The following is a 55,848-nucleotide window of genomic DNA, read 5'->3' on the forward strand; positions in this document are numbered from 1 at the left end:
AGCTCACGGCCGACGGCAAAGCCTCAAAACTCGCCATCACAGCCATCATGCGAAAGCTCATCATCCTCGCAAACGCACTACTCAGGGACAATCGGACCTGGACACCATCTCTCCCTTGACCAACACGGATACTCCAGAGCGGCAGAGCGGGGAGTTCCGAAAGCCCGGTTTTGCGCCGGATGCTCTAAGCGAATGTTAATCACCCTGGCCCAGCATGCCGGCAAAGACTGTGTCGACCGGCACGGAGCGCTCGACTGGCAAGCGACCTGTCCCTGACCACCAAGGAGCCGCGCAAAACGTGGAGCGCCGCCGCTCGCCTGTTTGCCTGGTTCTCTTCGCCGATGAAATTGGAACCGGAAGCTGTCCGCGCCCGGCTTCTCGACACCACCTTCGACCGCAAATTCGCAGTCCTGTTCGGCACCATCAGCGTTCTGTTGGTTGCGGTCAGCGCCGCTCTTGCCACCGGGGATTGGTGGCCCTACGCCTGGATTGCCGCCGACCTGATGCTTTTCACCGTCCGCGTTCTGCTGATGCAGGAATGCGAGCAGGCCCGCAGGCGCGGCTCGAAAGGGCCGCTGGCGGGCCTGATGGCAGCCAGCGGCGTCTGGTCGGTTGTTTTCGGCCTCGGCTGCTATGGCTGTGTTGCCAGCGGGAATATGGCGCTTTCCGTACTTGCCGCCTTGAATGTCGCAGGCGTCGTCGGCGTAGTGTCGTCACGCAATGCGGCGACCCCGCGCTTCGCCATATTCGTCATGTTGGTCGTAAGTCTGCCTTACGTGGTCGGTGCATTGTTTTCTGCGGCGCCCGGAATGCCGATCGTCGGAATTCAAACGCCGTTCTATGTGGCCGGCGTCATCATCGTGCTGCTTCAGAACCACGCAATCAATGCCCGCATGATCCGCGCCGAACTGGACAATCGCGACCTGGCCATCAAGGACGCGCTGACCGGCCTGCCAAACCGCATCTTCCTGCAGGAGAAATTGCGCGACATGTGCCGCGACCTTGCGGCGCCGGCCGCCAATGGCGGCAAGCCGTTTGCAGTGCTCAGCATGGATCTCGACGGTTTCAAACAGGTCAACGACCGTTTTGGCCACGCCGTCGGCGACGTGCTGCTGCGCAAGGTGGCCGAACGATTGAAGCGCGGCTTCCGTCCGGGGGACGTGGTCTTCCGCATTGGCGGCGATGAATTTGTCATCCTTTTGCCCGCAACCTCGGAGATCGAGGCCACCCACCTGGCAAAACGGGCCATCGAAAAGGTCTCGGTGCCTTTCGACCTCGGGGTCGGTTCCGCCATCCATGTCGGCTTGAGCGTCGGCAGCGCCTTCGCACCCGCCGACGGCGGCGATCCGGAAATCCTGCTCACCTGTTCCGACCATGCGCTCTACGAGGCCAAGCGCACCGGCAAGGGCCGTTACTGGGCGCCTGTGCGGGCTATGATCTGACGGTCGCGACAACGGCTTCCGGCGTCTGGCAGGGCGATCCGCGCCTCTTCTGCTCGGCCGCGCGCACCAGTGCAGTGACATGCTTCAGCAACGGCGCCGGCGTGCCGGCCTTTTCGGCCAAACGCAGGACCGCGCCTTGCAGTTCGCCGATCCCCGTCGGCCGGCGGCGCTGAAGGTCATCCCACATCGACGAACGCGCGGCAGGGTCGATGGCAAGCATCCGCCGCGCCAAGAACTTGAACAGCCAGTCGGGCAGGCGAAGCACTTTCGGCAGCAGCGCGGGACGCAGGCCGGCGATGCGAGCGGGTTCGATGCCCGTCGCCATCATTGCCGCCAATGCTTCGTCGATCTGGCCGGCCAGGATCAGCCGCCAGCGGCGATCGGCAAGCTCTGCCGCCAGCGGCAGGCCGGAAAGCGCCACCAGCGCGTTGTTGAGGTTGAGCAGCAGCTTGCCCCATAGCACCGCTTCGATGTCACCATGCGTGGCGACGGCAAAGCCCTCAACGTCAAGCAGTTCGTCAAGGCCTGTCGGACCCTGTTCGATCATCACCTTGCCGCCGCTGGCGCGGTGCAGACGAAGCGGCAATTCGCCCTCCGCCGATTGGACCACGTTGAACGGCACCATGCCCGCGAGCACCCGCCGGGCGGCGAGATGGGCTCGCAACTTATCGGCATTGTCGACGCCGTTCTGCAGACTGAGTACCACCGCATCCGGTCGGGCATGGGCCGCAATAAGCCCGGCCATGTCCTGCGTCGCGCCGCTCTTGACCGTTGCCAGGATGACATCGGCACCGGGGAATGCCGCGGCCGGATCGGCGGTGACCGACAATGCCTCCGGCTTGACGGATCGGTCGCGGCCATCACGGTCGGTGATGCGCAATCCACCTTTTTGCAGCGCCTTCTCGATGCGAGGCCGCGCCAGCAGAACCACCTTTCGCCCGGCAAGTATCAGGCAGCCGCCGGCGTAGCACCCGATACTGCCGGCACCGGCGATTACGATCGTCCTGCCATGCGTGATCATGCGATGGCCCTGTCCTGGTTGAGAGGCCTTGCCGCAACTTATACGGCATGAAAACCATAATGTCGGCGGCATGGCTGGCCCTTATGTCTGGCCGTGACAGGCCTTGCGCTTTCGACTATCGCTTTTGCCCATGACGCTGCCTACCGATCCGACCAGAAATCTGGCTGCTCTCATCCGCTGCGCTTCCGTGACGCCCGCCGAAGGCGGTGCGCTGAGCGCGCTGGAAGAAATGTTGAAGCCGCTCGGCTTTGCCGTCGAGCGCCCGGTGTTTTCCGAAACCGGCACACCTGACATAGAGAACCTTTACGCGCGGCGTTCCGGCAACGGCCCGCATCTGATGTTTGCCGGCCATACCGATGTGGTGCCGGTGGGCGATGGAACAGCCTGGACGCACCCACCCTTTGGCGCCGAGATCGCCAATGGCGAGATGTTCGGCCGCGGCGCCGTCGACATGAAGGGCGGCATTGCTTGTTTCGTCGCGGCGGTAGCGCGACATATCGCGCAGAAGGGCGGCCCGAAGGGGTCGGTCTCGCTGCTGATAACCGGCGACGAGGAAGGGCCGGCGATCAACGGCACGACGAAACTGCTCGAATGGGCGGCTGCCAAGGGTGAGAAATGGCATGCTGCGATCGTCGGCGAGCCGACCAATCCCGACGCGCTCGGCGATATGATCAAGATCGGCCGGCGCGGCTCGCTCTCCGGCACGGTCGTCGTCAACGGCCGCCAGGGCCACGCCGCCTATCCGCAGCTAGCCGACAACCCGGTGCGCGGCCTGGTGACGCTGGTCGACGCCTTGCTTCACCCCGTCTTCGACAACGGAACAAGGGATTTCCAGCCGACCAATCTTGAGGTCACCTCCATCGACGTTGGCAACCCTGCCACCAACGTCATCCCGGCGAAGGCGGCGGCTACCTTCAATATTCGCTTCAACGACACATGGACCGCCGAGACGATCCAGGCCGAGATCCACAACCGCCTCGACCGGGCGGCGAAACGCAAGAAATACCGCGCCGGCAAGAAGACGCCGGTCGACTACGAGATCGTCTGGCGCGACGGACCGAGCCACGTTTTCCTGACACGCGACGACAGGTTGATCGAGACGCTTGGCGGCTCGATCAAGGCGGTGACCGGCAGGAAGCCGGCGCTCTCCACCTCCGGCGGCACCTCCGATGCCCGCTTCATCAAGGATTATTGTCCGGTGGTCGAATTCGGACTGGTCGGCAAGACCATGCACATGGTCGACGAACGCGTGGCGATTGCCGACCTCGAGACGCTGACGCAGATTTATCTGCGCTTCGTTGAAGACTGGTTTGCGCAGGACATATCCTAGTGATGCTTTCAGCGGATGAAACCTACGCTTCGCTTGCCGGTGCCTGGCGGCTGATGCTCGGCAAGGCCGACGGATTTCGCCTGCTCGACCTTTCGGCGGACGGTTTCTGGAACTCCTTTTTTGCCATCGTCGTCGCGGCGCCGGCACTGATCGTCGGCTGGGTCGGTATTGCCAACGAAATCGGCGATCCCAACGCATTCGTCGGCCGTTTCAGCATGTTGATCCGCCTGGCAACCGTCGATATCGGCGCCTGGGTGCTGCCGCTCATAGGCCTCGCCCTGGTGGCGCCGCGGGTCGGCGTCGGCGGCCGATTCGTCCATTATGTCGTGGCCAGCAACTGGGCCTCGGCGATCATCGCCTGGATGATGCTGCCATCGGCGTTGATCCGGCTATTCCTGACGTCGGCCAACGAAGTCTCCGGATTGGTGTCGCTGCTGTTGTTCGCGCTGTCGATGGTCTTGACCTGGCGGATGACTAACGTTGCGATCGGCAGGGGTGCGGCCGCCGGCAGCGCCGTTTTTGCCGGCATGTTCGTGGCGTCGCTGATCGTCCTTTTCGGCCTGCAGGCGCTGCTCGGGATCAGCGTTCCGGATCAGCCAGGCGTCGGATAATCGACGCCGACGAGAAACAGCCCGTCGGGCGGCGCGACCTGACCGCAGGCCGCACGATCGCGCGCCTCAAGCGCCGCCTTGAGGTCGGCAACAGTCCAGCCGCTTTCGCCGACGCGCTTGAGCGAACCGACCATCGAGCGCACCTGGTTGTGCAGGAATGACCGCGCCGAAGCGCGGACCTCAATGAAATCGCCCGCCCGGCTGACATCCAGCCGGTCGAGCGTGCGGACCGGGCTGGTGGCTTGGCACTGGGTCGAGCGGAAGGTGGTGAAATCATGCCGGCCAAGCAGCACCTTTGCCGCTTCGTGCATGGCACCGGCATCGAGCTGCTTCGGTACCCACCAAATCTTGCCCTTGTCGAGCGCCGCCGGCGCGCGGCGATTGACGATGCGGTAGAGGTAATGGCGGCTGATCGCCGAGAAACGCGCATCGAAGCCATCCGGCACGACGGCGGCCTTCAGGATGGCGATGCGCACCTTGGCCGCTTGTAGATGCGCGTTGACTGCGTCGCGCACCTTGTCGCCGGGCCATGCCTTGATCAGATCGACATGCGCCACCTGAGCGGTCGCATGGACGCCAGCATCGGTGCGGCCGGCGGCGCGCAGCGAAACCTGCTCACCACAGAATTTCTCGATCGCCTGCTCGATCGCCTGCTGCACCGATGGCTGGTTGGCCTGGCGCTGCCAGCCGGCGAAGAGACTGCCGTCATATTCGATGTCGAGGCGAAAACGCGGCATTCCCGGATCGAGGCGAAATCAGGCGGCGAGGGCTGAGCCGAAGGCCGAGGCGTAGACCAGCCTGCCGGTCTCCGGCGCCTCGCCCCAGGCAAGCGCCTGCAGGGCTTCGCTTTGGTAGTCGCTGTCGAATTTTGCTGCACGGGCGCGGCTGTAGCCGAAACGGCCATAGTAAGCCGGATCGCCGAGCACCACGGCGAGCGTCTCGCCAGCAGCCTTCAGGCGGATATGCGCCTCGCGGACCAGCGCACCTCCGATGCCGGTGCCGTGGAACGACGGCTCGACCGCCAAAGGAGCCAAAGCCACCGCCGGGAAGCTCTTGCCGCCATTCTGCACGAAAAGCCGTGAAAACAGGATATGGCCGACCACTTGCCCGTCTTCGTCCGCCACCAGTTCGACGACGGCATCACCGCCGGTGACCAGCGCGTCGACCAGTCCGGCCTCCGTCTGCTGGCCGAATGCGTGTTCTTCGACAAGGCGGATCGCCTCGCGGTCCCGCGGCGTCGCCGCGCGTATGGACATCATGCTCATGACAATTTCATTCCTTTTTCGAGCTTGGCCCCGCGCAGAAACTCCTGCGCGGCAATGGGCCTTCCGCCCGCACGTTGAACTTCGACCAGCCTGATCGCGCCTGACCCGCAGGCGACCGTCAGTCGGTCATCGAGAATTCCTCCCGGTTCGCCGGCGCCTTGCGAGAGCGTCGAGCGAAGCAGTTTCAGCCGTTCCACGCGGCCGATTTCGGCCTCGCACCATGCACCGGGAAAGGGCGACAGGCCGCGAATCTGGTTGTGCAGGTCGCCGGCAGGTCGCAGCCAGTCTATGCGAGTCTCCGATTTATCGATTTTCTTGGCGTAGGTCACCCCCACCTCCGCCTGTGTGGTAAATGTCAGCGTATTCCGCTCCAGCCGTTCGAGCGCTTGCACGATCAGCGCAGCACCGAGGACCATCAGCCGGTCGTGCAGATCGCCGGCCGTCATGTCGGGTCCAATGGGACATTTTTCAACCATTGCCACCGGCCCGGTGTCGAGGCCTTCCTCCATCCGCATCACCATCATGCCCGTTTCGGTATCGCCGGCCATGATGGCGCGCTGGATAGGGGCAGCGCCGCGCCAGCGCGGCAGCAGCGATGCGTGGCCGTTGAGGCAACCGAGCCGCGGCGCCTCGAGAATGGGTTTGGGCAGAAGCAGCCCGTAGGCGACCACCACGGCGACGTCGGCACGTAACGCGCGGAACGCCTCCTGCTCCGCCTCGCTCTTCAGCGACACCGGCGTCCGCACCTCGACGCCCAACCGATCCGCCTCGCGCTGCACCGGCGACGGCGTCAGTTCGAGCCCGCGCCGGCCGCCGGCGCGCGGCGGCTGCGTGTAAACGGCTGCCAACTCGTGCCCGGCCCCGGCAATCGCCCGCAGCGTCGGCACGGAGAATTCGGGCGTACCCATGAAGATGACACGCAGGGGCATTCGTCGACGCCTATCCCACCATCTTGCCCGGCGCCTTGTCCCTGGCGAGCTTCTTGAATTTCTTGACCACCATGTCGCGCTTCAGCTTGGAGATGTAATCGATGAACAGCACGCCGTTGAGGTGGTCGATTTCATGCTGCAGGCAGGTCGCCATCAGCCCCTCGGCCTCGATCTCCTGCAGTTTGCCGTCGCGATCGAGATATTTCACCCGCACCGCGGCGGGGCGCTCGACTTCGGCATAGTAATCGGGGATCGACAGACAGCCTTCCTCATAGACCGAACGCTGGTCGGAGCTTTCAAGGATTTCGGGATTGATGAAGACGTGCGGCGCCGGCGTCTCGTCCTCCTTGGCGAGGTCGATCACCAGCATGCGCAAGGGTTCGCCGACCTGGATCGCTGCGAGGCCGATGCCGGGCGCGTCATACATGGTGTCCAGCATGTCGCCGGCCAGTTTGCGCAAATCGCCATCGACACGCTCGACCGGTTTTGAAACCTGGCGCAGGACGGGATCGGGGAGGATGACAAGCGGCTTGATCGACATGGCGTCTCACCTAAGACCTCGCAGGAAAAGCGTCAACCGGGGCGCCTTCGCGTCGTTCACGTTTTGATCTGTGCCGGCAGACCGAATCATCTATGCTGTCGACATGAACGATCTGGCCACCATCCTGTCCGAACCTGTCGCCCGCCTCGGCGCCACCACGATCACGCTCGGCCAACTCCTGGGTTTCGGCGCAATGCTGTTCCTCGGCCTGTTCGTGGCGCTCGTCGTTGCGCTCTGGCGATCGGCCAAGGCGCGTGCAGTGGCGGCCGCCGAAGCCGCCGACCACGCCCGCGACGCCGAGGTGCGGATGGCTGGTATCTTGGCAAGCCAGGCGGAAATGCAGGGCCGCATGGGCGCCATCGCCGAAGTGTTCGGGGCGCGCCAGGCCGAACTGACACAGTCGATCGGCCAGCGTCTCGATGCCATGACAGGCCGCCTGGGCCAGACCATGACCGAGCAGACGAGATCGACGCATGAGAGCCTCGCCAAGCTGCAGGAACGGCTGGCGGTCATCGATATCGCGCAAGGCAACATCCAGTCGCTGGCCGGCCAGGTCGTGCAATTGCAGGCGATCCTTTCCAACAAGCAGACGCGCGGCGCCTTCGGCCAGTCGCGTATGGAAGCCATCGTCGCCGACGGATTGCCGCACGGCGCCTATGAATTCCAGGCGACCTTGTCGAATGGCAGCCGGCCCGACTGCCTGGTGAAGATGCCGAACGGCGCACCGTCGCTTGCCGTCGATGCAAAGTTTCCGCTCGAGGCCTGGAATGCCATCCGGGCCGCCGAAGGCGCCGAACTGCAGAAGTCCGCCGCACAGGCTTTCCGCCGCGACATCGAGGTGCATGTCCGCGATATTTCCGAAAAATACCTGATCCAGGGCGAGACGCAGGACACCGCCTTCATGTTCGTGCCTTCGGAATCGGTATTCGCCGAAATCCACGAGAATTTCGAGGCCGTTGTCCAGAAGGCGCATCGCTCGCGGATCGTCATCGTCTCGCCATCGCTTTTGATGTTGTCGATCCAGGTCATCCAGGCAATCCTCAAGGATGCCCGCATGCGCGAGCAGGCACACCTGATCCAGGGCGAGGTTATCCGGCTGATGGAAGATGTTTCCCGGCTCGACGAGCGGGTGCGCAAATTGCAGACGCATTTCGGTCAATCGGCCAAGGATATCGACGACATCCTTGTCTCGACATCGAAGGTGACCAGGCGCGGACAAAAGATCGAGGCGCTGGAGTTTGGCGTGCAGCCGGCGGAGGACACCGCTGGTTCGAATGGCAGCGGAGCAAAAGCGGAAAGCAGCCCGCGCGTCGCCGATTCGAAAACCGGGCAGTTGAGGCTAAGGGTCGTCGAAGGCGACGATTGAGAGCTGCGCCGGAACCGGAGGCTTCGCCCCGGTCTGGCGCTACTGCTCCTCGATGATGGTTGTGCCTTCGAATTCCGGCAGCCAATGCAGCGCCGAGCGGTGCCAGATCTGCTTTCTCGGCACCAGTTGCTCGCGCTGCCGTGCCGTGCCGACCCTGATACCGTAAACCTTCGGTCCCTCGCCCGCCGACGTGGCGTAGAGATGCGAGCCGCACTCACCGCAAAATGCCTGGGCACGCTTGGCGCCGCTCGAACCGGTCTTAATGTAGATCTTCGGCGTGCCCTTGGTGATCCTGTAATTGTCCTCGGACGCCGGCACGGTGACGCGAAAGGCCGTTCCGGTTAGCTTCTGACAATCGATGCAGTGACAAATGGTGGTCTTTTCCGGATCGACTTCGGCCTCGTAAGTGATAGCGCCGCAATGACACGCGCCGTCGATTTTCATCTTCGTTCCTCCTGGAGCTTTTGCCCGCAATCATAACCGGGACTGCCCGATGGCGCAGCCATTTTCCTCAGGCCGGTTCCCCTCCGGACGCCGCCAAGGCCTTGCTCCGGCGTTCCCAGGTACCGGTGGTCTGAGGCTTGACGAACAGCCGCGTCACCTCCGGCATCTCCGCTTTCAGCCGCGTCTCGAGGCGTTCGACGCAGGTCTCTATCTCGGGCGCCGACAAGTGGTCCTCGAACTCGATGCTCAGAGCGGCGACGATCTCCTGCGGACCCATATGCAGCGTCAGCGCGCCATTCGCCCGCTGCACCGCCGGGTCCTGCTGGACGATGTCCAATACTTTCATTTGCACCTCGGGCGAAGCCGGCTCGCCGAGCAGCAGGCTTTTGCTTTCGCGCGCCAGGAAGATCGCGGTCCCGCCCAGGATCAGCGCGATGCCAATCGACGCGGCGCCGTCGAGCTTCGGCATGTCCAGCAGTTCCGCCGCCGATATCCCGGCGAAGGCGACAACGAGGCCGAGAAGTGCCGCGCTGTCCTCGAAGAGTACGGTGTAGACACTCGGATCCTTGCTGAGCTGCACCGCCTCAAGCCAGCCGTGGCTGCCTTTTTGGTGGCGGAATTCCTTCAGCGCCACCAGCCAAGAGGTGCCTTCGAAGAGGAAGGAAAGGCCAAGGACAGCGTAGTTCACCTTGGCGTTGGCGATCGGCTCCGGCGCCATGATGTGCGTCACGCCTTCGTAGAACGATATGCCGGCGCCCAGTGCAAAGACGAGGAGCGCAACGATGAAGCTCCAGAAGTACAGCTCGCGGCCATGGCCGAGCGGATGCGTGCGGTCGGCCGGCCGGGCGGCACGGTGCATGCCGTAAAGCAGCAGGCTGCCATTGCCGGTATCGACGAGCGAGTGGACGCCTTCCGAGAGCATTGCCGAGCTGCCCGTGAACAAGGCAGCGGCAAATTTGGTCAGTGCGATCGCAAGATTTCCGGCGAGCGCCGCATAGATCACTTTTTTCGACCCGCCATGCGCCGCCATGGTGTGCTGCCTTGGTTGATGCACCGAGATTGGCGGAGCGCCCGCCCACGCTCCACGCTCTCACAACGCCCGAAGTGCCCAGTTGTTCACAAGGTCAGTTGTTCAAAAGGGCGGCGCGGGGCTATTCGACGACCTCGTCCGTCCAGACCTTGAAGCCAGCCAGCGCGCCCGGCCCAAAAATGTGGGTCAGCGGCACATCGGCGGCATCGCGTCCGGAGGCAATCAGGATGCGGCCGATGCGCGGCGCGTTGTTGCGCGGGTCGAACGCGTGCCAGCGGCCGCCGAGATAGACCTCCATCCAAGCGGCGAAATCCATGTCCGACCACGGCTTTGGCAGGCCGATATCACTGATATAGCCGGTGCAGTAGCGGGTTGGAATGTTCAGGGCGCGGCAGAAGGCAACAGCGAGGTGAGCAAAGTCGCGGCATACACCACTCTGCTCGCGATAGGCCTCGGCGGCGGTGCGCGTCGGCCGTGCATTGAAATAGTTGAAGACGATGTGGTTATGGACGAAGTCGCAGACCGCCTGGACGCGCGGAATGCCGAGCGGGGTGCTGCCGAACAGCCGCCACGCTTCGTTCGACAGCACGTCGCTCTCGCAATAACGGCTGGGCAGCAGGAACAGCAGCGTCTCCGACGGCAGATCGCGCACCTCGTGCTGCCACGCCGTCAGCTCGCGCGTCTCGAAGGAGCCGGGGTCGCGGATCACCGCGTCCGTGCCGAACGCAAAGCGCCCGGCCGGCGCAACGAAACGGCTGCACCAATTGCCGAAACTGTCGCGGTAGCTTTCGATCGGCACCGGCGGGTTCGACGTCAGGAAGTCCGGCCGCTCAAGATCGGATGCGCGCGAATAATGGACGTTTAGCATCGCGATCAGCGGTGTTTCCTGCGGGAAGTCGAAGCTCATCTGGCAACCGATGTGGATCCGCATTGTCGTCCTGACCGGCCTGCCCGATCATCAGCCGGCGAAACGCAAGGGCTGATGCTGCAGTGCGAAGAAGACCATGGCACGGACCGCTGCGGTTTACGAGGGAATTAGAAACCGGTTGACAGCCATCGGCCAGGGCGGCTGCACGGCAGCGGCCTCTTGCAGTCGAGCGTTTTCTCTTGTTTCACTTCGCCAGACATCAACTGGAGGAACGAATCATGGCTAAGGGTGCGATGAAGGCAGGCAAGGAAGCCCGCAAGCCGAAGAAGGACGCGAAGAAACCCGCTCCGGCGCCGGCCCTGAAGGCACCGCCGGTGAAGGCGATGAAGCTGAAGGACAAGTAGGGCCGCAGCTACCGTTTCGGCTTATTTCGACCGGCCGCAAACGCGGCCGGTATGATTGTTCATTAAGCTCACGCGCATCCTCTATGGATGCGGCGAAGGCAATTTTTGCGCTTTTCAAGAAATCGGCCGGATGCCATCGAAACGGAGCGTTCCGATGTCGTGGATTTTCCTGTTGTTCGCCGGACTGTTCGAGATCGGCTGGGCGATCGGCCTTAAATACACCGACGGATTCTCGAAGCCGCTGCCGACCGTCCTGACGGTAGCCTCGATGATCGTCAGCCTGACCTTGCTCGGCCTGGCGCTGAAGGCGTTGGCGGTCGGCACCGCTTACGCGGTGTGGACCGGCATCGGCACCGTCGGCACGGCGCTGTTGGGGATATGGCTGCTCGGCGAGCCAGCGACGGCGATCAGGCTGGCCTGCATCGCGCTTATCGTCTGCGGCATCATGGGACTGAAGCTCGCGGCTTAGCTGATTCCGACAGACGAACGCATTCGGGGCCGCTGCAAGGCGGCGCCAATTCTCGAATTCGGCTGATCGGCGCCGGAAGCTGCTATCGCGCGGAGAAGCCGGGTGGCGTCCTGCCGGTGCGCTGTTTGCGCGCGGCATAGCGTGCGTCACGCTTGGCCTTGCGTTCGGCCTCGTCGGCAAGAAAACGGGCGATGCGCTCGTTCTCTTCAGCTTCCCGGATCTTCGCTTCGGCCTGTGCGGCTTCTTCCGCGGCAATGCGTGCCGCTTCGGCAGCTGCCTCGCGCTCGGCCTTTTCGGCCGCTTCGCGCACCAGCTTTTCCTGCTTCAGCCTGGCCTTTTCGGCCTCGCGTATCGCGCGGGCCTCGAGGATCGCCTTGCGCTCGGCCTGTCGTGCCAGCACCGCTGGATCATCTGCCGCCGGCTTTGCCTTGAAGCGTTCCAGAAGCGCCTTCTTTGCCTCGTTTGCGGCATTGCGCCGCTCGAAAACGTCTTTTTCCCTATAGATAGCCAAGTCCACTTCCCTGAAGTCAATTTGCGAGGCTTACATACGCGCGAAAACCGAGAGTTCAAGCGCCAAAACGGTATGCCAGCCATGAAATTCTGATCTGTTGCAGCCGGGAGACGCCATTTCGATTGAATTCGGCTGAAAGGCACCCGCACTGTTCACCATCCAGGCATCTGGCGGGGCGGCGGACTGATCGCTACGTGTAGCGCCAAGACAAAACGCTGAGATGACACACTATGGAACTCGGTCTCTACACCTTCGCCGACGTCAGCCCGGAACCAGGTCCCGGTGCAATCGGTGCGCATGAGCGGTTGCGCAACCTGATCGAGGAGATCGAGCTCGCCGACCAGGTCGGGCTGGACGTCTTTGGTCTCGGCGAGCACCACCGTCCCGACTATGCTGCCTCGGCTCCGGTGGTGGCGCTAGCGGCGGCGGCCGAACGCACCAAGCGCATAAGGCTGACCAGCGCTGTCACCGTGCTGTCCTCCGACGATCCGGTGCGCGTCTTCCAGCAGTTTGCCACCCTCGATCTTCTGTCCGGCGGCCGTGCCGAGATCATGGCCGGGCGCGGCTCGTTCATCGAGTCCTTTCCGCTGTTCGGCTACAATCTCGAAGATTATGACGAGCTCTTCGCCGAGAAGCTCGACCTGCTGCTCGCCATCCGCGATCATGTCAAGGTGACCTGGTCGGGCAGTCTGCGCGCGCCGATCCACAACCGCGGCGTCTATCCGCGGCCCTTGCAGGACAAATTGCCGATCTGGATCGCCGTCGGTGGAACACCGCAATCCGTCGCCCGCGCGGGTGTGCTCGGGTTGCCGCTGGCACTGGCGATCATCGGTGGCGAGCCGGCGCGGTTCGCACCGCTGTTCGACATCTACAGGGATGCAGCCAGGCGCGCCGGCAACGATCCGGCAAGCCTTGCCACCAGTCTCAACGTGCACGGCTTCATTGCCGACACCACGGACCAGGCAGCCGACGATTTTTACGGGCCGCAGGCCGAGGTGATGAACCGCATCGGCCGCGAGCGCGGCTGGGGGCCGACATCGCGGGCGCATTTCAACCAATCGCGCGGCGCAAACGGCGCGCTGTTCGTCGGCAATCCAGAACAGGTGGCCGAGAGGATCATTGCCCAGCACAGGATATTCGGCAACGACCGCTTCCTGCTGCAAATGGCGATCGGCACCATGCCGCACGCCAAGGTGATGAAGGCCATCGAACTCTACGGCACCAAAGTGGCGCCGATCGTGCGCCGGGAAACTGCGAAGGCCGTTCCCGCCGTGGCGGCGCCGGTCGCCTGATTCCCAGTCACCTGATTCATTGGCAAGGCCGCGAGGCGGCCTTGCCGGTGACGCCAGCTAACGGAACCTTGAAGCGACAGAGGCGTTTTCGCCAACGGTCTGCACCAATCGCGGTGTGCCGCCGAGGGTCAGAATGAAAGCCGAACCCGACGCTTCGGGCGCAAGCGCTGCCGAAAGCCCGGATCCGCGCATCGAGGTGCGGGCGGATGCGCATCTGATGCGTTCGCTGCTCGTCGGCATCTTCATTCTCATGGCGATCTACGCGCTTTACTTCGCCCGCGCCTTCTTCATGCCGGTCATTCTGGCTTTCCTGCTGGCGCTGACGCTGACGCCGATCGTTCGCTTCCTGCGCAAGCATGGCATGCCCGATGTCATTTCAGCGACACTGTTGGTGCTGCTTTCGTTCTGCCTCGTCGCCGTCGCGGGATATCTGCTCAGCGGCCCGGTCATCGACCTCATCAACAACACCTCGACGATCGGCCAGCAGCTTACCGAACGTCTGGCACAACTGCGCCGTCCGCTCGAACGGATCGTGGAGATTTCGCGCCAGATCGAGGGCCTGACACAGACATCCCAGGAGCCGGGCGTTCAGAGGGTGGCGACGGCGCCATCCGGTATTCTCTCGCAGGCCGCCGGCAATGTGCTGTCGGCCGGCGCCAGCGTTACCATCGTCTTCGTCCTGTCGCTGTTCCTGCTCGCCTCGGGCACGATGTTCTATGAAAAGATCGTCCAGTCCTTCCCCAGTCTCAGCGAAAAGAAGCGGGCGCTGCGCGTCGTCTACGACGTAGAACGTGAAATCTCGCATTATCTGCTTACTGTCACGGTCATCAATACATGTCTCGGCGTGGTCATCGGGCTCGGCCTGTGGGCGCTCGGCGTGCCCAACGCGCAGGTCTGGGGCGCGGCAGCGGCTCTGCTCAATTTCCTGCCCTATATCGGGGCGCTGACCACCATCACGCTGGTTACGATCATCGCGCTGATAAGCTTCGACACGATTTCCTATGCGCTGCTGGCGCCGGCCTTCGTCCTTATGTGCGATGTCGTCGAAGGCCAGTTCGTGACGCCGACGGTGGTCGGCCGCCGTCTCGAAATCAACGCAGTGGCGATCCTCATCGCCATCGCCTTCTGGTCGTGGCTGTGGGGTTTTGTCGGCGCGCTGCTGGCGGTGCCGCTGCTGGTCGTCATCAAGGTGTTCTGCGATCATTTCGACGGTCTCAGCCATGTCGGCAATTTCCTGGCGGCGCAACACACGGCGGCGATCGAGGACGAAGAGATTCCCGAGGTGAAAAAGTAGCGGCTTAAAGGGTCAAAAGCGTCCCCGATGGGGCAGATCACGACCTTGCATCGGTCGCACGTCCGTTGTGCCCTCAGCGCTCCATCAACATTTTGAATTTGCCGCCTCGGCAACGGCTTCCTACATCCCTTCGGCCCACAGGAACCCCGCGCCGATGACCGTTCTTTCCGTTCTCGACCTGTCGCCGATCGTCGAAGGCAGCAACGCTTCGCAGTCACTCGCCAATTCGCTCGATCTCGCCCGTCATGCCGAGCGGCTGGGTTACCGGCGCTATTGGCTGGCAGAGCACCACAATATGCCGGGCATCGCCAGCGCCGCCACCTCGGTGGTCATTGCCCATGTGGCCGGCGGCACCAATACGATACGCGTCGGCGCCGGCGGCATCATGCTGCCCAATCATTCGCCGCTGGTCATCGCCGAGCAGTTCGGTACGCTTAACGCTCTGCATCCTGGCCGCATCGATCTCGGCCTCGGCCGGGCGCCCGGCACCGACATGGCCACGGCACGGGCGCTGCGCCGTAACCTCGACGCTGGCGCCGACAATTTCCCGCAGGACGTCGTCGAGCTGATGGGTTACTTGCAGCCGGCCGAAGACGGCCAACGCATCCGCGCGGTGCCCGGCGAAGGCGAAAAGGTGCCGATCTGGATTCTCGGTTCCAGCCTCTACGGCGCGCAGCTTGCCGCCATGCTCGGCCTGCCCTACGCCTTCGCTTCGCATTTTGCGCCGGCCGAGCTCGACCATGCTCTGGAGATCTACCGCTCGCGTTTCCAGCCTTCGGAGCAGCTCGACAAGCCTTATGTGATGCTCGGCCTCAACGTCTTCGCCGCTCCTTCCGATGCCGAGGCGCGGCTGTTGTTCACCTCGCTGCAGCAGGCCTTCGTCAATCTGCGCACTGGCCGGCCCGGCCGATTGCCGCCGCCGGTCGAAGGATATGAGCGCGACCTCGATCCAATGGCCAAGACCATGCTCGGCCAAGCGCTTTCCTGCGCCGTCGTCGGCTCCCCGGAAACGGTCAGGCAAGGCATCGAGGCGTTTGTGCGCCGCACGGGGGCCGACGAGCTGATGGTCACAGCGCAGATTTTCGACCATGCGGCGCGGGTGCGCTCGTTCGAGATCCTGGCCGACGCTCACAAATCGCTGTCTGAAGCTGCCTGAGAGTTGGTTCGCCACTTGCCACTGTTGCGGGCAAGGCCGGCCTTAGGCAGGGAACATCGCGAACAGGTGTGCGAAGACATAGCGAACATTTCGCGCGTTTTACGCGGAGGTTTTCGATTCGTCATGCTCGTCCGTTAGCGGGAAACGCGGCGTCCACTAAATGACGATCACCTTGGTGCCGATTGTGGCGCGGTCATAGAGATCGATGATGTCCTGGTTCATGAGGCGAATGCAGCCCGCCGACACAGCTTTGCCGATGGACCACCATTCAGGGCTACCGTGCAGGCGATATCCAGTGTCACCTTCCTCGTTAAAGAGATAGAGCGCCCGCGCCCCGAGCGGGTTCATGAGTCCGCCCTCCATATGGGCCGGTATGATGCGGCCTCGCTTCTGCTCGCGCACGATCATCGCAGACGGCGCGCTCCAATCCGGCCATTCGCGCTTCCTCGCAACGTGAGCAGTGCCATGCCACTCGAAGCCCGCCTTGCCGACGCCGATTCCGTAGCGCAGCGCCTGACCGTCTCCCAATACGTAGTAGAGGAACTTCGCTCCTGTATCGACAATGATGGTGCCCGGCGCCTCTTCAGTCGCATAAGGCACTGTCTGCCGATGGAACTTTTGGTCGACCTTGTAGATCGGAACCGGCGGAACGCGGAAACCGGCGTCGGTGAGGCCGCCATAGGCCGAGGGGAAAGTCTTTAATGCGCCGCCGGTGGTGCAGCCGAAGAATGCGACCATCCCAGCAAGTACCAGCCCGATTAGGATCGATTTCACGCGCATGACTCAAGCCGGCGCCCGTGTGGGCGATCAGCCGCATCTCGTCATATTCCTAAACCGACATGCTTCGATTGCCAAGATTTTCCTGACTGTCGGCTGGCTGATTGTTGGCCACTTGGCTCGATCGGCGCCGTGTCTTTCAATTGCTCGGTTTTCGAAAGACGAACGCCCGTAGTGGCTGCGAAGGCCCGGGGTCGGCAGGACAGAGGGAGCGCTGTCCGTCCGGCATTGCAAGGTTTCTGAACAGAGCCCAAGCGCTACGCGCTGACGCTCTGCGCAGTTGCACCTAGCGGACGGCATGAATTGCGGATCATCAAGCGTCCCTTGAGCGTCAGCTTGCGCGGCGGCGCATCCCTGTTTCCGGCGAGCCGGTCGAGCAGCAGATTGGCCGCCTGTTCGCCAATCGCCTGCACCGGCTGTGCGACCGTGGTCAATTGCGGCCGGAACACATCCGACCACGGAAAGTCGTCGAAGCAGGCGACCGAAATATCCTCCGGACATGACAGGCCGATATCGCGAATGGCCTTCATGGTGCCGATCACCATCGGGTTGTTGGCCGAAAAGATGGCGCTCGGCCGGTCGTGCAGCGAAAGCAGCTGCATGGTGGCGTTGTAGCCGTCTACTTCATGGAAGTTGCCGAAGCGGACGAGTTCGGCCTCGGCCGGCAGGCCGGCGGCCTGGAGGGCCTCGCGGTATCCCGCCATGCGGTCATGCATCGGCGAGATATCGAACGAGCCGGAGATGTAGCCGATGCGCCGATGGCCGAGATCGATCAGGTAAGTGATGGCGTCGAACACCGCGCGCTGATTGTCGAGAACGACGGCATCGGTGTCGACACCCTGGCAAACACGGTCGAGCAGCACGACGGGCACATTGGCGTCGTCGACAATCCGTTTGAGGATCGCGCCGTCACCGACACGCGCGACGATCAGTCCGTCGACCATGCGGTCGAGCAGCAGCCTGATCTGGTCGTCCTGCGTGTTCAGGTGCTCGTCGGTGCAGCACAGCATGACGGCGTAGCCGGCCCTGTCGAAAGCCTGCTGGATGACCGAAACCACGTCGGTAAAGAACGGATTGGTGATATGGGGGACGGTAAGACCGATGGTGCGTGTGGTGCCCATCTTCAGGCTGCGGGCAATGGCGTTGCGCTTGTAGCCGATGTCGCGGATCGCCTGTTCGATGCGCTGGCTGAGCTCGGGGCTGACGGTCGCGGTGCCGTTGATCAGCGCCGATACGGTGGCCACGGAAACACGCGCCGCCTCGGCCACATGAAGCATGGTCGGTGCAGTGGATTTGCGCTGCTTTTTTCGTCCTGACGCTGTCATTTTCGAAACGTTTCACCACTCCGCGGCAGCAATACGTACGGAATCTTATGATTTTGCGCAAGAATTGAAATGGAACAATCTTACGCTCCAGATATTGGCTTGACATGATCGAAACGTTTAGATTAGCGTTTGAGGCGTTAGGTGACGACGGAGGGAGGCCGTCCTTGTCATGCAGCACGGCAATTCCATCCCTGCGGAAGGCGCTACGGCGGACGGCTCGGCTATCGTGCTGAGGGCCGAGCACATCTCCAAATCCTTCGGCGGTATCGCGGCACTCGTCGATGTCGGCTTCGAGCTGCGGCGCGGCGAAGTCCATGCGCTGATGGGCGAGAACGGCGCCGGCAAGTCGACGCTGATGAAGATCCTGTCCGGCGTCTACACGGATTATAACGGAACGGTCAGTATCGATGGCCACCCGGTGCGCTTTACCGGCGTCCGCGAGGCCGAGCGCGCCGGCATCGCCATCATCCACCAGGAGCTGAACCTCGTCCCCGAACTCAGCGTCGCCGACAACATTTTTCTCGGCCGCGAGAAGCTGATCGCCGGACTGATCGTCGACCGCAAGACGAGCAGCCGCGCCGCCGGAACGCTCTTGGAAAGGCTCGGCATCGAGCTCGACCCGGATGCACGCGTCGGTGCCTTGCGCGTCGGCGAACAGCAACTGGTCGAGATCGCCAAGGCGCTGTCGATGTCGGCACGCATCCTGATCATGGACGAGCCGACCTCCGCCCTTTCGCCAGCCGAATGCCAGCGGCTGTTCCGCATCATCCGCCAGCTCGCCGACAGCGGCGTGGCGATCGTCTACATTTCGCACCGCATCGACGAGGTCATGCATCTGGCCAGCCGCGTCACCGTGTTTCGCGATGGACGCCACGTCCTGACGCGGGTGATGGACAAGCTCGACGAAGACGCCATAATTTCGGCGATGGTCGGGCGAAACCTGCTTGCTTCCTCCCAGGAGCACCGCATCCCCGGTGGCAACACCGTCCTGTCCGTAAGCGAGCTGTCGCTGTCGAAGCCCAATCGCCATGGTTGGCGCACCGTGCTCGACGGCGTCAGCTTCGATCTTGCCGCAGGAGAAATCCTCGGTATCGGCGGGCTGCTGGGCTCGGGCCGTACCGAAATCCTGGAAACCATCTTCGGGTCCAGCGGCGGACGCGCCGGCGGTGAGATCAGGCTCGATGGCGAGGCAGTAGAAATCCGTTCGCCGCGCGATGCGCGCCGGCTCGGCATCGCTCTGGTCACGGAAGACCGCAAGACGCAAGGCCTGCATCTCGAGGCCTCGATCACCGACAATGTCGCGCTGCCGCTGGTCGGCGCGCTGGCGCGGTTCGGCGTGCGCTCGCTGGCCGGTGAGCAAGGGCTGGCACGGGACGCCGTCAAGGCGCTCGGCATTCGCTGCGAGACCGTCGAGCAGCCGGCCGGCACGCTGTCCGGCGGCAACCAGCAGAAGGTCGTCATCGGCAAATGGCTGGCGACGAGGCCGCGGGTGCTGCTGCTCGACGAGCCGACACGCGGCATCGATGTCGGTGCCAAGCGGGAAATTTACGATCTCATCTTCAAGCTGGCGCGAGACGGGCTGGCGATCGCCGTCATCAGCTCGGAATTGCCGGAGCTGCTGCATCTTTCCGACCGTATCCTGGTCATGGCCGACGGCCGCCAGACGGGAATCCTGTCCCGCGCGCAAGCCAGCGAGGAGGCCATCATGCGGCTTGCGGCGCCGCGACGGACGATGACGAGGCCTGCCGCATGAGCATTTTGCATATCCTGTCCCGGACGAAGCTCTATTGGGGCCTGATCGCCATCTTCCTGATCGGCGTGCTCGGCTCGCCGATCAGCTCCAAGGGCAACAACATCTTCCTGTCCTACGGCAACCTGCTCGATGTGCTGCGCCAGGTGTCGACCACCGGGCTGATTGCCACTGGCATGACTGCGGTGATCATCACCGGCGGTATCGACCTTTCCGTCGGCTCGCTGATGGCTATCTGCACGGTCGTCTGTGCCATGCTGCTGACGGTCCCCGGCGTGACGCCGGCGGTGGTGCTGGGGGTGCCGACAGTTGCCCTGGCAGCCCTTTGCCTCGGCATCCTCGTCACTCGTTTCATCCTGCTGAACATCGAAAAATCCCGCGCCGGCGCGCAGGCCACGCACGACATCAGGTTGGACAGCGTTCGCGGGCTGGTGACACCCGGCATTGTCGGGGTGATCCTGTGCAGTCTGGTGCTGTGGTTCCTGCTGCCGCAGGTGGGCTCAAAATTCGGCGTGCTCGGCGTGCTGCTGGTGGCGCCTTGCGTCGGCCTGCTGTTCGGCGCGCTCAACGGCTTCATCATCGTCGCCGGGCGGCTGCAGCCCTTCATCGTGACGCTGGCGATGATGGTCACTGCGCTCGGCATCGCCCGGCTGACGGCCGGCCAGAACAATGCGGTGCTGCCGGTCTACACCGGCTCGAATGCCACCGCCGATTTCGAAATGCTGCGCTCGCTGGTATTCGGCGTGATCCCGATGCCGGGCCTGTTCTTCCTCGGCGCCATCCTGATCTACGGCGCCGTGCTGCGCTTCACCCCGTTCGGCCGCTATGTCTATGCGATCGGCGGCAATGAGGAGGCGGCGCGGCTGTCGGGCATCGCCGCAGGCCGCGTGAAGATCGCCACCTATGCCGTGTCAGGGCTGCTGGCCGGCATCGCGGCGGTGCTCTATGTCGCGCAGTACCGGCAAGGCAAGCCGGACGCCGGCGCCGGGCTGGAGCTCGACGCGATTGCCGCCGTGGTCATCGGCGGCACCAGCCTGATGGGCGGACGCGGCAGCCTCACCGGGACGTTCTGCGGCGTGCTGATCTTCGGGCTGCTCTCCAACATCCTGCAGCTGCACAACATCAATTCGAATCTTCAGCTGGTGCTGAAGGGGATGATCATCATCGGTACCGTGCTCGTACAGGAGCGCAGTGCCGGTGATCTTCTTTTCTATCTGCGACTGCCCGGTGGGCAAGCGCACAAGGAAACGGCCGCGGCAAAGCGGCCGTCGCAAGAGACCGCGTCTCTGAATATTGGAGGAAACAAGAAATGAAACGACGTGAATTGTTGAAGCTCGCCGGGCTGACAGCGGCACTCCTGACCACGACCGCCATGCTTGCCGGCGGCGCCCATGCGCAGGACAAGAAGTGGAAGATCGGCTTCTCGCAGGTGACGACCATCGAACCCTGGCGCGCCCAGTTCAACAAGGACATCCTGGCCGAAGCGGCCAAGCATCCGGAAGTCGAGCTGATCATCACCGACGGCGAGGACAAGACCGAGAAGCAGGTCGCCGATGTCGAAAACCTTATCCGTCAGGAGGTCGATGCGCTCTTGGTATCACCGAAAGAATCCGCCGGCCTGACCGGTGTCGTGCAGCAGGCGATCGATGCCAAGATCCCAGTCTTCGTGCTCGACCGCAACGTCGAAACCAACGACTACACGCAGTTCGTCGGCGGCGACAACAAGCTGATCGGCCGGGCTGCCGGTGAATATGCCGTCGAGCTGCTTGGCGGCAAGGGCAAGGCCGCCGGCAACGTCGTCGAGATCTGGGGCGGCATGGGCACCCAGCCGGCACACGACCGCCATGACGGTTTCCATGAATTCACCGACAAGGAGCCGGGCATAAAATACCTGCTCGACCAACAGTCGGGCGACTGGAAGCAGGACCAGGCCTACAACATCATGGCGACGGCGCTGCGCAACAACGAGAAGATCGATCTCGTCTACGGCCACAATGATCCGATGGCCTATGGCGCCTATCTTGCCGCCAAGGACGTCGGACGTGAGAAGGACATCAAGTTCATCGGCATCGACGGCCTGCCCAATGAAGGCGTGCAGCTCGTCGCCAATGGCGAGCTGACGGCGACGTTCACTTATGTGACGCCGGGCGCCGAAGGGCTGCGGCAGGCGATCAAGTTCCTGAACGGGGAGAAGGTGGAAAAGACCATCACCCTGCCGACGCAGAAGATCACCAAGGAAAATGCCGCCCAGATCCTGAAGGACAACGGCCTCTGAGACGAGGCTTTCCTGCCGGGCGCTCAGCGCCCGGCAGGAACAACAACCAAATGCCGGCAGGCAGCAGCTCAAGCCAGCTTGGCCAGCAGCTTCATGAAAATGGCCGCTTCCTTGGCGGAAAGCGGCGCCAGCGTTTCCTGCGTAATCTCACGGGCAAGCGGAATCAGCTGCTCGATCGCGTCGCGCCCCTCGGCGGTCAGATTGACCAGCAGGCGCCGTTTGTCGATTTCGTGTTTGCTAAGTTCGACAAAGCCACGCGCTTTCAGCCGGTCGATGACGCCCTTCACGGTCGCCGCATCCATGGCGATCAGGCTGCCAAGCTGGTTCTGCGAGGTCTCGCCGACGTCGCGCAATTTGGCCAAAGCGGCAAATTGCGGCGGCGTCAGATCGGCGATGTGTGCGGCGAAGATCGAGACATGGCGCTGATGCGCCTTGCGCAGGATGAAGCCGACCTGCTCCTGCAAGCGATAGTCGTTTTCGTCAGGCTCCTCGGCCTCGACCAGCTTGAGCAGATTGTCCTCGGCGCTCACCGCAGCCCATCCCATGCCTTAATGTCCTTGGCCGCCAGCCCACCCATGCGGTCGTGCACGCGCGGGCCGCAGGTCATGGCTAGGCAAAACAGGATCTCGTCGGGACGGGGGCCATCGCTGATGCCGATTTCCATGGCATCGAAATGGCTGCGCACATAGGCGGCGTTGATGTGGCCGAGCGGCACATCGAGCCGCGCGCCGAAGCCGCCGACCTTCTTCGCCGAGGGCACGATCGCCTTGGCGTCGCCGAGCCGTTCGCGCATGGCATAGCCGCCCGGCACATGCCACAGCGCGCCATGCTCCAGCTCGCCCGCCATGCCGACGATGGCGCCCTTGCCGTAACCGTCGATCTGTTTGACGTCGCCGCCCAATGCGGCAATAAGCCTGTCGGAGAGCAGCAGCCCGAGCGGCTTCAAATCCTCCATGGCGCTCTGCAGTTCCTCGACGTAACGGCCGGCGAACGGGTTCTTGACCACAGCCATGGCCGCCGCGCGGCGCCGCGGCACCTTCGCCACCGGCCCGCCTTCGTGAAAAATCTCTTCGGTCAGCACGGCGATCTTGCGGATCGGAAACTCAGGCATGAGCAATTTCCCTCTCTAAAACTTTATTGGCGAGCGCCATCGGACCTGCGATGCGCGCCTGACCGCCGAGGAAAAGCGCCGCGGCGGCAATCAGGCCGCGCCGCCGAAACTCCTCGGCAACGGCAAATCCGCCTTCCAGCGCAATAGCGATTTCAGCGGCGGAAAGCAGCCCCACGCCCTGCGTCACCAAACGGTCGCCGAGGTCGCTGTCAGGTGCGAGATCACGCGCCCGTACGCGCCTAACGGCCGGATGACCGGGCAGGTCGACGGCGTTGGCGATCAAGGTCGCGGCGGCATCGGCTTCAGCACCCGTTCGCGCCAGCACCGTGACCGCGTCGGCGATGCCCAGCGAAAAGGAGCGGCCGCGCCAACCGCTTGTCGCGACACCGCGGATCCCGTCTTCGGGGCGGATCGTGAGACGATCTGCCAACCCATGACCTGTCCCGGCAATGGCAAGCGTCATCGACTGCCCGTGGCCGAGATAGATCGCGCTGTCGCCGCCATTGTTGACATAGGCGCGCTCGAGCGGGCGGCCGGCAAGCAGCGCGCCAAGCACTTCGTCGGCTACCGAGCCGGCGACGGCCGCCATCGGTGTGATGAATTGTTTCGCTAGCGGAACGATCGCCGCTTCCATGCGGCGCGCCGTCGGGCCAGCGAAAGCACGTGGCCGCGAGGCGGCCGGGCGCCGCAGTTCGGGCAACTCTTCGACCAGTTCGGGCAGGATTGTCTGGAAGCGCGCCACTGCCTGGCGATATGCGGCGCTGCATTCACTCGCCTCGCCGAATGCCTCGACGATCAGGTCGATCGGCCCATGATTGAGATGAAGCCTCCGGCCGTCCTCGAGCCAATGCGCCTGCGGGCCGTTCATCGCCCGGCCCCGTTTGCGACCGCGCGACGCAACTGCGCCAGCGGCGGCCAGGGATTGTCACGGGGTGCGGCCGTGCCGCGGCGCGGATTGAGATATTCGCCGCCCTTGGCCAGGATATCGTCGACGCTGCGGATTTCGCCTTCGTAGCCGCCAAGCCTGACATAATCGTCGTGGCGCATGGTGAACTCGATCGGCGCCACCAGCGCCGGGGTCGGCACATAGCCGAAGGCGCCTTCCGGCACGCGGGTGACGTCGACCATCAGCGTGATGCCGCCGCCCGGCCAGACATAGACCGGCGCGCCGCCGACCGTCACATAGGTCGTCAAGCCCTGCACCGAGCGGGTCAGATTGACCGGGTTCTCGGTGACGCCGGCGCGCAGCGAGCCGCCGGCGCCGCCGACGAAAAGCACGGTGCAGAGCGCCGGCTCGCAATTGTCCTCGATCAGTTCGACCGACTTCCGCAGCCGCTCCGGGAACGGTTTCTGGACCGGCTTCAGTTCGTCGTCGAGCTCGTAATAGGCGAATTGCTCACCGGTGGTCGAGACCATCAGCAGCGACATGCCGGGGCGCGCACCCTTTTTGGCGTTCCATTCACCAAGGATCGACAGCGGGTCGGAAATGCTGGTGCCGCCCCAGCCGAGGCCGGGCTCCGACACCTTGAAATAACGGCCCGGCGTCGAACGGCGGCCGATGATCTTGATGCCGGTATCCTGCCAGCCAAGCACCTTGCCGGCCTGATGCTCGGAGACGACGCCGGTGATGTGGTCATCGACCACCACCACCTCGTCGACAAGGCCGCGCCATTGGGTCGCGAACATGCCTATAGTAGCCGAACCGCAGCCGACGCGCATCCGCTGCTCGAGCTTGCCGTCGATGACCGGCGGCTTGCCGGCTTCGACGATGACGGTGGCGCCGCCGTCGATGACGAGTTCAACCGGTTTGCGGTTGCACAGGGCGAGCATGGCGTCGCAGGTGGCGCGCCCTTCAGCCTTCGAGCCGCCGGTCAAATGATGTACGCCGCCCAGCGACAGCATCTGCGAGCCGTATTCGCCGGTCGTGACATGGCCGATCGCCTCGCCTTGGGCACGGACCGTCGCCGTTTCGGGGCCGATATGACGGTCGGTGTCGATCTTCACCTTGACGCCGCAATAGGAGAAGATGCCCTCGGTGACGACGGTGACCAGATCGACGCCCTCGACCTCCTGGCTGACGATGAAGGGCGCCGGCTTGTAATCGGGATAGGTGGTGCCGGCGCCGATGGCGGTGACGAAGCGGCGGCCGGTGTTGACCAGTTCGCCGTCCCATGCCTCGCCTTCTTCGGCAAAGGGTACGATTGCGGCGCCGGTCTCGGCCGCGTGGTCGAGGATGGTCAGTGGATCCATCCGCACGATCCTGCCGCCAACATTGCCGTAGCGGTCGCAGGCGCCGGTGCGGCCATCGGCGATGTAGCACATGACCGGACAGGCATCGCAGCGGATCTTCTCGGCCACCAGCTTCTCGCCGGGATCATGCGTCTCGAAGCGTTCGGCAAGCTCGCTCATCGGCGCGCCTCCTTGTCGAGGATGGCGGCGCGGATGCGGGTCGGCGTCGCCGGAATTTTGGTGACCAGCACACCGGTGGCGTGGCGGATGGCGTTGAGGATCGCCGGCGCCGTCGGGATCAGCACATGCTCGCCCAAACCCTTGGCGCCGAAGGGTCCTTCCGGGTCCGGAACTTCTATCAGGATGGTCTCGATCGGTGGCACGTCGCCGATCGTCGGGATCAGATAATCGTGCAGGTTTTCGGTGCGGCCGGGGATGAATTCCTCCATCAGCGCCATGCCGATGCCCTGGGCGATGCCACCCTCGATCTGGCCCTCTGCCAGTAAAGGGTTGATGGCCTTGCCGACATCGTGAGCGGCGGTGATTTTTATAAGCTTCACGGTGCCGAGCCTGAGGTCGACCTCCAGTTCGGCGATCTGGGCGCCATAGCCATAGACGGCATAAGGCTTGCCCTGGCCCTTGGCATCGAGCGGCAGCGTCGGCGGGTCGTAGCTTTCCTCGGCGCGGAAGACAAAGCCTTCGGGGTCTGCCTTCAGCGAGGAAAGATCGACGCGGCGGGTCGCTTCGCCTTCCCTGATGCTCAGACTTGTGCCGTCCAGCGCAATCGCCGCCTTTTCCGAGACATTGGCGAAACGCAAGATCTTCTCGCGCAAGGCGCGGCCGGCCTTTTCGGCGGCCTTGCCGGTGACGAAAGTCTGGCGCGAGGCCGAGGTCTTGCCGGCGTCGGGGGTGATCGCCGTGTCAGCGCCTTTCAGCCGCAGCTTTTCGAGCGGAAGACCCAACGCATCGGCGCAGATCTGCGCGATGACGGTGTTCGAGCCTTGCCCGATATCGACCGCACCCTGATGCAGGACGACTTCGCCCGATGCCGAGATGCCGACCTTGATGCTCGACGGATTAGGCAGCGAGGTGTTGCCGCAGCCGTACCAGCAAGAAGCGATGCCGACGCCGCGTTTTTTGATGCTGCTGCGGGCGTTGAACGCTTCGGCATCGCGAACGGCACGCTGCCAATGTGAACGGAGGGCCTCCAGGCAGTCGGCGATGCCGACGCCCGACTCGAGCCGCTGCCCGGTAACTGTTTCGGACCCGTTCCGAAGGCAGTTCTTCAGGCGAAAGTCGAACCGATCTATGCCGAGCTTGTCGGCCAGCTCGTCATAGAGGGTCTCCTGCATGATCGTCGCCTGCGGCACGCCGAAACCCCGAAAGGCGCCGGCAATCGGGCCGTTGGTGTGGATGGCGCGGCCTTCGGCGCGATAGTTCGGCGTCGCATAAGGGCCGGAGGCGTGCACCGGCACGCGGTTGGCGACCGTCGGCCCCCAGCTGGCATAGGCGCCGGTATTGAAATCGCCGGCGAAGACCATGCCGGTGATGCGGCCGTCGGCATCGGCGCCGATGCTCGCTCTCATCAGAGCCGGATGGCGCTTGGTGGTCGAGATCATCGATTCGGTGCGGCTATAGGCGAGCGCCGCCGGCCGGCCGGTTTTCATGGCGACGAGGCCGATGAGCGGTTGCAGCGAGACGTCGAGCTTGGAGCCGAAGCCGCCGCCGGTGGCGGTCGGCACGATGCGCACCTTTTCCGGGGCAAGGCCGAGCACTTTTGCCGTGTCGTCACGGTCCATATAGGGCGCCTGCGTGCAGGCGACGACGACCAGCGTGTCGCCGTCCATGAAGGCATAGCCGGCTTCCGGTTCGATATAGGCATGCTCGACATAGGAGGTGTCGATGGCGCCGGAAACGACGAAAGCCGCACCGGCAAGCGCGGCTTCGGGGTCGCCACGCTCGACGAAGCCGGAGGTGAGCAGGTTCGAGGGCCGGTTTTCATGGACCAGTGGCGCACCGCCGGCCTGCGCTTCGCCAGTTTCCAGAAAATGCGGCAACTCGGTCCAACTGACAGGAAAATCGGCAAGGTCGAGATCGAGGATAGCCTCGCGTTCGCCGGCGACCAGCGCCACCGCCTCACCGCGAAAGCGCGAAACCCCTTCGGCCAGCGCCGGCTGGTCGGCGAAGGGCGCGATGACGCCGAAACAATTCTTTCCCGGAATGTCGGCGGCGGTGAAGACGCCGGCAATGCCGGAACGGGATTTCACCCAGCTGCCGAGATCGCCAAAAGTGAAAGCGGCATGATAATGCGGCGAGCGGACCACCAGCACCGACAATGCGTCGGCCGGGAATGAATCACCGCCGAATTTTTCGCCGCCAGTGACTTTCGGAAGGCCATCGAGGCGGATCGGGGAGGAGCCGACGGCATGGCCAGAGGATGGCATGCGCTGATCGAGGCCGTCGGCGTGGCGCCAAGCATCCATCACCGCGGCGACGATCTTGCGGTAGCCGGTACAGCGGCAGAGCACGCCGCCCAGCGCATCCTGCGTTTCGGCCTCGCTCGGGCAAGGCGTCCTGTCCAGGAGTGCCGTTGCGGCGACCAGCAGGCCGGGCGTGCAGGCGCCGCATTGCGCTGCGCCATGGCTGAGAAACGAGGCCTGCAGCCCCGACAGCCGGCCATTGGCGAGGCCTTCGACGGTCGTCACCACGGTGCCGGAGGCGGAAGCCGCGGGAATCAGGCAGGCGCAGACCGGCTCGCCGTCGACCAGCACCGTGCAGGCGCCGCAATCGCCGGCATCACAGCCGATCTTGGTGCCGGTCAGCCGCAACTCGTCGCGCAGCACCGCAGACAGCCGCCGCACCGGCGGCACACAAACGCTGACGGCGGCGCCGTTGACTTCGAAGGCTATGTCGGCGCGCTCCATGCCCATCAGGCCGCCGCCCTTTCGTCGGGAACAGCGCCCATCGCACCAAGCACGGCGCGGGCGACGATCTCGCGCGCAGCGTCCAGCCGATATTCGGCGCTGCCGCGCACGTCGCCGATCGGCGACAGCTCGTCCATTGGTGCGGATTGGATCGAAGTGGCCAGCGCTTGGCCGACGGGCCGGCCGCGCAGCGCCGCCTCGACACCCGCCAGGCGCCTGGCGACAACCGAGCAGGAACCGACGGCGACGGCCGCGTTCCTGACCATACCATCTTCGACGGCCAGGCGTGCGGCGGCCATGGCGATGGAGATGACGAGATAACGCCGCGCGCCGAGTTTCACGAAGGCGGAGCTGCCGGCGGTCGCGGGTTTGGGAATGCGGATTGCCGTGACCATTTCGCCGGGCTGCAGTGCGGTGCGACGGTTGCCGAGGATGAATTCTGCAAGGGGCAGATGCCGGGTCGCCACAGCGGAACGCAGTTCGACTTCGGCATCGAGCACCAGCAGCGCCGGCACGCCGTCGGCGGCCGGCGAGGCGTTGCAGAGATTGCCGGCAATTGAGGCAACGTTCTGGATCTGCACCGAGCCGACTTCCCGCGCCGCCTGCTTCAGCGCGTCGAAAGCCGCCGGCAGAGGATGGCGGACGAGATCGGTCCAGGTGGTGCGCGCGCCGACGAGCCAATGGTTTTCGGCTTCGGCAATGCCGCGCAATGCCACCAGGCCATTGATATCGAGGACATTGTCGCGGAAAGGCTTGCTGCCCTGTGCCGGATAGAAGTCGGTGCCGCCGGCGAGGATGCGCCATTGCCCTTCGCCCAGCAAAGCGAGGGCATCGTCGACCGTGGTGGGTTTTGCGTAACGGATCACGCTTTGCCTTCCCAGAATGGGCTTCCCGAGAGGGGATCCTGCCGAAAGATTTTCCCGAGCATTCAAGGCAGGAAATTCATTCGTATGCAAATGATATCAAGCCGGCAGGAATTGTCAAAGCCAGAGTTTGCACGGCTGTTGGCACCGGTGCACCCGGAACGCATTTGTTATGCCATGAGAGGTTGACGCAGCCGGCCATCTGGTCAAGTTTCTGCGTCCGGTCGCGTTTTCATTGGAGCCTAAGCTCAAGACCAAGAAAATAAGGAGGCTCCATGGCCGACGAAGCGCTTGTCGTTATCGACCTGCAGAACGATTTCTGCCCGGGTGGCGCCCTTGAAGTGGCCGGTGGCGACGAAATCGTGCCGTTGGTCAATGACCTAATCCGGCGGACCGAGCACGTCCTGCTGACGCAGGACTGGCACCCTGCCGGCCATTCGAGCTTTGCCTCCAGCCACCCCGGCAAGCACCCGTTCGAAACGATCGACGTGCCTTATGGCCACCAGACGCTGTGGCCGGATCACTGCATCCAGGGCAGCCTGGGATCGGATTTCCATTCGGGCCTCGCCTGGAGCAAGGCCGAGCTGGTGATCCGCAAGGGGTTCCGTCCTGCGATCGACAGCTATTCCGCATTCTTCGAGAACGACCGGACGACGCCGACCGGCCTTGCCGGCTATCTCCGGGATCGGAACATCGAGACGCTGACCCTGGTCGGCCTGGCGACGGATTTCTGCGTCGCCTTTTCGGCGCTCGACGCGGTCAAGCTCGGTTTTGAGACGTCCGTGCGGCTCGACGCCTGCCGCGGCATCGATCTCAACGGCTCCGTGGAGAGGATGCTGGGCCGGATGCGCCATGCCGGCGTGACACTGATTTGAACGTCATCCAGCCGAACCTGACAGACTTTTGAGGGGCTTCATGCGGTTTGCGGCGTTGACGGCAAGTGCTGCACTTATTGCAGCAATCTTTTCTCCGGGAGCGGTTCTCGCGGCCGAAGCGCACGAATTGCCGGGCGCCGCCATGTCGCTTTGGTGGGTGCTGCCGTTTGCCGGGCTATTGCTTTGCATCGCGACCGGCCCGCTGCTGTTCCATCATGCTTGGGAGCACCATTACGGCAAGATCGCTGCCTTCTGGGCAGCGTTGGTGATCGGGCCGCTGGCCATCGCCTTCGGCATCCCGTCCGCCACGCAGGCGGTGCTGCATGCGCTGCTCACCGAATACATGTCGTTCATCATCCTGCTGTTTGCGCTGTTCACCATTTCGGGCGGTATCTTCGTTGCCGGCAACATACACGGCACGCCGCTGGTCAATGCCGGGCTGTTGCTGGGAGGGGCGCTGCTTGCCTCGATCATTGGCACAACCGGCGCCTCGATGATCCTGATCCGGCCGCTCATCCGCGCCAACGACAACCGGCGCTTCAACGCCCATGTCGTCATCTTTTTCATCTTCCTGGTGTCCAACATCGGCGGGTCGCTAACGCCCCTGGGCGATCCGCCGCTGTTCGTCGGCTTTCTGCGCGGCGTCGATTTCTTCTGGACGACAGTTCACCTGCTGCCCGAGACGCTGTTCGTCGCCGGCGTGGTGCTGGCTGTTTTCCTGGCGATCGACATCATCATGCATCGCCGGGAGGAAGGCGCGCCGAAGATCAAGGATCCGACGCCCGACAGCAAGGTGCGCATTCGCGGCCTGGCCAACATCCCGCTGCTGGCCGGCGTAATCGCCGCGATCCTGATTTCCGCTGCCTGGAAGCCGGGAGTGAGTTTCTCTTTTCAGGGCGTCAGCCTCGAGCTGCAGAATCTGGTGCGCGACGCCGCCATCCTGATACTGGCCTTCACCTCGCTTGTCGTCTCGCCGAAGGAGTTTCGCGGCGCAAACGCCTTCAGCTGGGGGCCGATTGCCGAGGTGGCGAAGCTGTTCGCCAGCATCTTCATCTGCATCGTGCCGGTCGTCGCCATATTGCGGGCCGGCCTCGACGGCGCGCTGGCGCCGTTGGTGCTGCTGGTCAGCTCGCCGACCGGCGCGCCGGACAACCTTGCCTATTTCTGGCTGACCGGAGCGCTGTCGTCCTTCCTCGACAATGCGCCGACCTATCTGGTGTTCTTCGAGCTGGCTGGCGGCGATGCGCAGCATCTGATGACCGAGTTCGCCTCGACGCTGGCGGCGATCTCGGCCGGCGCGGTGTTCATGGGCGCCAACACCTATGTCGGCAATGCGCCGAATTTCATGGTCTATGCCATTGCCAGGCATCGCGGCATCAAGATGCCGAGCTTCTTTGGCTATATGGCGTGGTCGGGCGCGGTGCTGATCCCGACATTCCTGCTTGCCGGCTTGCTGTTCTTTGCCTGATCATCCGACGCCGACATAGCGACGGACCGTGGAGGGATCGGAACGCAGTTCCTCGACGCCGACCGTCTCGCGGTCGCGGCCGTTTTCGATGAAACAAACGCGGTCTGCTACCGACAGCACGGCATCGACGCGCTGCTCGACAAGAATTGTCGACACGCCAAGCGCGCGCAGCTTCGACACCGTTTCGCGGATCTTGGCGATCATCGACGGCATCAGCCCTTCGGTCGGCTCGTCGAGCAGGAGCACCTGCGGTTCCAGACACAGGGCGCGGGCCATGGCCAGCATCTGCTGCTCGCCGCCGGACAGCGTGCCGGAACGCTGCCTGAGGCGCTGGCGCAACAGCGGGAAGAGATCGAGCACGTTCTCGCGCGTCGCCTTGCCCTTGTTGCGGGCCATCAGGCCGATCTCGATGTTTTCCGCCACCGTCATCTCGGCGAACAGCCGCCGGCCCTGCGGCACGTAGGCGACGCCGGCCTTGGGCACCTCGTGCGCCGGCAAGCCGCTCAATTCCCGCCCTTCGAGCCGGATCGAGCCTGAGCTTACCGGCACCAGGCCCATGATTGCCTTCAGCGTCGTCGTCTTGCCGGCGCCGTTGCGGCCGAACAGGCAGAGCACTTCGCCCTCGTTCAAGACAAGATCGAGGCCATAGAGCACCTGGACCTCGCCATAGAAGCAGTCGACCCCGGAGATCGTCAGTGCCTTGGACTGGGCCTCAGCCATGGGTCGTCCCCAGATAGGCGTCCTGCACCGCGGCATTGGCGCGGATCTGCTCGGGCGTGCCTTCAGCCAAGATCCTGCCGGTGTTGAAGACGGTGATGCGGTCGGCGAGCCGCATGACCACCGGCATGTTGTGCTCGATCAAAAGCACGGTGGCGCTATCGGCGATCTCGCGCACCAGCTCGATGAAATTATCGATCTCGCTGTCGGCAAGCCCTTGCGTCGGTTCGTCGAGGATCAGCAGCCGCGGCTTCAGTGCCAGCCCCATAGCCACTTCCAGCAACCGTTGGTGACCGTAGGACAGCTGCCCGGCCGGCATGTCGGCGCGGTCGGCAAGGCCGGTACGCTCGAGCGCGGCCATGACGCCGGTGTGCACAGCACCCTTCGAGCGGCCGTCGGTCAGCGTGCGCTGCACCGGCAGGGCAACATTGTCGTAGGCGCTGAGATTGGCAAAGACGCTGGTGATCTGGAACGTATAGGCGATGCCGAGGCGAACCCTGGCGTAGGCAGGCAGGCTGGTGATATCGGCGCCGTCAAAGATGATCGTGCCCGACGAGGGCTGGATGCGGCCGCTGACCAGGCTGACGAAGGTGGTCTTGCCGGCGCCGTTGGGGCCGATGATGGCGCGAATCTCGCCCGGTATCAGCGCGAAGTCGACGCCGTCGACGGCACGCAAGCCGCCGAAACTGCGCGACAGGCCTTTGGTGGTGAGCAGCGGCATCATGGCAACCACCCGAGCCAGCGCTGGCGGATGCTGCCGAGAATGCCTCTCGGGAAGAACAGCACCAGCAGGATGAGCGCTATGCCGACGATCAGCAGATAGGCCGAGGTGTAGCCGCTGGCGACGTCGATGACATAATACATGAACAGCGTGCCGATCAGCGGACCGAGCGTGGTGGCGGCGCCGCCTAGCAGCACCCAGAGCAGCGGCAGGATGGAATATTGCACCGAAGCGAAGCTCGAGCCGACATAGCCGAACAGCAGCGCATAGGCGGCGCCGGAAGCCGCGCAGATGCTGCCTGAGATGACGACGGCGGCGAGCTTGCTGGAGAACGTGTCATAGCCGAGCATCTTGGTCCGCTCCTCGTTCTCGCGGATGGCGACCAGCACGCGACCGTAGCCGGAGCGGACTATCGCCAGGCTTATGAGCAGCACGATCGAGAACAGTGCCAGCGCGCTCATATAGCGCACGGTCGGGTTGGTGAGGTCGAGCGACGTGCTGCCCAGGACAAGGACACGCATCGGCTGCGGCACGACCATGCCCTGGTCGCCACCGGTCCAGGCAGCGAAATAGAGGATGACCAGATAGAATACCTGCGCGAACATCATGGTGACGATCATGAAGGCGACGCCGGAGGTGCGCAGCGCCAGCAGCCCGATCACCAGCGCGAGAAGCGCGCCGCAGGCAAGCCCGGCTGCGAAGGCGGCCGGCACGCTCCAGCCGAGATGGATGACGGCAAGGCCGGCGCCATAGAGCCCGGCTGAAAAGAACATGGCATGGCCGAGGCTGAGCAGCCCGACATAGCCGAACAGCAGATTGTAGCCCATGGCGAAGACCGCCAGCACCATGATGCGGGCGAGCAGGCCGTGATGGTATTCCGGCAGGACGAAGCTAAGCCCGAAAAGCAGGGCGATGACGCCGAGGTGCAGCGCATATGGCTTTGCCGGCGAAGCATCCTTCATCGCGATGTCGTCCCGAACAGGCCTTGCGGCCGGAACACCAGCACCATGGCGACGAGCAAGGTGGCGATGATCTTGGCCAGCGTCGGTGAGAAGAACACCGAGATGATGCCGTCGGAAAGGCCGATCAGCACCGCGGCGACGACCGTGCCGCGCAGCGAGCCGAGGCCGCCGATGATGACGACGATGAACGACAGCAACAGCGGGTCCTGCCCCATCAGATAGTGAGCCTGGCTGATCGGCACGATCAGCACCGCGGCGACAGCAGCCAGCATGGCGCCGAGCGCGAAAACACCGGCATAGACTCTGGTCACCGGGATGCCGAAGGCCTGCGCCGTCTCGCTGTCATATTGCGTGGCGCGCATGACGAGGCCGATTTTCGTGCGCGTCAGCACCAGCCAGGTCGCGACCAGCAGCAGCGCCGACGCGGCGATGATCGACAGCTTGTACCCGGAATAACCGAACCACGGCAGGAGGATGCGGTAGCTGAACGGCGGCTCCACCGGCCGCGCCTCCGGGCCGTAGAAGGTCAGCGCCAGTTGCTGGATGATGTAGAGCATGCCGATGGTGGCGACGATGGTGGCTTCCGGATTGTAGTTGAGCCGGCGCAGCACCAGCCGTTCGGCGAGCAGCGCGATCAGGCCGACGATCAGCGGCGCCAGCACCAGGGCGGCCAGGAAGCCGAGCGCCGGATGGCCGGATACCGCCGTTGAGATCGCCCAGGCAAGCACCGCGCCAAGCATGAAGAACTCGCCATGCGCGACATTGACGACGCGCATGACGCCGAACACCAGCGACAGGCCAAGCGCCGTCAGCGCCAGCACGGCGGAGGTGACGAGACCTTCGAGAGCGGCGAGGAGCAGGTGAGGTCCGAAGTGCATCGGCTAAGCACCGGCGGATGCGCGAGGCACCCCCCTCTGGCCTGCCCTCTTTGCCAAAACTTGGCATCTCCCCCTCGAGGCGAGAGATTGGCTGTCATCACCGCTTTCGCCAATCGTCGAGGTCGGAAAGCGGCCGCCTTCGCAGGCACTGCCAATCTCCTCCCTTGAGGGGGAGATGTCCGGCAGGACAGAGGGGGGTGGGCCGAAGCGCACTGTGCTTAATGAAACCAAGCTCACAGCGTCTGCGTCGTGTAATCCCCCTCAGGCTCGTAGAGGCCGTCCTCGATCTTGGTCTTGTGGACGACATTCAGCCGGCCGCCTTCGACCTTGGAGATGTTCTGGATACCAAAGCACTGGTGGATCTTGCCGTTGAACGTTTTCGGTCCCTGCGGATGCTCCGGCCCCTCGGCGAACTCGGTCAACGCCTCGGTCGCCTCGACCAGCTTGGCGCGGTCTTCCGGCCCCTTGTAGCCGGCATCCTCCATCGCCTTCTTGACGACGTAGAGCGTTTCCCAGCAGCCGAACATATGCGCGGCGGTGGAGACGTCCTTGGGGTCGCCGACAGCAGCACCGTTGTCGTCGATGCCGACGGCGGCGCGGTAGGCCTTCTGTGCGGGGGAATCATCGGGCTGCGCGTAGCGCGGCGAACCTTCCCAGAAATGGCTGCCGTCGAGGAATTCGAGGCCGGGGCTGTTGATGTCGGTAGCTTCGAGCGAATCGATGAAGCCGAACAATTGTGGCCGATTGGAGCCATAGAACTCGCCGAGCTCCTTGACGAAGGTGAGCACCGCCGGGCCGACCATGACGTGGTAGATCACCTCGGTCTCTGCGGGGATCTGCGGGAAATATTTGGTGAAGGAGGATTCCGTCGGGGGGATGGCGATCTGGGCGATAACCTCGGCGCCTTGCGCCTTCAGGGCCGGCGGAAGGTAGTCGCGATGGTCGTAGCCGAAGGCGAAATCGGGGAAGATCTGCGTCACCTTCTTGCCGGCATTGGCGGCAATCCACGGCGCCATCGACTGAATCTGGCTCTTCACATCGGTGATGCCGGGCTGGAAGACGTAGCGGTTCAACTTGGTCGAGGCGACGTGGTGGCCTTCGCTGACAACGAAATAGGGCATCTTGGCCTCGCCGGCGGCCGGCGCCGAGCCGATGACGACATGCGAAAACAGCGTGCCGTAGACGATATCGGTCTTGTGCTGGGAGGCGAACTTGCCGACGACTTCGGCGCCCCGGCCGGGATCGGTGCCGTCATCCTCGATGATCACCTCGACCGGCCGGCCGTTGATGCCGCCGGCTTCGTTGATCGCCTTGACCGCGGCGGCAGTGGTCCTCTCGTACCAGCGGCCGTAGGCGGCGCCGATGCCGGTGCGGTGCGACTGGAAGCCGATCTTGATCGGCGCCGAGCTCTGCGCCTGGCTGTAACGCACGAAACCCGGCGCGACGGCAAGACCGGCGCCGACGGCAAGGCCCTTCAGCGCCGTGCGGCGGGTGAGAGCGTATCTGGAGAGATCGAAAAACCCATTCTTGTCAGTCACGGCAGTTCCCCTTGTTTTTGAGCTTTGACCAATGGCTGTAGCAGGCAGGCCACTCTTGTTAAGAGGGGCGAAAATTGCATGTGTACAAACTAAATCACCAAAGCTCTGACGTGGCAAGCGAGCTTTCCCCAAGGTTCGATTGACGGGCATCGCACACCTCGTTCATCCGGCGCTCGGCGTCGCAAGCAGCCATAGGCCGAGGACGGTGTAGGCGATCATCAGCACGGTGAGCGGGAACTGGCTGAGCGCGGCGCGAGCCGGAAGGGCGTGCAGCCTCCAGGCCAAGCCATGGGCGACAAGCACCGCAAGCATGTGGCCGGCTATGATGACGCCAGCCTGGAGGTTCCACAGCCACCACGCCGAACCGGCACCGGCGACGACGCCGGCTTCAATTGACATGTCGGCGGTACCGAACAGGTTCCAGCCCAGCGCAAACGGGTCGGAGAGAGCGGCAATCGCATATTGGCCGTCGACCAGCAGCGCCGTCAGATAATGCGCGAAGTGGTAGGCGAGCGCGATCGGTACGATCGACCAGACCAAAAGCCCGGCGGCGTGACCGAGCGAATGCTTGCTGCCGGCAAGGTTCTGGCCAAGAAAGACGGCGAGCGCGAACACGGCCGCAAGCACGGCAAAGGCCAGCACAAGGCCGAAGCTGCCGATGCCGATCAAAGCGGTGCGTCCCGGAAATTCCAGCGGATTGATGCCGAACCAGCCTAGCCAGAAGAAGGTTTTCGACAGGCCGTCGAAGGACACCGACGACAGCGCAAGCAGCAGGAAAGCGACGCCGCTGAGCGGTAGCGGCGCGGCAGCGAGCAGCTTGGCGCCCGGCCAGCAGAGTTTTAGCCGGCCGTCTGCACTACGTTCGACGATGGCGAAGCGCGCCACCATGGAAAAGAACACGGTCAGGAACTCACCGCGCAGGGTCCAGTCGCGGTAGCCGAAGACCTGCATGGCGGCGAAGCTCAGCAGCCAGTAGAGGCCGGCGGCCCAGGCCAGCCGCGCCGGATCGTCGGGCGCAGGGTCGATCAGCTCGAACCAGGCGAAGGCGAAGAACAGCAGGAAAGCCGGCCAATAGCCGAGCCGTTGGGGGAGCAGATACGGCTGCGTTCTACCGGACAGGCGCGAGACGACGCGGCACGGCCCGTACCAGGGATTGAGCCATGACCAGAGATCGCCGCCGAGCCCTTGCAGCAGGGCCAGCCCAACCCAGAGCAATGTCCATACGGTCAACGGCAGCGGATTGGAGAGCGGATCGCGGCTGCCGAACAGGCCGGCGGCAATGAGGATTGCAAAGCCGGCAAAGGATACCAGGCTGACGGCAGTCCGCGCGCCGTCAGCGAAGGCGAAAAGCGGCAGGCGTTTGCGCCAGCAGCGGTCGAGGGAGTCCGGCGGCAGTAGAGCCAGGACAAGGAAGCTGGCGGCAACCGCGAGCGCGCCACCGACGACGTAGTAGCCGGTGGGAAGCAGCAGCACGTGGCCGCGGTCGGAGGCGTGGGCGAAGGCGGGCGTGGATGGGAATGCCAAGGAAGCGACGAGGCCGGGAAAGGGCCTGATTGCCGAAATGCAGCGCTCTACAGCGCCCCCCTCTGTCCTGCCGGACATCTCAAGCGGGGAGATCGGCGGTTCCGCGGTCGGCTCTCCTTCTGCAACTTCAGCAATTGGCGAAAGCAGCAATGAGGGCGCAATCTCCCCCCTCGCGGGGGAGATGTCCGGCAGGACAGAGGGGGGCGCGAAGGAACTCATACTACGCAAGAGTTCCCCTACTTCACACCTTCACCAACTGCTCCACGCGGTCCTTCTGGCCGAAGATGCGCAAATAGCGCGAGATCTCTTTCTCGTCGCCTGTCGACTTGGCCGGATTGTCGGAAAGCTTGACCGCCGGCCTGCCGTTGGCTTCGGTGACCTTGCAGACCAGCGAGATGGCGTCTAGCCGGTTGGTCTCGGTCGGCGCGCAGCCCTCGAAATCGTTGGTCAGGTTGGTGCCCCAGCCGAAGGACATGCGCACCTTGCCGCGGAAGTGGCGGTAGGTTTCCTCGATGGTCTCGACCTCCAGCCCATCCGAGAAGATGAGCAGCTTCTGCTTGGGGTCCTTGCCCTTTTCGCGCCACCAGGAAATGATTTTCTCGCCGCCTTCGATCGGCGGCGCGCTGTCGGGGCGGAAGCCGGTCCAGTCGGCGACCCAGTCCGGGGCATCGCGCAGGAACGCCGCGGTGCCGAAGGTGTCCGGCAGTACGATCAGCAGGTTGCCGCCGTAGTAGCGCTGCCAGTCCTGCAGCACGTTGTAGGGCGACTGTTTCAATTCCTTTTCCGAATTGGTGAGCGCGGCGAACACCATCGGCAGTTCATGCGCATTGGTGCCGAGCGCCTCGAGATCATTGTCCATGGCGAGCAGCACGTTGGAGGTGCCAGTGAAGGCCTCGCCGATGCCCTCCTTCAACGCTTCGACGCACCAGCGCTGCCACAGGAAAGAATGACGGCGGCGGGTGCCGAAATCCGAGATGCGGATGCCGGGCAGCGCCTTCAGCCGCTCGGTCTTGGCCCACATCTTGGCCTTGGCGCGGGCATAGAGCACGTCGAGCGCGAACGGCCCGAACGCCCGCATGGCCGCGCGAGATCGAAGTTCATTGATAATTGCCAGCGCCGGGATCTCCCACAGCGTCGTGTACATCCACGGACCGCTGAAGGCGAGTTCGTATTGGCCGTCGCGCTTGGAAAGCTCGTATTCGGGCAGCCGGAAATTTTCCAGCCAGGCGAGGAATTCCGGTTCGAATATCTGCTTGCGGCCATAGAAGGTGTTGCCGCCGAGCCAGATCATCTCTTTCTTAGAGAAGCGCAAGGTGCGGGCATGGTCGAGCTGCTCGCGCAGCTCCGTCTCATCGATCTCCTCGGCAAGGCGGACCGACGTGGTGCGGTTGATCAGCGAGAAGGTGGCGTCGACCTTGGGATACATGCCCCAGATCATCTGCAGCATCAGAAGCTTGTAGAAATCGGTGTCGAGCAAGCTGCGGACGATCGGGTCGAGCTTCCAGGTGTGATTGTAGACGCGCCGCGCTATATCGGTCTTTGCCATCGCTTAATGCGCCTTCGTTGCTCGCTCTAGCTTTTGTCTAGCGCAATTCCGGACGGAAAACCGCTGCGCACTTTTCCTGGAATTGCTCCAAATGCCTCTTAGCATCGAATTTTTGAACGCGCCTCCCGCTTTGCGGGCTGGCCCGACAAAAAGAAGCCCCTGCTGCAAGCGGCGCCTACGGCAGTTTCCGCCTCAGGATGCGGTCTTGGCGCCGACCACCTTGAGCGCCGGACGCTTGCGGCGAATGCCGATGCGGCCTGCCACCGGTGCGTCAGCGCGGCGGTCGGCCTGTTCTTTCTCGGCAAACAGCCAGTCGATGAACAATTGCACGATCGGCGCCGACCGCATCTCGTTGCGGCAGACGACGTAGAAATCGTCGACGGCCGGCACGGAAAGACTGAACGGGGCGACAAGCAGGCCCCTGGCGAGCAGTCCGCTTGCCGTCACCGTATCGCCGAGCGCCACGCCATGGCCGTGAACCGCGGCCTCGGTCGCCATCCGCGCATCGCCGAGATGATGGCGACGGCCGCGCTCGAGGTCCAGCGCGTCGGCGGCGGCCAGCCAGGTATGCCATTCGCGGCCGTCGTCGCCATGCAGGAAGACGTGATCGGCGAGGTCGCGGACGGTGCGGATCGGGCGGTTGTTGATCAGCGTCGGGCTGACCACCGGGAACAGTTCGAGGCCCGACCATTTGCGCATCCAGCAGTCGGTCCAGCTGCCGTCACCATAGTGCACGCAGACATCGATGTGCGGTGCGCGGACGTCCTTGGCATCATTGGATGGGATCAGCGTCAGCCTGATATCCGGATATTGCGAGGTGAAGCTGCCCAGCCGCGGGATCATCCACAGCAACAGTAGCGCCGGCACGCAGGATACAGAGAGAACGCCGGTGCTGGCCGGTCTCGTCATGCGCTGCGTGGCGGCGGCAATGCCGTCGAAGGCGGTCGACACCGCCGGCAGCAACTCGGCGCCGTGCGGCGTCAGCTTCACCCGCTGACCGGCACGCTCGAACAGCTTGACACCCAACGATTGCTCGAGCGCCTTGATCTGATGGCTGATGGCGCCGTGGGTGACGTTGAGCTCAGCCGCCGCCTTGCTCAGCGAGGCGTGGCGCGCCGTCGCCTCGAAGGCGCGCAGCGGGTTGAGCGGTGGCAAACGCTTGGCCATTTGGACCCTAGGCTCTGTGAGATTTTCTCACAGATAACACGCTAACAATATCAATTGATTTTTCAATGCAGCTACGGGACACTTTGCCCAGGCATTGCATCAAGACGTGAAATCTGCAGGCAGCCGGCGGCTGCGGCTATCGAGGCCGCCGCCCGCGCGCCGCACCAGCCATGGAGGACCGACATGGGTTACGACCGCGGCAAGCTCGAAGCGTTGCGCCGCAAATACGGCGAGAGCCATGGCGGCGAAATGTTCGACCCGAAATTCCAGCGTGTCGCCGACAAGATCTTCTCCAAGACCGGCACGCGACTGGCGCCCTATTCCGGCATCCCGACCTTCCTCGCGGCGCCCTATCGTGAAATCGCCGCCGACAATCCGGATTTCGGCGATCTGCAGGTGGCGATGATCGGTGTGCCGATGGATCTGGGCGTCACCAACCGGCCGGGCGCCCGTTTCGGGCCAAGGGCGTTGCGCGCCATCGAGCGCATCGGCCCCTACAATCATGTGCTGGAATGCGCACCGACGCATGAGCTGAAGGTCGCCGACATCGGCGACGTGCCGTTCCAGAGCCGCTACCGGCTGGAGACCAGCCATGACGACATCGAACGCCGCACCAACCAGATCGTCGACGCCGGCGTCCTGCCCTTGTCTGTCGGCGGCGACCATTCGATCAGCCACCCGATCCTGAAGGCGGTCGGCAAGAAGGCGCCGGTGGGCATGATCCATATCGACGCTCATTGCGATACCAGCGGCCTGTTCGACATGACCAAGTTCCACCATGGCGGGCCGTTCCGCAACGCGGTGCTGGACGGCGTGCTCGACCCGAGCCGCACCATCCAGATCGGCATTCGTGGCTCGGCCGAATATCTGTGGGAGTTCACCTATGAGTCCGGCATGACCGTCGTGCATGCCGAAGAGGTGACCGGCCTCGGCATTCCCGCCATTATCGAGAAGGCGCGCAGGATAGTCGGCGACGGCCCGACCTATGTCTCCTTCGACATTGACAGCATCGATCCGGCCTTCGCGCCGGGCACCGGCACACCGGAAGTCGGCGGGCTGACGACGCGCGAAGTGCTCGAGCTGCTGCGCGGCCTGAAGGGACTCAACATCGTCGGCGGCGACGTCGTCGAGGTGGCACCGCAGTACGACGCGACCACCAACACGGCGCACGCCGGCGCGCAGGTGCTGTTCGAGATCCTCAGCCTGATGGTCTTCAGCCCGGCAATCACCGGCAAGGCGGGCTGACACGCTCGACCATGATCCGGAAAGTGGGAACCGGTTTTCGGAGAAGATCATGGTCCAGTAGAGAAGGCGGCCGCCGCGCTGGAGCCGGCGGCCGGACTCAAACAAACAAGCTTCCAGCAGGGGAATGACAATGACGCTTCACATGAAGACACTTCACATCAAGCTAAAATCAACCTTCGCCGCCATGCTGATGTTCGGCGCGGCCAGTTTCGGTTTCACCCAGGCCGCCAATGCCGACGCGATCGACGACATCACCAAGGCAGGCGCGATCAATGTCGGTATCTTTTCCGACTTCCCGCCCTTCTCCTCGGCCAGCGCCGACATGAGCATCAAGGGCTACGACATCGACGTGGCGCAGTTCATCGCCGACCAGCTCAAGGTCAAGCTCAATCTGGTCAGCGTGACCGGCCAGAACCGCATCCCGTACCTTACCGACAAGCGCGTCGACCTGCTGATGAGCGTCGGCTATTCCAAGGAGCGTGAGCAGGTGATCGATTTCGCCGCCGCCTACGCGCCCTATTACATCGCCGTCATCGGCCCGGCAGCTCTTGCGGTCAAAGGCAAGGAAGACCTCGCCGACAAGTCGATCGCCGTCAATCGCGGCACGCTGGAGGATACCTCGCTGACCGAGGCGGCACCGGCCTCGGCCGACATCCGTCGCTTCGACAACTATAATTCCGTCATCCAGGCCTTCATTTCGGGCCAGACCCAGCTGATGGTGGTCGGCAACGATGTCGGCGCCCAGGTGCTTGCCCGCCAGGAGGAACTGAAGCCGGAGCAGAAATTCCAGCTTCTCACCTCGCCCTCGCATATCGGCCTCAACAAGAAGGAAGACCGCCTGAAGCAGGCGGTCAATGACGCGGTTGCCAAGATGCTGGCCGACGGCAAGCTGGACGAAAGCTCGAAAGCCTGGCTGAAGACGCCGCTCGATCCCGCCAATCTCAAGGATTGATGGCCGGTGAGCTATAGCCTCGACTTCGGCTGGCTTGCCGGGGCGACAGGGGCGATCGCGCGCGGCGCGGCCACGACGATCCTGTTGATCGCCGTGACCACGCTGGCGGGAACGTTGCTCAGCATCCTCGGCGCCGCAGGGCGGCGGAACGGTCCGCTCCTGCTCAAGCGGGCGATCGGCGTCTATGTCGAGGTGATCCGCAACACGCCGTTCCTGGTGCAGCTATTCTTCATCTTCTTCGGGCTGCCCAGCATCGGCGTCAGGCTCGATCCGGTGCTGGCAGCCATGCTGGCGATGACGCTCAACATGGCCGCCTATACGATCGAGATCGTTGGCGCCGGGCTCGACGCGGTGCCGCCCGGGCAGACGGAAGCGGCACTGGCGCTTGGGCTCAGGCCGCGCCAGGTCTTCATCAAGATCGTGCTGCCGCAGGCGCTCAAGGTGATCTATCCGGCGCTGACCAGCCAGATCGTCATCATGATGCTGGAATCCGCCGTGGTATCGCAGATCGCCGTTCGCGAGCTGACCTATGAAGCCGATATGCTGCAGGCGCGCACGTTCCGGGCTTTCGAGACCTATTTCATCGTGACGATGGTCTATCTCATCCTGTCGATTGGGCTGCGCCGGCTGCTGGTCGGCGGCGGGCGCCGGCTTCTCGGAGCCGGCGTGTCATGATCGAATTCACCTTCTGGGACATTCTGCGCAACCTGCTGCTGGCGGCGCGCTGGACGGTGCTCTTGTCGCTGGCCGCCTTTGTCGGCGGGGCCGTGGTCGGCATGATCGTGCTGTTCTTCCGGATCGCCAAGAATAAATGGGCGCGCCGGTTTGCCTCCGGCTACATCGCGCTTTTCCAGGGCACGCCGCTGCTGATGCAGCTCTTCCTGATGTTCTTCGGCTTGCCGATGCTGGGCCTGCGCATCGAGCCGTGGACCGCGGCGGTGCTTGGCCTGACCTTCTTTGCCAGCGCCTATCTCGCCGAGATCTGGCGCGGCGGCGTCGATGCACTGCCGCGCGGCCAGTGGGACGCCGGCGCCAGCCTCGGCCTGCACTATCTGCAGGAACTCCGGCTGATCATCTTACCTCAGGCGTTTTCGATCACCCGCGCACCGACCGTCGGCTTTCTGGTGCAGCTGATCAAGTCGACCGCGCTGACGTCGATCATCGGTTTCGAGGAGCTGGTGAGGACATCCAACGCGATCAACAATGCGACCTTCGAACCATTCAAAGTCTATGGGCTGGTAGCGCTGATCTTCTTCGTCATGTGCTTTCCGCTGACGCAATACGCACGTTCGCTCGAGCAGCGGGCGGCGGCCCGCTGAGCGGGCGACCAGCAATTCAACGCCCGAATACCAGCGGCGGCGCGATCCTGTCACGCCGCAGCCAGCGCACCAGCAGGAGTGCCGCAACCACCGCCAGTCCCGACGACAGGCCGATCCAGATGCCGACGCCGTTGAAGCTGAAACGAAAGGCTAGCAGCACGCCGAGCGGCAGCCCGACGCCCCAATAGCCGATCGCGGCATAGATCATCGGCACCTTGGTGTCGTGCAGGCCGCGCAGCATGCCGCTGGCGACCGCCTGCGCACCGTCAAAAACCTGGAACAGCGCGGCAAAGGCGAGGAACGACACGGCAAGCGCCACCACCTCGGCATTAGCCGGATTGCCCAGATCGATGAAGGCGCCGATCAAGAGATGCGGCCACAGGATCATCACTAGCCCCATCAGCGCCATGAAGGAGACACCGACGACATAGGCGGTCCAGCCAGCCCGGCTGACACCTTCCGGATTGCCGGCGCCGTGGGCAAGTCCGACGCGCACCGTCACCGCCTGGTTGAGGCCGAGCGGCACCATGAAGGTGATCGAGGCGATCTGGATGGCGATCGCATGGGCGGCAAGCGAAGCCGCATCGATCAGGCCCATGAGAAAGGCCGCCGCGTTGAAGATCGTCACCTCGAACGCCAGCAGGCCCGCGATCGGCAGGCCGAGCCGCAGCAGGCCCTTGAAGCGCGGCCAATCGGCGCGCCAGAAGCGTCCGAACAGGCGATAGCGCCGGAATTTCTTCTCAAGCATCACCACCGCCGCCATGCCGGCGAACATCAACGTGCTGGACAGAGTGGTGGCGAGGCCGGAGCCGGCGATGCCCATCGATTGGATGCCGAGATTGCCGAACATGAACAGCCAGTTGAAGAAGGCGTTGCAGGCGACGGCAACGAAGACGATGATCAGCGCCCAGCCCGGCCGCTCCAGCGCCGAAATGAACGAGCGCAGGACGATGTAGCCGAAAAAGGGCAGCACCGCCCATTCGAGCCAGCGCAGATAGATGCCGGCCTGGTGCGCCAGCGCCGGTTCCTGACCCATGGCCAGCAACACGCTCTCGCCGTGCCAGAGAAGGGCCCATATCGGAATGCAAATGAGGATCGCCAGCCACAGACCCTGGCGCACGGTGCGGCGCAGGTCGCGCACCGAGTGCCGGCGACGGCCGAGCTCGGTCGCCATCATCGGCGAGGTCGCAAGCATCAGGCCGAGCCCGAAGATGAGCGGCATGAAGTAGAGGTTGGCACCAAGCGCACCGCTGGCCAGCGTGTCCGCCCCCAGCCGCCCCATCATCATGACGTCGGTAGCGGTCATCGCGGTCTGGCCGAGATTGGTCAGCACCATCGGCCAGGCGAGCGCCAGCATCGCCCTGATTTCCCGACGCCAAAGGTTTTCCGGCGCGCGAGCGTCGGCTTCGATCGCAGACATTCTAGTTTTCCGCCTATCCGATTGCGGCACGTCAGCAAGAGCCGGAAGCCGCGTCTCAGCGCGGAAAATGGCCAAGATCGGCCGGATTCCGCATTACGACGGGTTTGTCTATCAAATGGGCACCGGTGGCAAGAGGCTGACTTGCGGAAGGGTTAAGCCAGTCGGTTCAATGCAGGCTATTGGAGAGGCTATTGGAGAGGCTATGGAAGCCACTATGGTCGCGGCAGATCCATTTGAAAGGCCGCCTGATGAGCGCGTTTCCCGAAATCTATCTGGTTCGGCATGGCGAGACGGAATGGAGTGCGTCCGGAAAACATACCGGCCGAACCGACATACCGCTGACGCCGGCCGGCGAGGAAGCGGCAAGGCGGATCGCTGAGCGGCTCAAGGGCCTGTCCGTCTCGGCGGTGTGGTCGAGCCCGTCGCAGCGCGCCTTCAACACCTGTGCGCTGGCCGGCTTCGGCTCGTCAGGCGTGAAGAAAGACGATCTGGCGGAGTGGGATTATGGTGCCTATGAGGGATTGACCACCAAGCAAATCCTCGCCGAGCGCCCCGGCTGGCGTCTCTTTCGCGACGGCTGCCCGAGCGGCGAGTCCGCCACGGATGTCGGCTCGAGGGCGGACCGGATCGTCAGCCAGTTGCGCGAGGTCGGCAGCAATGTCCTGGTCTTCTCAAGCTCGCATTTCCTTAGGGTGCTGGCCGCACGCTGGCTCGGCCTGCCGCCGCAAGCCGGCGCGTTTTTCGTGCTGGATACCGCCAGCATAAGCGTGCTCGGTTATGAGCACGACCTTGACGAGCCGGTCATCCGGCGCTGGAACCAGAGATAGCAACCGACCCCGATTTATCGGATCGCGTCCAGCGCCTGCCTTTGCGTGTGCATTTCGAGAAACACGCGGTAGTCGCGATCGAACCGGCCGGCGGCAGCCGGATTGGGCTCTCGCGTCCTGCCGCCCTGTTGCATGGCAACGCAGGCAGCGTTCAAATCGGGAAAAAGCCTGGCCGCGGTGGCGGCAATCATGCCGGTGCCGAGCAGCACCGCCTCATCCGCCAGCGGCTCGACCACCGTGCAGCCGGTGGCATCGGCATAGAGCTCCATCAACAGCGGGTTCTTGGTGTGGCCACCGGTGACGTGCAGCGTGTCGATCAGATAGCCGTTCTCGTTCAGCGCTTCCAGCACATGACGGACGCCAAGCGCGATGCTGACGGCGGTGCGCCAGTAGAGCTTGCACAGACTGTCGAAGGAGGCATCCAGCGTCAGCCCGCTGATGACGCCGACGGCATGCGGGTCGGCGAGCGGCGAGCGGTTACCGTGAAAATCGGGCAGTACGTGCAGCCTTGCGGCGAGGTTGTCGCCCTCGGCGGCGCGCAGCTCGGCGACGCGGTGGGCAATCCTGGCATGCATGGCGGCATCCGGCTCGCCGCCGGCGCCATGCCAGCGGATGATGTGGTCGAGCAGCGCGCCGGTGGCCGACTGGCCACCTTCCGACAGCCACAGGCCGGGAAGGCCTGCGCCATAATATGGGCCCCAGACACCGGCGAAAGGCTGCGGATCGGGCGACATCGCCATGACGCAACTCGACGTACCGGCAATCAGGGCCAGATGGCGGCCGATGTTCGTCGCGTCACCGGCGAAACCGCCGAGCACGCCAAGCGCGCCGGCATAGGCATCGATGACACCGGCGCCGACCCGGCATTTTTCGGTGAGGCCAAGCTCCGTCGCGGCTTGCGCGCCGAGCGGGCCGATATCGGCACCGACCGGGCTTGCCTTTTCCGGCAGGTTGCCGTGCTCAAAGATATCGCCGAGCCCGACGGCTTCGAAGAAGTCGCGCCGCCAGCCGGTCGCTTCATGGGCTAGATAGGTCCATTTGGCGGTCAGCGTGCATTGTGAACGGGAGAGCGAGCCGCTTGCCTTCCAGGTGAGGAAGTCGGTGAGGTCGAATAGACAGCCGGCTTCGTTCCATGTTCCGGGCAGGTTGCGCTTCAGCCACATCAGCTTCGGCGTCTCCATTTCCGGCGACATGACGCCGCCGATATAGTCGAGCACAGCGTGGCCGCTTTCAGTGCATTCGTCGGCCTCGGCAATTGCGCGATGGTCGAGCCAGACAATGGTGTCCCAGCGCCTTTCACCAGTGACGGACACGCTGAGCTGGCCGCCATGCCGGTCTCGCACCACCAGCGAGCACGTGGCATCAAAGGAGATGCCGACGATATCCTCGGCCCGCACGCCCGCCTTTTCGCGGGCAGCGCGGACGGCCATGCACACCGCCGACCATATATCCTGCGAATCGTGCTCGGCATGGTCGGCCTTCGGCCGTTGCATGGCGATCGGGTGCTCGGCGCGGCCGAGCAAGGCGCCACCGGTGTCGAGAATGCCGGCACGAGCGCTTCCGGTGCCGACATCGACCGCGCAAACGAAACTGTTGGTCAAGGTGTTCTTGCTCTCGCTCCCAGGCCTGCAATCAGATCGGGCAATTGCAGCATGTCAGCGAATATAAAGTCCGGCTCACTCGACGCAAGCCGCGCTTTCAATGCCGGGTTGCCGGTGTGCGAGCCGCCGGTGAAGGCAAGGACGCGCATGCCGGCCGCCCGCGCCGCTTCGATGCCGGCCGGGCTGTCCTCGACGACGAGGCAGTTTCGCGGGGCCGCTCTCATTTTATCTGCTGCATGGAGAAAGAGATCGGGCGCCGGTTTGCCCCGCGCCACCATGGCGGCGCTGAACAAATGCGGCTCCAGCAGCCCAAGCAACCCGGTGACGTCGAGCGCATAGCGGATGCGTTCCAGGGTGCCGGAGGAGGCGACGCAGCACGGTACGCCGAGTCTCGGCAGGACCTGTGCGATACCTGGCATCGGTTTCAGCTCCTCGCGGAATCTGCGCATCAGTTCGGAGCGCATCTCGGTCAGATGCTGCTCGGTGAGATCGAGCCCGAAGTCGCTTGCGAGGATTTCGCGGACGCTCTTCATGCTCTTGCCGAGGAAGTGCTCGTAGGCAATGTCCTCGCTGACGTTGCCACCGGCAAGCGCGATCATCTCCAGCAATGCCGAGACGGACAGCATCTCACTGTCCACCAGCACGCCGTCACAGTCGAAAATGACCAGTTCAGGCGTCATCGCGCTGGATCGGCTTCAGAGATCGCCGGCGAGATAGCGCGTCAGTGTCGCGCGCGCGCCGTCCGCCCACAGCAGTCTCAGCGCTTGGCCGAAGGCTTCAGCGAACGGCGGCGAGCGGCCGACATCGCCATAGATGTCCTCCATGGCAAGCCAGGCGGCAGGCATGTCCCTGGCCGCCTTGGCCGTCGCCTGCAACCGGCCCCAGTTCGGGTCGTTGGGCTCGGTGACGGCACCGGAATCCGTCGTGCCGAAGCAGTAGCGACACCAGAGCGCCGATTCCAGCGCAAGGCCGGTGACACTTTTGCCAGCCTTCAGCCGGTCGGCGATGGTCGGGATGATGAATTTCGGCTGGCGGTTGGAGCCGTCGAGGCAAAGCCGGCGTATGGTGTCGCCGATCTTCGGATTGGAGAAGCGGTGCTCGATGAGCTGGTAGTAATCTTCGAGGTCGGTGTCCGGAACCGGCGGCACGGTCGGGATGATTTCGTCATGCTCGAGCTTGTCGAGGAAGCCGCGTACCAGCGGCTCCTGCATCGCCTCATGGACGAAATGGATGTCCATCAGCCCGGCCGGATAGGCGATGGTCGCATGGCCGCCATTGAGGATGCGGATCTTCATCAGCTCATAGGGCGCGACGTCGCTGACGAACTGCACGCCGACCTTTTCCAGCGGCGGGCGGCCGTCGGTGAAACGGTCCTCCAGCACCCATTGCTTGAACGGTTCGCAAAACACCGGCCAATTGTCGTCGAGGCCGAACTCGCTGGAGAGAATGCCGCGCTCGCGGTCGGTGGTGGCCGGCGTGATGCGGTCGACCATGCCATTGGGAAAGGCAACGTTCTCGCTCACCCAGTTTGCCAAACCTTCGTCGATCAGCCGCGCAAGGCCGATGACGCCATCTGAGGTGACGTGGCCGTTATGGGGGATGTTGTCGCAGGACATGATTGTGAAGGGCACGATACCGTCGGCGCGGCGGCGCAGCAGCCCGGCGAGGACGAGGCCGAAGACGGTCTTCGGCGTCGCCCCCGGCTCAGCGTCGGCAACGATGTCGGGATGTGTCGGATTGAAGACGCCGGATGCCGGATCGATGAAATAGCCGCCCTCGGTAATGGTCAGGGAGACGATCTTGATCGCCGGATCGGCAAGCTGCTCGACGATTGCGGCCGCATCGCCCGGCACCAGGAATTCGATCATGACGCCGGTGACGCGCGCGCTCATATGGCCGCTGTCCTGCTCGACCACGGTGGTCAGCCAGTCCTGCTCCTGCAACTTGCCGCGGCCGACCTTCTCGCCCTCGAAGACGCCGGCGCCAACAATGGCCCAGTCGTGGCCGACACCCGAATTGAACAGATCGTCGAGATAGACGGCCTGGTGCGAGCGATGGAAATTGCCGACGCCGAAATGCACGATCCCGGCCTTGAGCGCGGCGCGATCATATTTCGGGCCGGCGACCTTGGGCGGCAGCTTGGCGAGGATGGAAGAAGAGAGTTTCACGGTCATCTGCTTTTACCCTTTAGCGGGACGGCTCTTCCCCCCGTGGAGGAGACGGGGGGAAGAGCGCCTTCGCCCCCTCAACTCATCCACTGGCCGCCATCGACATTATAGGTCTGGGCGACGATGTACTCGGCCTCATCGCTGGCCAGGAACACCGCCATGCCGGTGAGGTCTTGCGCCGTGCCCATGCGGCCATAAGGCACGGCTTCGCCGACCAGCCTCTTCTTCTCGCCCCTCGGCCGGTTCTCGAACTTGGCGAACAATGCATCGACATGGTCCCAATGCTCGCCGTCGACGACACCCGGGGCGATGGCATTGACGTTGATGCGGTGTTTGATCAGGTCGAGCCCTGCCGACTGGGTGAGCGAGATGACCGCGGCCTTGGTGGCGCAGTAGACGGCAACCACCGCCTCGCCGCGGCGCCCGGCCTGGCTTGCCATATTGATGATCTTGCCGCCCTTGCCCCGGGCAATCATAGAACGGGCGGCGGCCTGCAACGTAAACAGCGTGCCGGCGACGTTGACCGAAAATAATTTGTCGTAGCTTGTCTTGGTGATCTCGACGATCGGCGCCAAGTCGAACAAAGCAGCGTTGTTGATCAAGATATCGAGGCCGCCGGCCCTGGCTTCGACCGCCTTGACGGCCTCATCGATAGACGCGAGATCGGTGACGTCGAGCTTTACCGCGTAGGCATTGCGGCCGATTTCCGAAGCCGTCTTCTCGGCGGCTTCGAGGTTGATGTCGCCAATCGCGACCGTCGCCCCTTCGCGCATGTAGGCTTCGGCAAACGCCCTGCCGATGCCGCGCGCCGATCCGGTAATCAGCGCCGATTTACCCCGGAGCCTCATTGCAGCATCGCCTTCCCGTCGGCGCCGAAACGATGCAGCTTGGCCTTTTCCGGCGTCAGGTAGATTGTGTCGCCGTGATGGGCGGCCAACTCGCCGTCGGCACGCACCGTCAGCTGCCCGACACCATCCGCCTGGACGTGCAAAAACGTGTCGGAGCCGAGATGCTCGGCAACCCCGACCGTCGCCTTCCAGTCGCCTGACGTCTTCGAAATGTTCATATGCTCCGGGCGGATGCCAACTGTCTTGGCGCCATATTTGGCGGCCGGCGCGCCTTCGATCAGGTTCATCTTCGGCGAACCTATGAACCCGGCGACGAACAGGTTCTTCGGCGTCTTATAGAGCTCCATCGGCGAGCCGACCTGCTCGATATTGCCGGCATTGAGCACGACGATCTTGTCGGCCATGGTCATCGCCTCGATCTGGTCGTGGGTGACGTAGACCATGGTTGTCTTGAGCTGGTGATGCAGCTCGCTGATCTCCAGCCGCATGGTGCCGCGCAGCGCCGCGTCGAGATTGGACAAAGGCTCGTCGAACAGGAAGGCCGACGGCTGGCGCACGATGGCGCGGCCGATGGCGACGCGCTGCCGCTGGCCGCCGGAGAGCTGGCCGGGGCGGCGGTCGAGGTAGTTGGTGAGGTTCAGGATCCGCGCGGCGTCCTTCACCTTCTTGTCGATGGTCGCCTGGTCCTCGCCCGCCATCTTCAGCGGGAAGGCGATGTTCTTGGCCACCGTCATGTGCGGGTAGAGCGCATAGGACTGGAACACCATAGCCAGCTTGCGCTTGGCCGGCGCCTCGCCGGTGACGTCGCGACCATCGATGATGATGGTGCCGCCGCTGGTATCCTCGAGACCGGCGATCAGACGCAACAGGGTGGATTTGCCGCAGCCCGACGGGCCGACGAAGACGACGAACTCTCCGTCCTCGATGACCAGATCGAGGCCGGGGATGATGGACGTCGCCCCGAAGGATTTGGAGACGTTCTTGAGCGTGATGTTTCCCATGGTTTCCTCCCCCGAAGGGCTATCTTTTCGTTTTGCGTCAGGCGATGCCCGCTACTTTACCGCACCGAATGTCAGGCCTCGGACCAGCTGCTTCTGGCTGAACCAGCCCATGATCAGGATCGGCGCGATCGCCAGCGTCGAGGCGGCCGAAAGCTTGGCCCAGAACAGCCCCTGCGGGCTGGAGAAGGAGCTGATGAAAGCGGTGAGCGGCGCGGCCTCGGTGGTGGTCAGCCGGATCGTCCAGAACGCCTCGTTCCAGGCGAGAATGATGTTGAGCAGCATGGTCGAGGCGATGCCGGGGACCGCCATCGGCGTCAGCACGTAGATGATCTCGTTCCAGAGCGATGCGCCGTCCATGCGCGCCGCTTCCAGGATCTCCCCCGGGATCTCGCGAAAATAGGTGTAAAGCATCCAGACCACGATCGGCAGGTTGATCAGCATCAGCATGACCATCAGGCCGATGCGGCTGTCGAGCAGACCGGTATCGCGGAAGATCAGATAGATCGGAAACAGCACGGCGACGGCCGGCATCATCTTGGTGGAAAGCATCCACATCAGGATGTCCTTGGTGCGTTTGCCCGGCGAAAACGCCATCGACCATGCCGCCGGTATGGCGACGAGCAGAGCCAGGATGGTCGAGCCGACCGACAGGAACACCGAGTTCAGGAAGAATTTGAAATAGCCGTTCTGCGCCTGGACCTCGGAATAGCTCTCCGTGGTTCCCGACGGGAACAGGTTGAAGCCCTGGATAGCCTCCTGCTCCGACTTGAACGAGGTGATGATCGTATAGAGGATCGGGAAGAAGATCAGCAGCGCGACGATCCAGGCGGCCGCGGTAGCAATCGTCTTGTGCTGGGTGGTGACTGCACGTGCCATCTTATCCTCCCTTATTTATCCAGGTTCTTGCCGACAGCGCGCATGGCGAAGAAAGCAACGATGTTGGCGAGAATGACGGCAATGATACCGCCGGCGGACGCCTGGCCGATTTTGAACTCCAGCAATGCCTTCTGATAGACGAGGAAGGGCAGGTTGGTGGAGGCGTAACCCGGGCCGCCGTTGGTGGTGACGAGGATCTCGGCATAGACCGACAGCAGGAAGATCGTCTGGATCAGGATGACGACGGTTATGGCGCGCGACATGTGAGGCAGCGTCAAATAGATGAAGCGGCTGATGAAGCCGGCGCCGTCCATTTCGGCGGCTTCCTTCTGCTCGACGTCGAGCGACTGAAGCGCGGTCAACAGGATCAGCGTAGCAAACGGCAGCCATTGCCAGGCAACGATGATGATGATCGCCAGGAGCGGGTGCTGCCCGAACCAATCGATCGGCTGCCCGCCGAAGAAGCGCGCAATATCGGCGAAAACCCCGTACTGCGGATGCATGATCATGTTCTTCCAGACCAGTGCTGCCACCGGTGGCATGACGAAGAACGGCGAGATGACAAGGATGCGGACGATGCCCTGTCCCCACATCGGCTGATCGAGCAGAAGGGCGAGCAGAATACCGCCAATCACCGTGATCAAAAGCACGCTGACGACGATGGTGAGCGTGTTGAGGATCGACTGCAGGAATGCCGGGTTGGAATAGAACAGCGCGTAGTTCGAAAACCCGACGAAGCCGTCGCGCATTGGATTGAGCGGGTTGTATTGCTGGAAGGAAAACCACAGCGTGAATGCCAGCGGCACAATCATCCAGACCAGCAGCAGCACCACGGATGGCGCCATCATGAAACGGGCAAGCGAACGGGTCTGCTGAGTAGCCATGACGGTCACCCTTCGAGGTCGGCCAAGTTTTTCAGCGGTGTGAAAGCTGGCCGCCCGAACTGGGATTCGGGCGGCCGTTGCCGGTCGCCATTGGCAACCGGCACCGGGAGGAGCTTACTTGATGTAACCGCCTTCGGTCATCGTCGCGGTGGCGGCGTCCTGCGCCTGCTTCAAGGCATCGTCGACGCTCGACTGGCCGGCAAGTGCCGCCGAGAAGAGCTGGCCGACGGTGGTGCCGAGACCCTGGAACTCAGGAATGGCGACGAACTGGACGCCGACATAAGGCACCGGCTTGACGGTCGGGTGCGTCGGATCGGCGGAGTTGATCGAGTCCAGCGTCATCTTGGCGAAAGGTGCTGCCTTCTGGTATTCGGGATTGGCATAGAGCGACGAGCGCGTTCCCGGCGGAACATTGGCCCAGCCTTCCTTCGAGGCGACGAGCTCGGCATAGTGCTTGCTGGTTGCCCAGGATACGAACTTTTGAGCGGCGTCGGCCTTCTGCGTGCCGGCGGGGATGGCTAGCGACCATGCCCACAGCCAATTGCCGCGCTTGCCGAGGCCGTTGTCCGGCGCCAGCGCATAGCCGACCTTGTCGGCGACGGTGGAGTTCTTCGGGTCGGAAACGAAGGAGGCAGCGACGGTAGCGTCGATCCACATGCCGCATTTGCCCTGCTGGAACAGCGCCAGGTTTTCGTTGAACCCATTGGACGACGCGCCCTCGGGGCCGTCGGCTTTCATCAGGTCGACATAGAACTGCAGCGTGTTCTTCCATTCGGGCTGGTCGAATTGCGGCTTCCAGTTCTCGTCGAACCAGCGCGCGCCGAACGAGTTCGACATGGCGGTCAGGAAGGCCATGTTCTCGCCCCAGCCGGCCTTGCCGCGCAGGCAGACGCCGTTCACGCCGTTGGCGCGGTCGGTCATCTTGTCGGCGGCCTGCTTGATGAAGTCCCAGGTCGGTGCATCGGGCATCTTGAGCCCGGCCTTGTCCATCAGGTCCTTGCGGTACATGACGAAGGAGCTTTCGCCGTAGAACGGGGCTGCGTAGAGCTTGCCGTCGACCGACAGGCCGCCGGCTATGGCCGGGATGATGTCCTTGACGTCGTAATCGTCGCCGAGTTTGTCGAGCGGCAAAAGCCAGTTCTGCTTGGCCCAGATCGGCACTTCATAGGTGCCGATAGTCATCACGTCGTACTGGCCACCCTTGGTGGCGATGTCGGTGGTGACGCGCTCGCGCAGGACGTTTTCCTCGAGCGTGACCCACTGCAGCTGAATGTCGGGATTTTTGGCGGTGAAGTCGTCGGTCAGCTTCTGCATGCGGACCATGTCGCCATTGTTGACCGTGGCGATCGTGATGGATTCGGCATGCGCGGCGAAAGCGAGGGCGCTGGCCGAGAACAGGCCTAGGGTGAACGTGCGAAGTTTCATCAAAATTCCTCCCATAAACCAAGATGAGCATTTGCCTTGGCTGTGAGCAATTACTCACTTGCGATGAATTATGTCAAGACGGATTCGTTGCTGCAGCGCAGCACGCCGGGTCTCGTGCAGCGGCAAGCCTGGGACGTTTGCGGCATGTCTGACGAAGGATTCGGCCGGGCTGATTGGGCCCGGCGCTTTGCTATCGGGCTTGCTGGGATTCAGCCTACTGGCAAGCGATCTCGCTCAGGATCCAATCGCGGAAGGCGCGGATCTTCGGCACGTTGCGTCGTGCCGTCGGATAGACCAGCCAATAGGCGTGGCCGTCGTCACCGACCAGATCAAAGGGCTGGATCAGGCGGCCGTCGGCAAGTTCGGTCTTGAACAGCGCCTTGGTAACGATCGCCACGCCGTGGCCGGCAATCGCGGCATTGGCCTCGTAGGCCTGCGCGCCCATGCTGGTGCCGGGACGCTTGGCCAGCTCCTCGACCGGCAGGCCGGCGGCGGCAAACCAGTCCCGCCACCAGATGTCACCCGGGTCGAGGATCGGCAGCCGCAGCAGGTCGGCCGGCTCCTTGACGCCGCCGATGCTTGCCGCGAGCTTTGGACTAAGGACCGGCGTGAAATCGGCCCTGAAAAGCATATGGGTCTCGACGCCCGGCCAGTTGCCG

54 protein-coding genes and 1 pseudogene (1 of these 55 only partly in view) are annotated in these 55,848 nt (G+C 63.7%); 20 read left to right on the plus strand and 35 right to left on the minus strand.

Going from position 1 to position 55,848, the window contains the following annotated elements; translation table 11 throughout:
• Together NKJ55_RS08105 and NKJ55_RS08110 are read left to right on the plus strand one after the other, a co-directional pair.
• Nucleotides 1-119: pseudogene (locus tag NKJ55_RS08105) on the plus strand (IS110 family transposase); the annotation flags it as partial.
• A 222-nt stretch (nt 120-341) separates the two neighbouring features.
• Nucleotides 342-1,442 (plus strand): diguanylate cyclase domain-containing protein, encoded by a 1,101-nt coding sequence (locus tag NKJ55_RS08110; RefSeq protein ID WP_352449441.1) that lies wholly within the window; start codon nt 342-344, stop codon nt 1,440-1,442.
• Here NKJ55_RS08110 and NKJ55_RS08115 read toward each other — a convergent pair.
• Nucleotides 1,432-2,463, minus strand: a complete 1,032-nt coding sequence (locus NKJ55_RS08115) for a 2-dehydropantoate 2-reductase (RefSeq protein ID WP_352449442.1) — start codon at nt 2,461-2,463, stop codon at nt 1,432-1,434. The genes NKJ55_RS08110 and NKJ55_RS08115 overlap by 11 nt on opposite strands.
• A gap of 130 nt (nt 2,464-2,593) precedes the next feature.
• Between NKJ55_RS08115 and dapE the strand changes: the two genes are divergently transcribed.
• A complete protein-coding gene (dapE, locus tag NKJ55_RS08120) occupies nt 2,594-3,793 on the plus strand; it encodes a succinyl-diaminopimelate desuccinylase (RefSeq protein WP_352449443.1) in 1,200 nt (399 codons plus the stop codon).
• A 2-nt stretch (nt 3,794-3,795) separates the two neighbouring features.
• Entirely contained in the window at nt 3,796-4,404 is a 609-nt protein-coding gene (locus NKJ55_RS08125) for a hypothetical protein (protein ID WP_023677470.1), read from the plus strand.
• On the opposite strand, the gene truA is transcribed toward NKJ55_RS08125, so the two are convergent.
• The 4 genes from truA to def are packed head-to-tail and all read right to left on the minus strand — an operon-like array spanning nt 4,386 to nt 7,139.
• The gene (truA, locus tag NKJ55_RS08130; RefSeq protein ID WP_352449444.1) at nt 4,386-5,141 is read right to left on the minus strand and encodes a tRNA pseudouridine(38-40) synthase TruA; all 756 of its coding nucleotides are present in this window, start codon (nt 5,139-5,141) and stop codon (nt 4,386-4,388) included. The genes NKJ55_RS08125 and truA overlap by 19 nt on opposite strands.
• Nucleotides 5,142-5,159: 18 nt before the next feature.
• The gene (locus NKJ55_RS08135) at nt 5,160-5,669 is read right to left on the minus strand and encodes a GNAT family N-acetyltransferase (RefSeq protein ID WP_023677468.1); all 510 of its coding nucleotides are present in this window, start codon (nt 5,667-5,669) and stop codon (nt 5,160-5,162) included.
• The gene (fmt, locus tag NKJ55_RS08140) at nt 5,666-6,592 is read right to left on the minus strand and encodes a methionyl-tRNA formyltransferase (RefSeq protein WP_352449629.1); all 927 of its coding nucleotides are present in this window, start codon (nt 6,590-6,592) and stop codon (nt 5,666-5,668) included. Before fmt ends, NKJ55_RS08135 begins: the two co-directional genes overlap by 4 nt.
• 16 nt (nt 6,593-6,608) lie before the next feature.
• Nucleotides 6,609-7,139 (minus strand): peptide deformylase, encoded by a 531-nt coding sequence (def, locus tag NKJ55_RS08145; RefSeq protein ID WP_352449445.1) that lies wholly within the window; start codon nt 7,137-7,139, stop codon nt 6,609-6,611.
• 103 nt (nt 7,140-7,242) lie between these two features.
• Between def and NKJ55_RS08150 the strand changes: the two genes are divergently transcribed.
• Nucleotides 7,243-8,505, plus strand: a complete 1,263-nt coding sequence (locus NKJ55_RS08150) for a DNA recombination protein RmuC (protein WP_352449446.1) — start codon at nt 7,243-7,245, stop codon at nt 8,503-8,505.
• Nucleotides 8,506-8,544: 39 nt separating this feature from the next.
• Here the strand turns inward: NKJ55_RS08150 and NKJ55_RS08155 are convergent, their stop codons facing one another.
• The 3 genes from NKJ55_RS08155 to NKJ55_RS08165 form a co-directional block, all read right to left on the minus strand.
• Complete coding sequence (locus tag NKJ55_RS08155; protein ID WP_023676952.1) at nt 8,545-8,949, minus strand: GFA family protein; 405 nt, start codon at nt 8,947-8,949, stop codon at nt 8,545-8,547.
• Nucleotides 8,950-9,016: 67 nt separating this feature from the next.
• On the minus strand, nt 9,017-9,979 hold the full coding sequence (locus NKJ55_RS08160; protein ID WP_352449447.1) for a cation diffusion facilitator family transporter: 963 nt from the start codon (nt 9,977-9,979) through the stop codon (nt 9,017-9,019).
• Nucleotides 9,980-10,100: 121 nt separating this feature from the next.
• Nucleotides 10,101-10,910, minus strand: a complete 810-nt coding sequence (locus tag NKJ55_RS08165) for a transglutaminase-like domain-containing protein (protein ID WP_352449448.1) — start codon at nt 10,908-10,910, stop codon at nt 10,101-10,103.
• 215 nt (nt 10,911-11,125) lie between these two features.
• Here NKJ55_RS08165 and NKJ55_RS08170 point away from each other — a divergent pair, with 215 nt between their 5' ends.
• Both NKJ55_RS08170 and sugE read left to right on the plus strand, forming a co-directional pair.
• Nucleotides 11,126-11,251: a hypothetical protein gene (locus tag NKJ55_RS08170; RefSeq protein WP_013528464.1), complete on the plus strand. Its 126-nt coding sequence runs from the start codon at nt 11,126-11,128 to the stop codon at nt 11,249-11,251.
• Between the two features lie 154 nt (nt 11,252-11,405).
• Nucleotides 11,406-11,720 carry a quaternary ammonium compound efflux SMR transporter SugE gene (sugE, locus tag NKJ55_RS08175; RefSeq protein ID WP_352449449.1) on the plus strand — a complete coding sequence of 105 codons (315 nt, stop codon included), beginning with the start codon at nt 11,406-11,408 and terminating at the stop codon, nt 11,718-11,720.
• An 82-nt stretch (nt 11,721-11,802) separates the two neighbouring features.
• Here sugE and NKJ55_RS08180 read toward each other — a convergent pair whose 3' ends face one another.
• Nucleotides 11,803-12,231: a DUF6481 family protein gene (locus tag NKJ55_RS08180; RefSeq protein ID WP_352449450.1), complete on the minus strand. Its 429-nt coding sequence runs from the start codon at nt 12,229-12,231 to the stop codon at nt 11,803-11,805.
• Nucleotides 12,232-12,461: 230 nt separating this feature from the next.
• Here NKJ55_RS08180 and NKJ55_RS08185 point away from each other — a divergent pair, with 230 nt between their 5' ends.
• From NKJ55_RS08185 to NKJ55_RS08195, 3 genes are all read left to right on the plus strand, one after another.
• Nucleotides 12,462-13,523: an LLM class flavin-dependent oxidoreductase gene (locus tag NKJ55_RS08185; protein WP_352449451.1), complete on the plus strand. Its 1,062-nt coding sequence runs from the start codon at nt 12,462-12,464 to the stop codon at nt 13,521-13,523.
• A 133-nt stretch (nt 13,524-13,656) separates the two neighbouring features.
• A complete protein-coding gene (locus NKJ55_RS08190; protein WP_352449452.1) occupies nt 13,657-14,817 on the plus strand; it encodes an AI-2E family transporter in 1,161 nt (386 codons plus the stop codon).
• Nucleotides 14,818-14,971: 154 nt separating this feature from the next.
• Complete coding sequence (locus NKJ55_RS08195; RefSeq protein WP_023676959.1) at nt 14,972-15,973, plus strand: LLM class flavin-dependent oxidoreductase; 1,002 nt, start codon at nt 14,972-14,974, stop codon at nt 15,971-15,973.
• A gap of 156 nt (nt 15,974-16,129) precedes the next feature.
• Here the strand turns inward: NKJ55_RS08195 and NKJ55_RS08200 are convergent, their stop codons facing one another.
• Entirely contained in the window at nt 16,130-16,753 is a 624-nt protein-coding gene (locus NKJ55_RS08200; RefSeq protein WP_352449453.1) for a L,D-transpeptidase, read from the minus strand.
• A gap of 254 nt (nt 16,754-17,007) precedes the next feature.
• Nucleotides 17,008-18,027 (minus strand): LacI family DNA-binding transcriptional regulator, encoded by a 1,020-nt coding sequence (locus NKJ55_RS08205; RefSeq protein WP_352449454.1) that lies wholly within the window; start codon nt 18,025-18,027, stop codon nt 17,008-17,010.
• Nucleotides 18,028-18,244: 217 nt separating this feature from the next.
• On the opposite strand from NKJ55_RS08205, the gene NKJ55_RS08210 reads away from it, so the two are divergent.
• Genes NKJ55_RS08210 through NKJ55_RS08220 form a run of 3 tightly spaced genes read left to right on the plus strand, consistent with a single transcriptional unit; the run spans nt 18,245 to nt 22,100 of the window.
• Nucleotides 18,245-19,828 carry a sugar ABC transporter ATP-binding protein gene (locus tag NKJ55_RS08210; protein WP_352449455.1) on the plus strand — a complete coding sequence of 528 codons (1,584 nt, stop codon included), beginning with the start codon at nt 18,245-18,247 and terminating at the stop codon, nt 19,826-19,828.
• The gene (locus NKJ55_RS08215; protein WP_023676963.1) at nt 19,825-21,138 is read left to right on the plus strand and encodes an ABC transporter permease; all 1,314 of its coding nucleotides are present in this window, start codon (nt 19,825-19,827) and stop codon (nt 21,136-21,138) included. The genes NKJ55_RS08210 and NKJ55_RS08215 overlap by 4 nt, the downstream gene beginning before the upstream one ends.
• A complete protein-coding gene (locus NKJ55_RS08220) occupies nt 21,135-22,100 on the plus strand; it encodes a substrate-binding domain-containing protein (protein ID WP_254815861.1) in 966 nt (321 codons plus the stop codon). Before NKJ55_RS08215 ends, NKJ55_RS08220 begins: the two co-directional genes overlap by 4 nt.
• Nucleotides 22,101-22,168: 68 nt before the next feature.
• Here the strand turns inward: NKJ55_RS08220 and NKJ55_RS08225 are convergent, their stop codons facing one another.
• Genes NKJ55_RS08225 through NKJ55_RS08250 form a run of 6 tightly spaced genes read right to left on the minus strand, consistent with a single transcriptional unit; the run spans nt 22,169 to nt 29,230 of the window.
• Nucleotides 22,169-22,630 (minus strand): MarR family winged helix-turn-helix transcriptional regulator, encoded by a 462-nt coding sequence (locus tag NKJ55_RS08225; protein WP_352449630.1) that lies wholly within the window; start codon nt 22,628-22,630, stop codon nt 22,169-22,171.
• Nucleotides 22,627-23,211 carry an amino acid synthesis family protein gene (locus NKJ55_RS08230; RefSeq protein WP_023676966.1) on the minus strand — a complete coding sequence of 195 codons (585 nt, stop codon included), beginning with the start codon at nt 23,209-23,211 and terminating at the stop codon, nt 22,627-22,629. Before NKJ55_RS08230 ends, NKJ55_RS08225 begins: the two co-directional genes overlap by 4 nt.
• Nucleotides 23,204-24,079 carry a UPF0280 family protein gene (locus NKJ55_RS08235; RefSeq protein WP_352449456.1) on the minus strand — a complete coding sequence of 292 codons (876 nt, stop codon included), beginning with the start codon at nt 24,077-24,079 and terminating at the stop codon, nt 23,204-23,206. Before NKJ55_RS08235 ends, NKJ55_RS08230 begins: the two co-directional genes overlap by 8 nt.
• Nucleotides 24,076-25,620 (minus strand): 6-hydroxynicotinate reductase, encoded by a 1,545-nt coding sequence (locus tag NKJ55_RS08240; RefSeq protein WP_352449457.1) that lies wholly within the window; start codon nt 25,618-25,620, stop codon nt 24,076-24,078. Before NKJ55_RS08240 ends, NKJ55_RS08235 begins: the two co-directional genes overlap by 4 nt.
• Nucleotides 25,617-28,370: a molybdopterin-dependent oxidoreductase gene (locus NKJ55_RS08245; protein ID WP_352449458.1), complete on the minus strand. Its 2,754-nt coding sequence runs from the start codon at nt 28,368-28,370 to the stop codon at nt 25,617-25,619. The genes NKJ55_RS08240 and NKJ55_RS08245 overlap by 4 nt, the downstream gene beginning before the upstream one ends.
• Complete coding sequence (locus tag NKJ55_RS08250; RefSeq protein ID WP_352449459.1) at nt 28,370-29,230, minus strand: FAD binding domain-containing protein; 861 nt, start codon at nt 29,228-29,230, stop codon at nt 28,370-28,372. The genes NKJ55_RS08245 and NKJ55_RS08250 overlap by 1 nt, the downstream gene beginning before the upstream one ends.
• Nucleotides 29,231-29,502: 272 nt before the next feature.
• Here NKJ55_RS08250 and pncA point away from each other — a divergent pair, with 272 nt between their 5' ends.
• A complete protein-coding gene (gene pncA, locus NKJ55_RS08255; RefSeq protein ID WP_352449460.1) occupies nt 29,503-30,102 on the plus strand; it encodes a bifunctional nicotinamidase/pyrazinamidase in 600 nt (199 codons plus the stop codon).
• A gap of 40 nt (nt 30,103-30,142) precedes the next feature.
• Nucleotides 30,143-31,570 carry a sodium:proton antiporter gene (locus NKJ55_RS08260; protein WP_352449461.1) on the plus strand — a complete coding sequence of 476 codons (1,428 nt, stop codon included), beginning with the start codon at nt 30,143-30,145 and terminating at the stop codon, nt 31,568-31,570.
• On the opposite strand, the gene NKJ55_RS08265 is transcribed toward NKJ55_RS08260, so the two are convergent.
• The 8 genes from NKJ55_RS08265 to gcvA (NKJ55_RS08300) all read right to left on the minus strand — a co-directional run bounded on the left by NKJ55_RS08265 (nt 31,571) and on the right by gcvA (NKJ55_RS08300) (nt 40,623).
• Complete coding sequence (locus NKJ55_RS08265; RefSeq protein WP_352449462.1) at nt 31,571-32,290, minus strand: ABC transporter ATP-binding protein; 720 nt, start codon at nt 32,288-32,290, stop codon at nt 31,571-31,573. It lies immediately after the preceding gene.
• Nucleotides 32,283-33,011: an ABC transporter ATP-binding protein gene (locus NKJ55_RS08270; protein WP_352449464.1), complete on the minus strand. Its 729-nt coding sequence runs from the start codon at nt 33,009-33,011 to the stop codon at nt 32,283-32,285. Before NKJ55_RS08270 ends, NKJ55_RS08265 begins: the two co-directional genes overlap by 8 nt.
• Complete coding sequence (locus NKJ55_RS08275; protein ID WP_352449465.1) at nt 33,008-33,970, minus strand: branched-chain amino acid ABC transporter permease; 963 nt, start codon at nt 33,968-33,970, stop codon at nt 33,008-33,010. Before NKJ55_RS08275 ends, NKJ55_RS08270 begins: the two co-directional genes overlap by 4 nt.
• Nucleotides 33,967-34,848, minus strand: coding sequence for a branched-chain amino acid ABC transporter permease (locus tag NKJ55_RS08280; RefSeq protein WP_352449466.1), 882 nt, complete (start codon nt 34,846-34,848; stop codon nt 33,967-33,969). Before NKJ55_RS08280 ends, NKJ55_RS08275 begins: the two co-directional genes overlap by 4 nt.
• A gap of 233 nt (nt 34,849-35,081) precedes the next feature.
• A complete protein-coding gene (locus NKJ55_RS08285; RefSeq protein WP_352449467.1) occupies nt 35,082-36,386 on the minus strand; it encodes an ABC transporter substrate-binding protein in 1,305 nt (434 codons plus the stop codon).
• A gap of 162 nt (nt 36,387-36,548) precedes the next feature.
• Nucleotides 36,549-37,988 carry a hypothetical protein gene (locus NKJ55_RS08290; RefSeq protein WP_352449468.1) on the minus strand — a complete coding sequence of 480 codons (1,440 nt, stop codon included), beginning with the start codon at nt 37,986-37,988 and terminating at the stop codon, nt 36,549-36,551.
• Between the two features lie 163 nt (nt 37,989-38,151).
• Nucleotides 38,152-39,456: a nicotinate phosphoribosyltransferase gene (gene pncB, locus NKJ55_RS08295; protein WP_352449469.1), complete on the minus strand. Its 1,305-nt coding sequence runs from the start codon at nt 39,454-39,456 to the stop codon at nt 38,152-38,154.
• A 192-nt stretch (nt 39,457-39,648) separates the two neighbouring features.
• On the minus strand, nt 39,649-40,623 hold the full coding sequence (gcvA, locus tag NKJ55_RS08300; RefSeq protein ID WP_023676980.1) for a transcriptional regulator GcvA: 975 nt from the start codon (nt 40,621-40,623) through the stop codon (nt 39,649-39,651).
• A gap of 183 nt (nt 40,624-40,806) precedes the next feature.
• On the opposite strand from gcvA (NKJ55_RS08300), the gene speB reads away from it, so the two are divergent.
• From speB to NKJ55_RS08320, 4 genes are all read left to right on the plus strand, one after another.
• A complete protein-coding gene (speB, locus tag NKJ55_RS08305) occupies nt 40,807-41,868 on the plus strand; it encodes an agmatinase (protein ID WP_352449470.1) in 1,062 nt (353 codons plus the stop codon).
• Nucleotides 41,869-41,998: 130 nt separating this feature from the next.
• Nucleotides 41,999-42,820, plus strand: coding sequence for a transporter substrate-binding domain-containing protein (locus NKJ55_RS08310; protein WP_352449471.1), 822 nt, complete (start codon nt 41,999-42,001; stop codon nt 42,818-42,820).
• 6 nt (nt 42,821-42,826) lie between these two features.
• Nucleotides 42,827-43,495 carry an amino acid ABC transporter permease gene (locus NKJ55_RS08315; RefSeq protein ID WP_352449472.1) on the plus strand — a complete coding sequence of 223 codons (669 nt, stop codon included), beginning with the start codon at nt 42,827-42,829 and terminating at the stop codon, nt 43,493-43,495.
• The gene (locus NKJ55_RS08320; RefSeq protein ID WP_023722520.1) at nt 43,492-44,139 is read left to right on the plus strand and encodes an amino acid ABC transporter permease; all 648 of its coding nucleotides are present in this window, start codon (nt 43,492-43,494) and stop codon (nt 44,137-44,139) included. The genes NKJ55_RS08315 and NKJ55_RS08320 overlap by 4 nt, the downstream gene beginning before the upstream one ends.
• 16 nt (nt 44,140-44,155) lie before the next feature.
• On the opposite strand, the gene NKJ55_RS08325 is transcribed toward NKJ55_RS08320, so the two are convergent.
• Nucleotides 44,156-45,559 (minus strand): MATE family efflux transporter, encoded by a 1,404-nt coding sequence (locus NKJ55_RS08325; RefSeq protein WP_352449473.1) that lies wholly within the window; start codon nt 45,557-45,559, stop codon nt 44,156-44,158.
• A 245-nt stretch (nt 45,560-45,804) separates the two neighbouring features.
• Here NKJ55_RS08325 and NKJ55_RS08330 point away from each other — a divergent pair, with 245 nt between their 5' ends.
• A complete protein-coding gene (locus NKJ55_RS08330) occupies nt 45,805-46,386 on the plus strand; it encodes a histidine phosphatase family protein (RefSeq protein WP_352449631.1) in 582 nt (193 codons plus the stop codon).
• Nucleotides 46,387-46,400: 14 nt separating this feature from the next.
• Here the strand turns inward: NKJ55_RS08330 and NKJ55_RS08335 are convergent, their stop codons facing one another.
• The 9 genes from NKJ55_RS08335 to gcvA (NKJ55_RS08375) all read right to left on the minus strand — a co-directional run.
• The gene (locus NKJ55_RS08335; RefSeq protein WP_352449474.1) at nt 46,401-47,987 is read right to left on the minus strand and encodes an FGGY-family carbohydrate kinase; all 1,587 of its coding nucleotides are present in this window, start codon (nt 47,985-47,987) and stop codon (nt 46,401-46,403) included.
• Nucleotides 47,984-48,667, minus strand: a complete 684-nt coding sequence (locus NKJ55_RS08340) for an HAD family hydrolase (RefSeq protein WP_352449475.1) — start codon at nt 48,665-48,667, stop codon at nt 47,984-47,986. Before NKJ55_RS08340 ends, NKJ55_RS08335 begins: the two co-directional genes overlap by 4 nt.
• A gap of 15 nt (nt 48,668-48,682) precedes the next feature.
• A complete protein-coding gene (locus tag NKJ55_RS08345) occupies nt 48,683-50,161 on the minus strand; it encodes a mannitol dehydrogenase family protein (RefSeq protein WP_352449476.1) in 1,479 nt (492 codons plus the stop codon).
• 71 nt (nt 50,162-50,232) lie between these two features.
• The gene (locus NKJ55_RS08350; RefSeq protein WP_352449477.1) at nt 50,233-51,003 is read right to left on the minus strand and encodes an L-iditol 2-dehydrogenase; all 771 of its coding nucleotides are present in this window, start codon (nt 51,001-51,003) and stop codon (nt 50,233-50,235) included.
• On the minus strand, nt 51,000-52,004 hold the full coding sequence (locus NKJ55_RS08355) for an ABC transporter ATP-binding protein (RefSeq protein ID WP_023676991.1): 1,005 nt from the start codon (nt 52,002-52,004) through the stop codon (nt 51,000-51,002). Before NKJ55_RS08355 ends, NKJ55_RS08350 begins: the two co-directional genes overlap by 4 nt.
• A gap of 51 nt (nt 52,005-52,055) precedes the next feature.
• Nucleotides 52,056-52,880, minus strand: coding sequence for a carbohydrate ABC transporter permease (locus NKJ55_RS08360; protein ID WP_023676992.1), 825 nt, complete (start codon nt 52,878-52,880; stop codon nt 52,056-52,058).
• 11 nt (nt 52,881-52,891) lie between these two features.
• Complete coding sequence (locus tag NKJ55_RS08365) at nt 52,892-53,764, minus strand: carbohydrate ABC transporter permease (RefSeq protein ID WP_023676993.1); 873 nt, start codon at nt 53,762-53,764, stop codon at nt 52,892-52,894.
• A gap of 114 nt (nt 53,765-53,878) precedes the next feature.
• Complete coding sequence (locus tag NKJ55_RS08370; RefSeq protein WP_352449478.1) at nt 53,879-55,189, minus strand: ABC transporter substrate-binding protein; 1,311 nt, start codon at nt 55,187-55,189, stop codon at nt 53,879-53,881.
• A gap of 214 nt (nt 55,190-55,403) precedes the next feature.
• Nucleotides 55,404-55,848, minus strand: partial view of a transcriptional regulator GcvA gene (gene gcvA, locus NKJ55_RS08375; RefSeq protein ID WP_292662413.1) — the end only. Its footprint extends 467 nt past the window's final position; only the last 445 of its 912 coding nucleotides appear in the window; its start codon lies off the right edge, out of view; it ends in the stop codon at nt 55,404-55,406.

The organism is Mesorhizobium sp. M0106, assembly GCF_040322715.1.
Taxonomy (GTDB): domain Bacteria; phylum Pseudomonadota; class Alphaproteobacteria; order Rhizobiales; family Rhizobiaceae; genus Mesorhizobium.

Bases quoted from the DNA above. Each gene is read 5' to 3' on its own strand.
- NKJ55_RS08110 (WP_352449441.1), top strand. From the start codon at position 342: ATGAAATTGGAACCGGAAGCTGTCCGCGCCCGGCTTCTCGACACCACC.
- NKJ55_RS08115 (WP_352449442.1), bottom strand. From the start codon at position 2,463: ATGATCACGCATGGCAGGACGATCGTAATCGCCGGTGCCGGCAGTATC.
- dapE (WP_352449443.1), top strand. From the start codon at position 2,594: ATGACGCTGCCTACCGATCCGACCAGAAATCTGGCTGCTCTCATCCGC.
- NKJ55_RS08125 (WP_023677470.1), top strand. From the start codon at position 3,796: ATGCTTTCAGCGGATGAAACCTACGCTTCGCTTGCCGGTGCCTGGCGG.
- truA (WP_352449444.1), bottom strand. From the start codon at position 5,141: ATGCCGCGTTTTCGCCTCGACATCGAATATGACGGCAGTCTCTTCGCC.
- NKJ55_RS08135 (WP_023677468.1), bottom strand. From the start codon at position 5,669: ATGAGCATGATGTCCATACGCGCGGCGACGCCGCGGGACCGCGAGGCG.
- def (WP_352449445.1), bottom strand. From the start codon at position 7,139: ATGTCGATCAAGCCGCTTGTCATCCTCCCCGATCCCGTCCTGCGCCAG.
- NKJ55_RS08150 (WP_352449446.1), top strand. From the start codon at position 7,243: ATGAACGATCTGGCCACCATCCTGTCCGAACCTGTCGCCCGCCTCGGC.
- NKJ55_RS08155 (WP_023676952.1), bottom strand. From the start codon at position 8,949: ATGAAAATCGACGGCGCGTGTCATTGCGGCGCTATCACTTACGAGGCC.
- NKJ55_RS08160 (WP_352449447.1), bottom strand. From the start codon at position 9,979: ATGGCGGCGCATGGCGGGTCGAAAAAAGTGATCTATGCGGCGCTCGCC.
- NKJ55_RS08165 (WP_352449448.1), bottom strand. From the start codon at position 10,910: ATGCGGATCCACATCGGTTGCCAGATGAGCTTCGACTTCCCGCAGGAA.
- NKJ55_RS08170 (WP_013528464.1), top strand. From the start codon at position 11,126: ATGGCTAAGGGTGCGATGAAGGCAGGCAAGGAAGCCCGCAAGCCGAAG.
- sugE (WP_352449449.1), top strand. From the start codon at position 11,406: ATGTCGTGGATTTTCCTGTTGTTCGCCGGACTGTTCGAGATCGGCTGG.
- NKJ55_RS08185 (WP_352449451.1), top strand. From the start codon at position 12,462: ATGGAACTCGGTCTCTACACCTTCGCCGACGTCAGCCCGGAACCAGGT.
- NKJ55_RS08190 (WP_352449452.1), top strand. From the start codon at position 13,657: ATGAAAGCCGAACCCGACGCTTCGGGCGCAAGCGCTGCCGAAAGCCCG.
- NKJ55_RS08195 (WP_023676959.1), top strand. From the start codon at position 14,972: ATGACCGTTCTTTCCGTTCTCGACCTGTCGCCGATCGTCGAAGGCAGC.
- NKJ55_RS08200 (WP_352449453.1), bottom strand. From the start codon at position 16,753: ATGCGCGTGAAATCGATCCTAATCGGGCTGGTACTTGCTGGGATGGTC.
- NKJ55_RS08205 (WP_352449454.1), bottom strand. From the start codon at position 18,027: ATGCTTCATGTGGCCGAGGCGGCGCGTGTTTCCGTGGCCACCGTATCG.
- NKJ55_RS08210 (WP_352449455.1), top strand. From the start codon at position 18,245: ATGCAGCACGGCAATTCCATCCCTGCGGAAGGCGCTACGGCGGACGGC.
- NKJ55_RS08215 (WP_023676963.1), top strand. From the start codon at position 19,825: ATGAGCATTTTGCATATCCTGTCCCGGACGAAGCTCTATTGGGGCCTG.
- NKJ55_RS08220 (WP_254815861.1), top strand. From the start codon at position 21,135: ATGAAACGACGTGAATTGTTGAAGCTCGCCGGGCTGACAGCGGCACTC.
- NKJ55_RS08230 (WP_023676966.1), bottom strand. From the start codon at position 23,211: ATGCCTGAGTTTCCGATCCGCAAGATCGCCGTGCTGACCGAAGAGATT.
- NKJ55_RS08235 (WP_352449456.1), bottom strand. From the start codon at position 24,079: ATGAACGGCCCGCAGGCGCATTGGCTCGAGGACGGCCGGAGGCTTCAT.
- NKJ55_RS08240 (WP_352449457.1), bottom strand. From the start codon at position 25,620: ATGAGCGAGCTTGCCGAACGCTTCGAGACGCATGATCCCGGCGAGAAG.
- NKJ55_RS08245 (WP_352449458.1), bottom strand. From the start codon at position 28,370: ATGGGCATGGAGCGCGCCGACATAGCCTTCGAAGTCAACGGCGCCGCC.
- pncA (WP_352449460.1), top strand. From the start codon at position 29,503: ATGGCCGACGAAGCGCTTGTCGTTATCGACCTGCAGAACGATTTCTGC.
- NKJ55_RS08260 (WP_352449461.1), top strand. From the start codon at position 30,143: ATGCGGTTTGCGGCGTTGACGGCAAGTGCTGCACTTATTGCAGCAATC.
- NKJ55_RS08265 (WP_352449462.1), bottom strand. From the start codon at position 32,290: ATGGCTGAGGCCCAGTCCAAGGCACTGACGATCTCCGGGGTCGACTGC.
- NKJ55_RS08270 (WP_352449464.1), bottom strand. From the start codon at position 33,011: ATGATGCCGCTGCTCACCACCAAAGGCCTGTCGCGCAGTTTCGGCGGC.
- NKJ55_RS08275 (WP_352449465.1), bottom strand. From the start codon at position 33,970: ATGAAGGATGCTTCGCCGGCAAAGCCATATGCGCTGCACCTCGGCGTC.
- NKJ55_RS08280 (WP_352449466.1), bottom strand. From the start codon at position 34,848: ATGCACTTCGGACCTCACCTGCTCCTCGCCGCTCTCGAAGGTCTCGTC.
- NKJ55_RS08290 (WP_352449468.1), bottom strand. From the start codon at position 37,988: ATGTCCGGCAGGACAGAGGGGGGCGCTGTAGAGCGCTGCATTTCGGCA.
- pncB (WP_352449469.1), bottom strand. From the start codon at position 39,456: ATGGCAAAGACCGATATAGCGCGGCGCGTCTACAATCACACCTGGAAG.
- gcvA (WP_023676980.1), bottom strand. From the start codon at position 40,623: ATGGCCAAGCGTTTGCCACCGCTCAACCCGCTGCGCGCCTTCGAGGCG.
- speB (WP_352449470.1), top strand. From the start codon at position 40,807: ATGGGTTACGACCGCGGCAAGCTCGAAGCGTTGCGCCGCAAATACGGC.
- NKJ55_RS08310 (WP_352449471.1), top strand. From the start codon at position 41,999: ATGACGCTTCACATGAAGACACTTCACATCAAGCTAAAATCAACCTTC.
- NKJ55_RS08320 (WP_023722520.1), top strand. From the start codon at position 43,492: ATGATCGAATTCACCTTCTGGGACATTCTGCGCAACCTGCTGCTGGCG.
- NKJ55_RS08325 (WP_352449473.1), bottom strand. From the start codon at position 45,559: ATGTCTGCGATCGAAGCCGACGCTCGCGCGCCGGAAAACCTTTGGCGT.
- NKJ55_RS08340 (WP_352449475.1), bottom strand. From the start codon at position 48,667: ATGACGCCTGAACTGGTCATTTTCGACTGTGACGGCGTGCTGGTGGAC.
- NKJ55_RS08345 (WP_352449476.1), bottom strand. From the start codon at position 50,161: ATGACCGTGAAACTCTCTTCTTCCATCCTCGCCAAGCTGCCGCCCAAG.
- NKJ55_RS08350 (WP_352449477.1), bottom strand. From the start codon at position 51,003: ATGAGGCTCCGGGGTAAATCGGCGCTGATTACCGGATCGGCGCGCGGC.
- NKJ55_RS08355 (WP_023676991.1), bottom strand. From the start codon at position 52,004: ATGGGAAACATCACGCTCAAGAACGTCTCCAAATCCTTCGGGGCGACG.
- NKJ55_RS08360 (WP_023676992.1), bottom strand. From the start codon at position 52,880: ATGGCACGTGCAGTCACCACCCAGCACAAGACGATTGCTACCGCGGCC.
- NKJ55_RS08365 (WP_023676993.1), bottom strand. From the start codon at position 53,764: ATGGCTACTCAGCAGACCCGTTCGCTTGCCCGTTTCATGATGGCGCCA.
- NKJ55_RS08370 (WP_352449478.1), bottom strand. From the start codon at position 55,189: ATGAAACTTCGCACGTTCACCCTAGGCCTGTTCTCGGCCAGCGCCCTC.